This is a genomic window from Streptomyces eurythermus, assembly GCF_014649115.1.
Taxonomy (GTDB): domain Bacteria; phylum Actinomycetota; class Actinomycetes; order Streptomycetales; family Streptomycetaceae; genus Streptomyces; species Streptomyces eurythermus.
In genome coordinates, this window is the sequence record NZ_BMSK01000016.1 from 171,654 (window position 1) to 227,608 (window position 55,955).

The 55,955-nt window shown below is 73.3% G+C and carries 55 protein-coding genes (2 of these 55 cut by a window edge); 32 read left to right on the forward strand and 23 right to left on the reverse strand.

Annotation, left to right across the window (positions count from 1 at the left end):
- The 3 genes in view from IE251_RS28660 to IE251_RS28670 are tightly spaced (at most 34 nt apart) and all read right to left on the reverse strand, a layout consistent with a single transcriptional unit that may run on beyond the window.
- On the reverse strand, positions 1–42 hold the 5' portion of the coding sequence (locus IE251_RS28660) for an MFS transporter (protein WP_189755890.1). Its footprint begins 1,404 nt before the window's first position; only the first 42 of its 1,446 coding nucleotides appear in the window; its start codon is at positions 40–42; the stop codon falls past the left edge of the window.
- A gap of 34 nt (positions 43–76) precedes the next feature.
- Complete coding sequence (locus IE251_RS28665) at positions 77–754, reverse strand: HAD family hydrolase (RefSeq protein WP_189755891.1); 678 nt, start codon at positions 752–754, stop codon at positions 77–79.
- Positions 751–1,701: a pseudouridine-5'-phosphate glycosidase gene (locus IE251_RS28670; protein ID WP_229896981.1), complete on the reverse strand. Its 951-nt coding sequence runs from the start codon at positions 1,699–1,701 to the stop codon at positions 751–753. Before IE251_RS28670 ends, IE251_RS28665 begins: the two co-directional genes overlap by 4 nt.
- A gap of 326 nt (positions 1,702–2,027) precedes the next feature.
- Between IE251_RS28670 and IE251_RS28675 the strand changes: the two genes are divergently transcribed.
- Positions 2,028–2,228, forward strand: a complete 201-nt coding sequence (locus IE251_RS28675) for a hypothetical protein (RefSeq protein WP_189755892.1) — start codon at positions 2,028–2,030, stop codon at positions 2,226–2,228.
- A gap of 10 nt (positions 2,229–2,238) precedes the next feature.
- Here IE251_RS28675 and IE251_RS28680 read toward each other — a convergent pair whose 3' ends face one another.
- Positions 2,239–3,102, reverse strand: coding sequence for a LuxR C-terminal-related transcriptional regulator (locus IE251_RS28680; protein WP_189755893.1), 864 nt, complete (start codon positions 3,100–3,102; stop codon positions 2,239–2,241).
- A gap of 188 nt (positions 3,103–3,290) precedes the next feature.
- Here IE251_RS28680 and IE251_RS28685 point away from each other — a divergent pair, with 188 nt between their 5' ends.
- Positions 3,291–3,482, forward strand: coding sequence for a tautomerase family protein (locus IE251_RS28685; protein WP_030777722.1), 192 nt, complete (start codon positions 3,291–3,293; stop codon positions 3,480–3,482).
- Positions 3,483–3,522: 40 nt separating this feature from the next.
- A complete protein-coding gene (locus tag IE251_RS28690; protein WP_189755894.1) occupies positions 3,523–4,089 on the forward strand; it encodes a TetR family transcriptional regulator in 567 nt (188 codons plus the stop codon).
- An 86-nt stretch (positions 4,090–4,175) separates the two neighbouring features.
- On the opposite strand, the gene IE251_RS28695 is transcribed toward IE251_RS28690, so the two are convergent.
- On the reverse strand, positions 4,176–4,823 hold the full coding sequence (locus IE251_RS28695; RefSeq protein ID WP_189755895.1) for a ScbR family autoregulator-binding transcription factor: 648 nt from the start codon (positions 4,821–4,823) through the stop codon (positions 4,176–4,178).
- Positions 4,824–4,962: 139 nt separating this feature from the next.
- Between IE251_RS28695 and IE251_RS28700 the strand changes: the two genes are divergently transcribed.
- Together IE251_RS28700 and IE251_RS28705 are read left to right on the forward strand one after the other, a co-directional pair.
- Entirely contained in the window at positions 4,963–5,976 is a 1,014-nt protein-coding gene (locus tag IE251_RS28700) for a ScbA/BarX family gamma-butyrolactone biosynthesis protein (protein ID WP_229896982.1), read from the forward strand.
- Positions 5,973–6,932, forward strand: a complete 960-nt coding sequence (locus IE251_RS28705) for an NAD-dependent epimerase/dehydratase family protein (RefSeq protein WP_189755896.1) — start codon at positions 5,973–5,975, stop codon at positions 6,930–6,932. The genes IE251_RS28700 and IE251_RS28705 overlap by 4 nt, the downstream gene beginning before the upstream one ends.
- A 312-nt stretch (positions 6,933–7,244) precedes the next feature.
- On the opposite strand, the gene IE251_RS28710 is transcribed toward IE251_RS28705, so the two are convergent.
- On the reverse strand, positions 7,245–7,973 hold the full coding sequence (locus IE251_RS28710; protein ID WP_189755897.1) for an aminoacyl-tRNA hydrolase: 729 nt from the start codon (positions 7,971–7,973) through the stop codon (positions 7,245–7,247).
- Positions 7,974–8,091: 118 nt separating this feature from the next.
- Between IE251_RS28710 and IE251_RS28715 the strand changes: the two genes are divergently transcribed.
- Positions 8,092–8,976: an ABC transporter ATP-binding protein gene (locus IE251_RS28715; RefSeq protein WP_189755898.1), complete on the forward strand. Its 885-nt coding sequence runs from the start codon at positions 8,092–8,094 to the stop codon at positions 8,974–8,976.
- The gene (locus IE251_RS28720; RefSeq protein ID WP_189755899.1) at positions 8,973–9,644 is read left to right on the forward strand and encodes an ABC transporter; all 672 of its coding nucleotides are present in this window, start codon (positions 8,973–8,975) and stop codon (positions 9,642–9,644) included. The genes IE251_RS28715 and IE251_RS28720 overlap by 4 nt, the downstream gene beginning before the upstream one ends.
- Here the strand turns inward: IE251_RS28720 and IE251_RS28725 are convergent.
- The 8 genes from IE251_RS28725 to zapE all read right to left on the reverse strand — a co-directional run bounded on the left by IE251_RS28725 (position 9,636) and on the right by zapE (position 17,375).
- Entirely contained in the window at positions 9,636–9,818 is a 183-nt protein-coding gene (locus IE251_RS28725) for a hypothetical protein (protein WP_189755900.1), read from the reverse strand. The two genes, IE251_RS28720 and IE251_RS28725, sit on opposite strands and share 9 nt — an antisense overlap.
- A gap of 35 nt (positions 9,819–9,853) precedes the next feature.
- Positions 9,854–10,696 carry a polysaccharide deacetylase family protein gene (locus IE251_RS28730; protein WP_189755901.1) on the reverse strand — a complete coding sequence of 281 codons (843 nt, stop codon included), beginning with the start codon at positions 10,694–10,696 and terminating at the stop codon, positions 9,854–9,856.
- A 130-nt stretch (positions 10,697–10,826) separates the two neighbouring features.
- Positions 10,827–12,350: an FAD-dependent oxidoreductase gene (locus IE251_RS28735; RefSeq protein ID WP_189755902.1), complete on the reverse strand. Its 1,524-nt coding sequence runs from the start codon at positions 12,348–12,350 to the stop codon at positions 10,827–10,829.
- 78 nt (positions 12,351–12,428) lie between these two features.
- Positions 12,429–13,418, reverse strand: a complete 990-nt coding sequence (locus tag IE251_RS28740; protein WP_189755903.1) for a slipin family protein — start codon at positions 13,416–13,418, stop codon at positions 12,429–12,431.
- A gap of 105 nt (positions 13,419–13,523) precedes the next feature.
- Positions 13,524–15,002, reverse strand: coding sequence for a SulP family inorganic anion transporter (locus IE251_RS28745; RefSeq protein WP_189755904.1), 1,479 nt, complete (start codon positions 15,000–15,002; stop codon positions 13,524–13,526).
- A gap of 8 nt (positions 15,003–15,010) precedes the next feature.
- The gene (locus IE251_RS28750; protein ID WP_189755905.1) at positions 15,011–15,589 is read right to left on the reverse strand and encodes a carbonic anhydrase; all 579 of its coding nucleotides are present in this window, start codon (positions 15,587–15,589) and stop codon (positions 15,011–15,013) included.
- Between the two features lie 86 nt (positions 15,590–15,675).
- Complete coding sequence (locus IE251_RS28755) at positions 15,676–16,071, reverse strand: hypothetical protein (RefSeq protein WP_189755906.1); 396 nt, start codon at positions 16,069–16,071, stop codon at positions 15,676–15,678.
- Between the two features lie 200 nt (positions 16,072–16,271).
- Entirely contained in the window at positions 16,272–17,375 is a 1,104-nt protein-coding gene (gene zapE / locus IE251_RS28760) for a cell division protein ZapE (RefSeq protein WP_189755907.1), read from the reverse strand.
- 36 nt (positions 17,376–17,411) lie between these two features.
- Here zapE and IE251_RS28765 point away from each other — a divergent pair, with 36 nt between their 5' ends.
- The 8 genes from IE251_RS28765 (at position 17,412) to IE251_RS28800 (ending at position 24,532) form a co-directional block, all read left to right on the forward strand.
- Positions 17,412–18,230, forward strand: coding sequence for a pyrimidine reductase family protein (locus IE251_RS28765; protein WP_189755908.1), 819 nt, complete (start codon positions 17,412–17,414; stop codon positions 18,228–18,230).
- Between the two features lie 129 nt (positions 18,231–18,359).
- The gene (locus IE251_RS28770; protein WP_189755909.1) at positions 18,360–18,833 is read left to right on the forward strand and encodes an indole-3-glycerol phosphate synthase; all 474 of its coding nucleotides are present in this window, start codon (positions 18,360–18,362) and stop codon (positions 18,831–18,833) included.
- A gap of 144 nt (positions 18,834–18,977) precedes the next feature.
- Complete coding sequence (gene murC, locus IE251_RS28775; protein ID WP_189755910.1) at positions 18,978–20,369, forward strand: UDP-N-acetylmuramate--L-alanine ligase; 1,392 nt, start codon at positions 18,978–18,980, stop codon at positions 20,367–20,369.
- A 25-nt stretch (positions 20,370–20,394) separates the two neighbouring features.
- The gene (gene msrB / locus IE251_RS28780; RefSeq protein ID WP_189755911.1) at positions 20,395–20,802 is read left to right on the forward strand and encodes a peptide-methionine (R)-S-oxide reductase MsrB; all 408 of its coding nucleotides are present in this window, start codon (positions 20,395–20,397) and stop codon (positions 20,800–20,802) included.
- A 164-nt stretch (positions 20,803–20,966) separates the two neighbouring features.
- The gene (locus IE251_RS28785; protein ID WP_189755912.1) at positions 20,967–22,100 is read left to right on the forward strand and encodes an ABC transporter ATP-binding protein; all 1,134 of its coding nucleotides are present in this window, start codon (positions 20,967–20,969) and stop codon (positions 22,098–22,100) included.
- Positions 22,097–22,750, forward strand: coding sequence for an ABC transporter permease (locus IE251_RS28790; RefSeq protein ID WP_189755913.1), 654 nt, complete (start codon positions 22,097–22,099; stop codon positions 22,748–22,750). Before IE251_RS28785 ends, IE251_RS28790 begins: the two co-directional genes overlap by 4 nt.
- Positions 22,747–23,421 carry an ABC transporter permease gene (locus IE251_RS28795; protein ID WP_189755914.1) on the forward strand — a complete coding sequence of 225 codons (675 nt, stop codon included), beginning with the start codon at positions 22,747–22,749 and terminating at the stop codon, positions 23,419–23,421. Before IE251_RS28790 ends, IE251_RS28795 begins: the two co-directional genes overlap by 4 nt.
- A 157-nt stretch (positions 23,422–23,578) precedes the next feature.
- On the forward strand, positions 23,579–24,532 hold the full coding sequence (locus tag IE251_RS28800; RefSeq protein ID WP_189755915.1) for an ABC transporter substrate-binding protein: 954 nt from the start codon (positions 23,579–23,581) through the stop codon (positions 24,530–24,532).
- 104 nt (positions 24,533–24,636) lie between these two features.
- On the opposite strand, the gene IE251_RS28805 is transcribed toward IE251_RS28800, so the two are convergent.
- Positions 24,637–25,092 carry a tellurite resistance TerB family protein gene (locus tag IE251_RS28805; protein WP_030777767.1) on the reverse strand — a complete coding sequence of 152 codons (456 nt, stop codon included), beginning with the start codon at positions 25,090–25,092 and terminating at the stop codon, positions 24,637–24,639.
- A gap of 224 nt (positions 25,093–25,316) precedes the next feature.
- Between IE251_RS28805 and tatA the strand changes: the two genes are divergently transcribed.
- Entirely contained in the window at positions 25,317–25,496 is a 180-nt protein-coding gene (tatA, locus tag IE251_RS28810; protein WP_189755916.1) for a Sec-independent protein translocase subunit TatA, read from the forward strand.
- Positions 25,497–25,498: 2 nt separating this feature from the next.
- Here the strand turns inward: tatA and IE251_RS28815 are convergent, their stop codons facing one another.
- Positions 25,499–26,494: a sporulation protein gene (locus tag IE251_RS28815; protein ID WP_189755917.1), complete on the reverse strand. Its 996-nt coding sequence runs from the start codon at positions 26,492–26,494 to the stop codon at positions 25,499–25,501.
- A gap of 457 nt (positions 26,495–26,951) precedes the next feature.
- Here IE251_RS28815 and IE251_RS28820 point away from each other — a divergent pair, with 457 nt between their 5' ends.
- Positions 26,952–27,599, forward strand: a complete 648-nt coding sequence (locus tag IE251_RS28820) for a ScbR family autoregulator-binding transcription factor (RefSeq protein WP_189755918.1) — start codon at positions 26,952–26,954, stop codon at positions 27,597–27,599.
- Positions 27,600–27,654: 55 nt separating this feature from the next.
- Here IE251_RS28820 and IE251_RS28825 read toward each other — a convergent pair whose 3' ends face one another.
- Positions 27,655–28,920, reverse strand: a complete 1,266-nt coding sequence (locus tag IE251_RS28825; RefSeq protein ID WP_189755919.1) for a cytochrome P450 — start codon at positions 28,918–28,920, stop codon at positions 27,655–27,657.
- Positions 28,917–29,726, reverse strand: a complete 810-nt coding sequence (locus tag IE251_RS28830) for an alpha/beta fold hydrolase (protein WP_189755920.1) — start codon at positions 29,724–29,726, stop codon at positions 28,917–28,919. Before IE251_RS28830 ends, IE251_RS28825 begins: the two co-directional genes overlap by 4 nt.
- A 152-nt stretch (positions 29,727–29,878) precedes the next feature.
- Between IE251_RS28830 and cyc2 the strand changes: the two genes are divergently transcribed.
- From cyc2 to IE251_RS28855, 5 genes are all read left to right on the forward strand, one after another.
- The gene (gene cyc2, locus IE251_RS28835) at positions 29,879–32,041 is read left to right on the forward strand and encodes a germacradienol/geosmin synthase Cyc2 (RefSeq protein ID WP_189755921.1); all 2,163 of its coding nucleotides are present in this window, start codon (positions 29,879–29,881) and stop codon (positions 32,039–32,041) included.
- A gap of 121 nt (positions 32,042–32,162) precedes the next feature.
- Complete coding sequence (phsA, locus tag IE251_RS28840; RefSeq protein WP_189755969.1) at positions 32,163–34,019, forward strand: O-aminophenol oxidase PhsA; 1,857 nt, start codon at positions 32,163–32,165, stop codon at positions 34,017–34,019.
- A gap of 223 nt (positions 34,020–34,242) precedes the next feature.
- The gene (locus IE251_RS28845; protein ID WP_189755922.1) at positions 34,243–34,788 is read left to right on the forward strand and encodes a PDZ domain-containing protein; all 546 of its coding nucleotides are present in this window, start codon (positions 34,243–34,245) and stop codon (positions 34,786–34,788) included.
- Between the two features lie 212 nt (positions 34,789–35,000).
- Positions 35,001–36,128, forward strand: a complete 1,128-nt coding sequence (locus tag IE251_RS28850; protein ID WP_189755923.1) for an aminopeptidase P family protein — start codon at positions 35,001–35,003, stop codon at positions 36,126–36,128.
- A gap of 53 nt (positions 36,129–36,181) precedes the next feature.
- On the forward strand, positions 36,182–37,117 hold the full coding sequence (locus tag IE251_RS28855; protein WP_189755924.1) for an aminoglycoside phosphotransferase family protein: 936 nt from the start codon (positions 36,182–36,184) through the stop codon (positions 37,115–37,117).
- 22 nt (positions 37,118–37,139) lie between these two features.
- Here IE251_RS28855 and treZ read toward each other — a convergent pair whose 3' ends face one another.
- The gene (gene treZ, locus IE251_RS28860; protein ID WP_189755925.1) at positions 37,140–38,885 is read right to left on the reverse strand and encodes a malto-oligosyltrehalose trehalohydrolase; all 1,746 of its coding nucleotides are present in this window, start codon (positions 38,883–38,885) and stop codon (positions 37,140–37,142) included.
- 178 nt (positions 38,886–39,063) lie between these two features.
- Here treZ and IE251_RS28865 point away from each other — a divergent pair, with 178 nt between their 5' ends.
- Both IE251_RS28865 and IE251_RS28870 read left to right on the forward strand, forming a co-directional pair.
- Positions 39,064–39,615: an FHA domain-containing protein gene (locus tag IE251_RS28865; RefSeq protein WP_189755926.1), complete on the forward strand. Its 552-nt coding sequence runs from the start codon at positions 39,064–39,066 to the stop codon at positions 39,613–39,615.
- A gap of 106 nt (positions 39,616–39,721) precedes the next feature.
- Positions 39,722–40,135: an SSI family serine proteinase inhibitor gene (locus IE251_RS28870; RefSeq protein WP_189755927.1), complete on the forward strand. Its 414-nt coding sequence runs from the start codon at positions 39,722–39,724 to the stop codon at positions 40,133–40,135.
- 72 nt (positions 40,136–40,207) lie between these two features.
- Here the strand turns inward: IE251_RS28870 and IE251_RS28875 are convergent, their stop codons facing one another.
- Both IE251_RS28875 and treY read right to left on the reverse strand, forming a co-directional pair.
- Positions 40,208–41,458: a M14 family zinc carboxypeptidase gene (locus tag IE251_RS28875; protein ID WP_189755928.1), complete on the reverse strand. Its 1,251-nt coding sequence runs from the start codon at positions 41,456–41,458 to the stop codon at positions 40,208–40,210.
- Positions 41,459–41,659: 201 nt separating this feature from the next.
- Positions 41,660–44,029: a malto-oligosyltrehalose synthase gene (treY, locus tag IE251_RS28880; RefSeq protein WP_189755929.1), complete on the reverse strand. Its 2,370-nt coding sequence runs from the start codon at positions 44,027–44,029 to the stop codon at positions 41,660–41,662.
- A gap of 80 nt (positions 44,030–44,109) precedes the next feature.
- Between treY and IE251_RS41290 the strand changes: the two genes are divergently transcribed.
- A complete protein-coding gene (locus IE251_RS41290) occupies positions 44,110–45,810 on the forward strand; it encodes an MFS transporter (protein ID WP_229896983.1) in 1,701 nt (566 codons plus the stop codon).
- 54 nt (positions 45,811–45,864) lie between these two features.
- Here the strand turns inward: IE251_RS41290 and glgX are convergent, their stop codons facing one another.
- Positions 45,865–47,976: a glycogen debranching protein GlgX gene (gene glgX / locus IE251_RS28890; RefSeq protein WP_189755930.1), complete on the reverse strand. Its 2,112-nt coding sequence runs from the start codon at positions 47,974–47,976 to the stop codon at positions 45,865–45,867.
- A 200-nt stretch (positions 47,977–48,176) separates the two neighbouring features.
- Between glgX and IE251_RS28895 the strand changes: the two genes are divergently transcribed.
- The 4 genes from IE251_RS28895 to IE251_RS28910 all read left to right on the forward strand — a co-directional run bounded on the left by IE251_RS28895 (position 48,177) and on the right by IE251_RS28910 (position 52,553).
- Positions 48,177–48,989 (forward strand): Tat pathway signal sequence domain protein, encoded by an 813-nt coding sequence (locus IE251_RS28895; RefSeq protein ID WP_189755931.1) that lies wholly within the window; start codon positions 48,177–48,179, stop codon positions 48,987–48,989.
- 41 nt (positions 48,990–49,030) lie between these two features.
- Positions 49,031–50,377, forward strand: a complete 1,347-nt coding sequence (locus tag IE251_RS28900) for a copper amine oxidase (RefSeq protein WP_189755932.1) — start codon at positions 49,031–49,033, stop codon at positions 50,375–50,377.
- 113 nt (positions 50,378–50,490) lie between these two features.
- A complete protein-coding gene (locus IE251_RS28905; protein ID WP_030777803.1) occupies positions 50,491–51,729 on the forward strand; it encodes a DUF5919 domain-containing protein in 1,239 nt (412 codons plus the stop codon).
- Between the two features lie 101 nt (positions 51,730–51,830).
- The gene (locus tag IE251_RS28910) at positions 51,831–52,553 is read left to right on the forward strand and encodes a 3'-5' exonuclease (protein WP_189755933.1); all 723 of its coding nucleotides are present in this window, start codon (positions 51,831–51,833) and stop codon (positions 52,551–52,553) included.
- 55 nt (positions 52,554–52,608) lie between these two features.
- On the opposite strand, the gene IE251_RS28915 is transcribed toward IE251_RS28910, so the two are convergent.
- On the reverse strand, positions 52,609–53,472 hold the full coding sequence (locus tag IE251_RS28915) for a phosphotransferase enzyme family protein (protein WP_189755934.1): 864 nt from the start codon (positions 53,470–53,472) through the stop codon (positions 52,609–52,611).
- 157 nt (positions 53,473–53,629) lie between these two features.
- On the opposite strand from IE251_RS28915, the gene IE251_RS28920 reads away from it, so the two are divergent.
- The 3 genes in view from IE251_RS28920 to IE251_RS28930 are tightly spaced (each overlapping or abutting the next) and all read left to right on the forward strand, a layout consistent with a single transcriptional unit that may run on beyond the window.
- A complete protein-coding gene (locus IE251_RS28920) occupies positions 53,630–54,562 on the forward strand; it encodes a carbohydrate ABC transporter permease (protein WP_373302065.1) in 933 nt (310 codons plus the stop codon).
- Positions 54,559–55,410, forward strand: a complete 852-nt coding sequence (locus tag IE251_RS28925) for a carbohydrate ABC transporter permease (protein ID WP_189755935.1) — start codon at positions 54,559–54,561, stop codon at positions 55,408–55,410. Before IE251_RS28920 ends, IE251_RS28925 begins: the two co-directional genes overlap by 4 nt.
- Positions 55,410–55,955, forward strand: partial view of an ABC transporter substrate-binding protein gene (locus IE251_RS28930; protein WP_189755936.1) — the beginning only. The gene runs 732 nt beyond the window's last position; only the first 546 of its 1,278 coding nucleotides appear in the window; the start codon lies at positions 55,410–55,412; the stop codon falls past the right edge of the window. The genes IE251_RS28925 and IE251_RS28930 overlap by 1 nt, the downstream gene beginning before the upstream one ends.

Here is a 55,955-nt window from a genome sequence, read left to right on the forward strand (position 1 = left end):
CATCGCGCCGGTCGGGTTCCCCGACGTTGCTTCTGTGGTCATGACTGTGCTTTCTCCTGGCGTCTCGCGTCGTGCCTCAGGCACGGACCGGGTCGGCCGGGACGTGTTCCGACAGGGTTTGTACGACTTCGCCGAAGGACCGGCAGATCAGCGCGCCACCGCCGGCGAGCTCCTCCTCGGCGCCGACGCCGTAGGTGACCGCGACCGGCAGCATCCCCGCACTGACAGCCATGCGCATGTCAGTACCGGTGTCACCGATGTAGGCGCACCGCTCGACCGGCACACCCAGCTCACTCGCGGCCCGCAGCCCCATCTCGGGGTCGGGCTTGCCGCGCCGCACCATGTCGTTGCCGACGACCGGGCCGAACAGCTCACGGATCCCGGTGGCGGCAAGGAGCTTCTCGGCGCTGGCGGAGATCTTCGACGTGCCCACGGCCAGCGGCAGCCCTCGCTCCCGCAGGTCCCGCAGCCCCTCGGCGACCCCCTCGTACAACAGGGCGGGTCCCGCGCTGAGGACGTCGGCGTCGAACAGCTCCCGGTAGCGGGCCACCGCCCGCGTGGTGACCGGGTCGTCCACCGCCCGCCCCAGCAGCGCGGCGACGGAGGGCTCCAGCGGCTTGCCGATGGTCGGTGCCACCTGTGCCTCGGTGACGTCCGCTCCGTACTCCGCGCACACCCGCGTCAGCAGGCGGCCGATCGCGGCCGGGGTGTCGGCGAGGGTTCCGTCCAGGTCGAAGACGGCCGCCTGGATCACCGGTCCTCCCCTCCCTTGACGCCGGCCTGCCGCGTGTAGGCGACGGCCAGTTCGCCCGCCACGGCCGCCGTGGAGATGAGCACCGCCCGGTTGGCGGCCGCGCTGCGCCCCTCGGTGGCCCGCGAGACGGCCTTCATCAGATACGGGGTGATGGCCGGTCCCGTGACGCCTTCCGCGTCGGCGTCGGCCAGGGCCCGCTCGATGACCTCTTCCATGGCCTGCGCGTCGAGGGCGTCCGCCTCGGCGATCGGGTGGGTGACCAGGGCGCCGCCGGGCAGACCCGCGGCCCAGTGCGCGCGCAGGGCCCGCGCGATGGCGTCGAGGTCGTCGATCCGCTGCGGGTTGCGGAAGCCGGAGGAGCGGCAGTAGAAGGCGGGGAAGTCGTCACACCGGTAGCCCATGACGGGGACGCCGAGCGTCTCCAGGTACTCCAGGGTCAGCCCGAGGTCGAGGATGCTCTTGGCGCCGGCGCACACCACCGCGACCCGACTGCGGGTGAACTGCACCAGGTCGGCGGAGATGTCGAAGGTGGTCTGCGCCCCGCGGTGGACGCCGCCGATGCCGGCGGTGGAGAACACCGGGATGCCCGCCAGGTCGGCGGCGACCAGGCTGGAGGCGACGGTGGTGGCGCCGAGACCACCGCCGGCGAGCACCGGTCCGATGTCCCGGCTGCTGACCTTGGGCACACCCCGCGTGGTGGCGAACTGCTCGATCCTCTTGTCGTCCATCCCGACGACGAAGCGGCCGTCCGCGATACCGATGGTGGCGGGCACAGCGCCGGCCGAGCGAACCGCCTGCTCGATGGCCCGGGCCGTCTCCACATTGCCCGGATAGGCCATTCCGTGGGCGATGACCGTGGATTCCAGCGCGACCACCGGGCGGTGTTCGGACAGTGCCGTGGCCACTTCTTCGCCGAGTTCGATCAATTCGTTCACGGTCTCGTTCACCGGGGAAACCTCCGACTCGTCGAGTGAATTCCGATCGCGTGGTCACAATCGTGTTCGGTCGGTGTGCCGCTTGTCCACCGAACGGTGTGGCGAGGAGTCGCCTGGCGTTTCCCCGACAGGAGTCCATGCACGTCGAGCGAGGTGTCAATGGCGAATGCCCGCCTGTCCGGCACTGGCCAACAGGCATTCACGGGACCTTCCCGAGTGCTTTGATGGCACCGTGGGAAATCTTCTCGGCGACGGGGCTCCTGCTCCCGGGAGGGATCAGGAGCAAGAGAGAAAGAGACTGTACCGGAGGAACAAGGCGGGAAAGGAGAGAGAAAGGAATGGAAACGGAGCAGGAAAAGAGCGAAGGGCTGGATGTGGGCCGCGCCCTGCGGGTGCTGGAGGCGGCGGATTCGGCTTTCTCCTCCAGCCCGAGCAAGACGGAGCTGAAGAACCTCGTCTGGCATCTGCGCCAGGCTCTGCGCCAGGCCGTCGCCTCGGCCCTGGCCGGAGCCGAGGCGACACAGCCGCCCAGGCCGTGATCGGCCCGGGTCAGCTCAGCAGGCCGAGCTCCGCGGCGCGCGCCCCCGCCTCGAACCGGCTGCGGGCCTCCAGTTCCTCCATCGCGCCGGCCATCAGACGGCTCAGGGTCCGGGAGGAGACGCCCAGCAGCCGGGCGATCTTCTCGTCCTTCACACCTGAGTTCATCAGTCGCAGCATCGTCAGCTGCTCCGCCGTCAGCCGCTGCCGCGCCCGGGACCCGGGGTGCACCCGCCGGGCCGAGCGCCAGGTCTGCTCGAACGACTGCCTCAGCAGGGCGACGTCCCGGGGCGCGCGGAAGACCGTCTGGCCCTCCTCGCCCGGGCGCAGGCCCGCGGCCATGAACACGAACTCCTGGTCGACCACGGCGGTGAAGACCTGCTGGATGTCCACCACGCGGCACTCCACACCGAGTTCCGCCGTCCGTTCCAGATGCTCCGCGCCGCCGTCGACGGCGAGGACGGTGCGCGGGTACAGGGCGCGCAGTGCCACGCCCTGGGAGGTCAGATCCGCGAACTGGGCCTCGGCGTCCTTCAGGCAGGCCAGCGAGGGGGGAGGGGCCAGCGCCACCCACACCTCGCGACGAGCGCTCAGCACCAGCTCGCGTCCCGGCTCCTTCGGCACCGGTGCGAGCCGGGGCATCTCCGCGAGTTCGCGCCGCAGGCTGCGCGCGCGGGCGAGCTGTTCCTTCAGGGCCGCCTGGGCGCGAGTGAGCACCGCCTCGACGGCGTCCAGCTCACCCTCCAGGGACGACGGGCCGGCCGTCTCGACGCTGGGCGACGGCAGGGCACCTCCCACAGCGCGGAGGGCCGTGGTCTGCCGGTGGCCACTGCGTACGGCGGCGTGATCCTTACGCGCGATCCCGACTGAATGCACGAACACTCCCTCATCGACATCGAATGGGCACGCGGTCCGCCCGGGACACACCACGGGCCGGCCAGCTGTGCGGACACGGCGTGGACAGCCGTGCGGAGAGCTACGCACTCAGAGAATAACAAACAGATCGGTCTGCCTGTTATGGGCGGGCCACCTCAGTGAGCGACGAGAGACGAAAGGACCTCCCCATGCCCGTGGTGACGATCGACTGGTGGCGCGGCAGCACCGCCGACACCCGCGCGACGACCGTGAAGAGGGTCACGGAGGTGGTCGCCCAAGGGGCCGGCTGCCCGGAGGAGGCCGTCACGGTGATCATCCGGGAGACGGACCCCGCGTTCTGGGGGCGCGGCGGGGCCCTGGCGGCTCCGGGGGCGGACTGACCGCCGGCCGTCATTCCGAACCGACCGACCCGTATTCGATATGCCGACTCAGGCTCGCGGCCACCGCACCCGGAGCGCCCTGGTGCTGGCGGCCGCGTACGAAGTGGACCGAACCGGCGACGCCAGCATGAGCGGGGTCTGCCGCAGGGCGGGCGTCAGCCGGGGCGCCCTCAGCCATCACTTCTCCGGCAAGCAGGACCTGCTGCGGGCCCTGCGCGACGAGGCGCGGGGGACGCTGCGCCTGCTGCTGCGGCACTTCGTGGCCGACCGGCGGCCGGTCGCGGAGGCCCTGTGCCGCCTCGCGGAGGAGTTGTTCCGGCGGCTGCGCCAGGACGTCGTGCTCCGATCCGGCCTGGCGCTCCTCGATCCCCGGGAAGTCGCCGCCCTGCAGAGCCAGTTCACCTGCCTGGTGCGCCGGCGCATCGCGCGTGAGCAGCGCACGGCCGCCTCCGCGCCGGGCCCGGCGCTGGCGGCCACGTTGGTCGTCAGCGTGTTCGGCGGACTGGAGGCGCTGGGCCGGCGGGACCCGCGGTGGTGGTGCCTCGCGGAATCCGTCGGCCTGTGGCGACAGCTCGGCCGCGCGCTGGCGGAGCCGGAGGCCGCCTGATCCCCGGGCGGCCGACCGGTATCGCCCGATGCCGCCGCGGCTCCGAGCCGGTGGGCGCCGGGGGGGGGAGTCCCCCCCGGCGCGCGTCACACATCGTCCGCGTCGCCCTGTGTCCCGCCCAGAAGGTGACCGCGTTCCTCGTGCGTGTCGAGCCGCCGCAGGACACCCGGCACGGCGATGCCCGGCAACAGCACGTTCCACATCACCGACACCCGGTGCAGCAGGTCGTCACGGCCGCTGACCAGGTTCGACAGCAGCTGGATGCCGGTGAACGACCCCACGACGAGCTGGGCGAGATCCGGGATCGGCGCGCCCGGCAGCAGCTCACCGCTCGCATCGGCCTCGCGCAGGACGTTCTCGATGACGTCCAGGGCCCACTGATAGGGCGCCGTCCTGCTCTGCGAGAAGGAGGTTTCCTCGACCGTGAGACGGACCGCCGCCCTCAGCACGTCGCTGGTCTGCAGCAGCCGTGCGTAGGTGAGCGTGATGTCGATCGCGGCCTGCAGCCGGATGCTGGTCCTCGGCGGACGCAGAGCCTCGATCTGGGCCGCCACCACCTCCTGGGCGATGGCCTCCTTGGACGCGAAATGGTGGTACATCGCCCCGCGCGTGAATCCCGCCCGGGTCAGGATCTCCCCGGTGCTGGCCCCGTCGTAGCCCCGTTCGGCGAACACGGAGGCCGCCGCCTCCACCAACTGCCGCCGGGTCTGAAGCGCTCGTTCCTGCTGCGCCACTGTGCACTCCCAAGATGCCTGTTGAAGTACAGACAGATCGGTCTGTATTTTACCGGCGGCAGGTCCGGTCCTGCTGCGGCCCGGACCCCTCGCGTTGTCAGGACACAGTTGTCAGGACAAAGGTCAAGAGGAGATCAAGGTGACGCTCCACCCTGTTCCGACCCTCGCCCGCGCAACCCTCGTAGCCGACCGCAACACCCTTGCCGAGCGGACGTGGACGCCGCTGAGCGACGACGATCTGCTGGCTCTGACCGCCACCGTGCCCCGCCAGTACGTCCACCGGGCAGCGGTCGCCGAGGTCTTTCTCACCGGCTGGCGGGCGGACGGCCCCGACTCGTTCACCGTCGCCGCGCAGTGGCCCCGCGCCCACGCCTTCTTCACACCCGTGGCAGGGCGCCTCGACCCGCTGCTGCTGGCCGAGACGGTCCGCCAGACCGGCGCCCTCCTCGCCCATGCCGAGTACCAGGTCCCGTTCGGTCACCAGTTCCTGTTGCGGAGCCTGTCGTACTCCGTCACCGAAGAGGGCCTGCGCGTCGGCGCCGTCCCCGCCGACGTCGAACTCAAGATCACCTGCAGTGACATCGCCTACCGCTCCGGCCACCTGTCCCGCATGCGGTACCACGTGGTCCTCCTGCGCGAGGGCCACCCCGTCGCCGAGGCCGAGGCCGCCTTCGGCTGCGCCTCCCCGGCCGTCTACCGGCGTCTGCGTGCCGGGGCACCGAGCAAGGCCCTGCCGCTGCCGCCGGCACTGCCCGCGCGGGCCGTCGGCCGCGAACACCCGCAAGACGTCGTCCTCGCCGCGGCCGGCCGCCCGGGCCGCTGGCGACTACGCGCGGACACCACCCACCCCATCCTCTTCGACCACCCGGTCGACCACGTCCCCGGGATGGTCCTCCTGGAGGCCGCACGGCAGGCCGCCCACGTCCTGCGCGGAGCTTCCCGCGGGCAGGTCCCGATCACGATGGACAGCGTCTTCACCCGATACGTCGAATTCGGCTCGCCCTGCTACATCGAGGCGGAGGACATCCCCTCGGCCGGGCCCGGTCCGCGCGTCCGCGTGCGTGGTGTCCAGGACGGTGCCGAGACCTTCTCCGCGACGCTCACCCTCTGGTCACCCGACGGCGCCCGGGACCGCCGGGAGGGCCTCTTATGACCACCATCCTGATCACCGGGGCAAGCGGCTTCATCGGCAGCCGCGTGACCCACTGGGCCGCACGCGCCCACCCCGACGCGCGACTGCGCCTGCTGCGCCACCACCGCGCTCCGGCGGCCGCCCCGGCGCATGCCACTGTCGTCACGGGCGATGTGACCGATCCGGCCACCCTCAGCCGTGTCTGCGCCGACGTGGACGTCCTCGTGCACTGCTCCTCCTGTGTCGCGGGCCCGCCCGACGCGTGTGCGGCCGTCAACGCCGCCGGGACCAGAGCCCTGGTCGGGGAAGCCGCCCGCGCGGGCGTGCGCCGCATCGTCTACGTCAGCACCGCCGCCGTCTACGGTCGCGGTCCGTTCCGCGACGCGACCGTGGAGGAACTGCTCCGAGCCCCCGTCTCCGACGCCTCCCGCAGCCGAGCCGAGGCAGAGGACGCCGTACTCGCCGCCGACGGCACCGTGCTGCGCCCGCACCTGGTGCACGGGGCGGGCGACCGATGGGTCGGCCCGGGCATCACCCGGCTGGCCCGCGCGCTGCCGTTCACCGTCGACGGCTGGCGCAGCCTGCACTCCGTCATCACCGTCGACGACCTCGCACGCCTGGCCGTGGCCGCGGCCACGGCTCCGTCACGGACCCTGCGTGGCCGCGCCTACCACGCCAACCACCCGTCCCCCGTCTCCGCCCGCACCCTCCTGCGGCACTTTGCCCGGCGGGCCGGGCTGTCCCTGCCGCACCGGAACGTCAGCCTGGAGCAGGCCCGGACCCACCTGCGCGCACACGGGCGCGGCACCCACGACCTCGACCTCCTCGCGACCGACCACTGGTTCCACAGCACCGGCATCTGGCGGGACACCGGCTGCGTTCCCCACCCCGACCCGGCTCTGTCCCCCGACAGCCCCGGCCGAGACGTCCGTGACCGGTGCCGGCAAGAACGGCAACCGGACCGGCAGGGGACCTGAACACCACGCCCGGACACACCCGGAACCCCGACGCGACGGGCTGCCCGAGCCCTGGTCCCGGGCCCTGATCGCGGCCGTGCCAGAGCCCCGGAGCCCTGTCCGCCGCCCCTCTCCCGGTTCCTGCGGTGGCGGGTTCCCCGAGCTGCGCGCGCCGGTCCGAAGCCCGTTGCCGGCCGGCCGTCGGCCGCTCCCCGGCCGAGGCGACGGCCCGCCGGCGGGCGCGCGTCCACGGCGGTCCGGCCGCACCGTGGCCGCTCGGACGCCGGCGTGGCGCGGCGTCGACGTCCGGGCGGGGGAGCGGGTGACGCTCACCTACGAAGACGGCCGTCGCAGCGCCGGGTGGTCCGCCACCACCGTGCAGGAGCCCGGTGCGATCTCCGTGTAGCCGGCGTCGCGGACCAGGGGGAGGCCGGCGGTGGTCAGCCCGGGCCAGTCGCCGGGGGCGGCGGTGCGGACGGCGAGCGGGAAGCCCGCTTCCCGCCACGCGGTGCGCTCCGCCTCGGACAGCGCCCACCAGGCCAGCTGGGCGCCGTGCCCGGCCTGGGCCATCGCCTTGCCCGCCGACATCTCCAGGTCCGGGTTCAGCCACAGCACCGGCTGCGCCGGACCGGCGGCGACGGGCGGCTCCGGGTCGTCCAGCTCGGTGCCCGACACCTGGAGCTTCGCCAGGTCCTTGGGCCAGCCGTCCAGCGGGACCGGCGGGAAGACCCGGACCTCGGCCGACTTGCCGGTCAGCGTGATCCCGGGCAGTGCCTCGGCACGCCGCCACTCGGCGCCCCGGGCCCGCCGGACCACCTTGCGGATCCGCGCGTCCTCCCAGTTCCGCACCGCCTCGGCCCACTCGCCGTCGCCGTGCGCCCGCTCCTCGGAGAGCAGGACGAGCACGGCCCGGGCCGCCGTCTCGAGCGCGTCGGTCCGGGCGGGCGGGGCACCGCGCTCGATGCGTACGACGAGCGGCAGCACGTACTGCGGTGCCTCGTCACGGGGATCGGTCCCGGCGCGGAACGGGCGGGCACTGGAGGGGGCGGGATCGTGGCTCACGAGAGCCCAGCCTACGAACCCGCCGACGCGCCGATCAACGCGCGGTCCTGTCAAGGCGGCGGGACCCGGCCGAAGAAGCCGCGACCGGAGCCGGGCTCGCCGGGCCAGAATGACCTCCATGCATCAAGGCCGTGAGCTGTGCCTGACCGCCGTGGGCCGTCGCTACGGCGTGCGCGGGCCCTGGGTGCTGCGCGGGGTGGACCTCGTCGTCGCGCCCGGCACCCTCGTCCGGATCGAGGGGGCGAACGGCAGCGGGAAGTCCACGCTGCTGCGGCTGCTCGCCCGGCTCGACGCGCCCTCCGAGGGCCGCGTCACCGGCCGGCCGCGCACGGCGTACGTACCCGAGCGGTTCCCCTCCGCCCTGCCCTTCACGGCCGTCGGCTATCTGACCCACCTCGGCACCCTCCACGGCCTCGGCCGCAAGGCCGCCGCCCGCGCCGCGCACACCTGGCTGGAGCGGTTCGGCGCGGGACCGTACGCCGGTACCCCGATGGCGCGGCTGTCCAAGGGCGGCAGCCAGAAGGTCGCCGTCGCCCAGGCCCTGCTCGGCGCCCCGGAGCTGCTGGTGCTGGACGAGGCGTGGACCGGGCTGGACGGGCCGGCGCGGGCCGAGCTGGACCGGGCGGTGGCCGAGCGCACGGCCGCCGGGGGCGCGGTGGTGTTCGTGGACCACGACCCGCGCCGGCTCGCCGGGGCGGCGGACGCCACGTACACCGTGACCGACGGCGGTCTGCGGAGCCGTACCGCAAGCGCCGGACCGGCGGTGGACGGGCCGGCCACCGTCGTCGTCGTGCAGGGCCCGCCGGACGGGCGGCTGCCCCCGGAGGCGGTACGGGCCGCCGTCGCCGTGGCGCGGACGGCTCCCGGCGGTCACCGCCTCACCGTCCCGGCCTCCCACTCCGACGTCGTACTGCGCGCCCTGCTCACGGCCCGCCCGCCCTGGCACGTGGTGCGCGTCGAACCCGCCGGCGCCCCGGCCCCCGACCCCGGAAGCCGCCCATGACCGCCCTGTTGCGCTACCAGGCCGACCTGCTGCTGCGCTCCCAGCGCTGGCTGCCCCCGGTGATCCTCTACGCCGTCTTCCTGGCCGTCGGCGTGCGGGGCGGACAGCCGGTGCTGGACTCGCTCGGCTACACTGCCGCCGCCCTGCTGCCGGTGGCCGCCTGGCTGGTACGGATCTGTGTCACCGGCGAGCCGCCCGCCGCCCGGGCCTGTGTCGCCGCCGCGCGCGGCCCCGCCCGCGCGCACCTCGCCTGCCTGCTGACCGCGCTGCTCGCGGCCGTGCTGCTGGGCGTGGCCGCCGACGTGGTGGTGACGCTGATCAGCGATCCCGCGAGCACCGGCCACCGGGTGCGCGTCCCGCCGGCGCGGGCGCTGGCCGCAGGGCTGCCGACCGCGCTCGTCTGCGCCCTGCTCGGCACGGCCGTCGGCGCGCTCACCGGCCCGCCGGTGCTGCGCTCCACCGGGCGCGCGGTGCCCGCGATGCTGCTCGGCGCGCTGCTCGCGGCGGTCGCGTCCGGCTCCCCGGCGCGGGCCGCCGTCAGCGGTCTGGTCACCGGCTCGCACAGCGGGCGGGCGCCGGTGCCGCTGCTGCCGCTGGCGGGCGCGGCCCTGCTCGCGGCCGCCGCGTGCGCCGCCGCGGCCTGGCTCACCGCCCGCCGGTCACCCTGAGCAGGCGGTGCGCTGGGCCTCCTGCCACTCGCACACCGGGCACAGCGTGATGCCCTTGTACGACTCCGGGTACTCGGTCGGCTCCCGGCACAGCACACAGTCCGCGTACGGCGGCCCGTCGGCCTTGGGCGGCCGGGCCGCCTCGGCGATGGTGCAGTAGTCCTCGTCGTTCATGCCCTCAGCGTAGGACGGCGGCCCTCGATCGTGGGTCAACGGCCGGTGCCGGTCCCGCCGATCAGCTCGGAGACCTTCACGAACCGGTAGCCGCGCCCGCGCAGCTCCGGTACGACCGTACGCACCACCTGCTCGGTGGTCGGGGCGGCGCTGCGGGTGCAGTGCAGGACCACCACCGAGCCCGGCCGCACCCCGTCGAGCACCTGCCGGGCCACCGCGTCGGCGTCCGTGGCGAACGCGTCACCGCTGACCACGTCCCACTGCACGGCGGTCACCCCGAGCCCGCTGAGCGCGCGCAGCGCCCGCTGGTCGTAACAGCCGCCGGGGAAGCGGAAGTACGGCATCGGGTGCGGCACGCCGGCCGCGCGCAGGGAGGCGTACGCCCGCTCCACGTCCGCCCGCATCCGGCCGGCGTCCACGGTCGGCAGGCCGTAGCAGTCGGCGGTGAAGGCGTAGTGGCTCCAGGAGTGGTTGGCCACCTCGAAGCGCGGGTCGCGGCCCAGGTCGCGGGCCTCGGCCGGGTACTGCTCGGCCCAGCTGCCGGTCATGAAGACCGTCGCCGGCACCTTCAGTTCGCGCAGTGCCCGGATCAGTCCCGGGTTGTCGAAGCGCTCGCCGGCGGCCGCGCGGGGTCCCTGGTCGGCGGTCATGTCGGCGTCGAAGGTGAGCGCGACCGTCTTGCCCCGGGTGCGCGGGCCGTGCTCGAAGACCGGGGTCAGCCCGCCGGGGCCCGGCGCGAGCACCGGTGCGCGGGAGGGTGAGGACGAGGGGGAACCGGAGGCGGGGGAGGCGGGGTGCTCCTGTCTCGCGGTGCCGCAGGCGGTGAGCGCCGCGCCGAGGAGGCAGAGGGCGATGAGACGACGTGCTGGTGGGATCACCCTACGAAGATAAGTCTTAATGTCAGTTTATATGCCTATATGTGTCCGGCGTTGCGGTGCCCTCACCCGCCCGGCGGGCCCGCACCGCGCCTGCGCGCCCGCTCCCGTCGGCCGGGCCGGCTCGGGCCGCTCAGTCCAGCTCGCGCCGCTCCAGCGGCTTCACCGCCGGACCCTGGAGCACCGAGCCGTCCACCGCGAACCGCGAACCGTGGCAGGGGCACTCCCAGGCACGCTCGGCGCGGTTGAAGGAGACCAGACAGCCGAGGTGGGTGCAGCGGGCGGACACCGCGTGCAGCGCGCCCTCCTCGTCGCGGTGCACGGCAAGCCGCTCGCCGCCGGAGCGGACCAGCGCGCCGTCGCCGGGTGCCAGGTCCGCCACCGAGCCCGGCGGCCTCAGCCGGTCGCCGACGAAGTGCCGGGCCACCTCCGCCTGCGTCTTCAGCAGCGACGGCGCCTCGCGGACCACCGACTTCAGCCGGCGCGGGTCGTACAGCTCCCGCCACAGACAGTCCCGGCCGGTGATCAGCGCGGTGAGCAGCAGCCCCGCCATGATCCCGTTGCTCAGGCCCCAGCCGCCGAAACCGGTGGCCACGTAGGTGTGCCGGGCGGCCGGGTGGAACGGGCCGACCAGCGGGACGGTGTCGGTGGACTCGTTGTCCTGGGTGGCCCAGGCGTGGTCCAGGGTCACCCCGGGGAAGTGCGTCTCCGCCCACGCGGCGAGCCGGTCGAACCCGGCCCCAGGATCGCCGGTGCCGGGCGTGAAGTGCTCCCCGGTGACCACGAGCAGCCGTCGCCCGTCCGGGCCGTAGGGGGCGGTGCGCACCGAGCGGGTGTTCTCGTCCGGGGTGATGTACATGCCGTCCGGATCCGGGCCGTCGCCGAGCGGCCCGGCCACGACCAGTTCCCGGCGCGGGGAGAGACGGGCGAACAGCAGCGCCCGGTCGAACACCGGGTAGTGGGTGGCGATCACCACGTGCCGGGCGGTCACCACGGGGCCCGCCTCGGTCGTCAGCCGGCACGGCTCGCCCTCCGTCAGCCCGGTCACCCGCGTGTGCTCGTACACCCGGCCGCCGAGCCGCAGCAGGTCGGCGGTGAGCGCCCGCAGGTACTTGACCGGGTGGAACTGCGCCTGCCCGGTCACCCGGACCGCGCCCGCCACCGGGAACGGCAGTCCGGTCTCCGTGGTGAACGACGCCGGCAGCCCCGCCTGCCGGGCGGCGTCCGCCTCCGCGCGCACCTCGGCCACCCGGGAGGGGTCCCGGACATAGGTGTAGGCGTCCCGGGTCTCCCACTCGCAGTCGATGTCCAGTTCCGCCACCAGCTCCGCCGCGTGCTCGATCGCCTCCGACTGCGAGCGGGCGTACAGCCGGGCGCCGTCCGGGCCCCGGGTGCGCCGCAGCCGGTCGTAGACCAGCGTGTGCTGGGCGGTCAGCTTGGCCGTGGTGTAGCCGGTGACCCCGGCCGCCGCCCGCCCGGCCTCCAGCACCGCCACCCGGCGCCCGGCCCGGGCCAGCGCGTGGGCGGTGCTCAGCCCGGCGATGCCCGCGCCGACGACGGCCACGTCCACGTCGAGATCCGCGTCCAGGGCGGGGTGATCGGGCCCGGGAGCGGTGTGCAACCAGTACGAATCGGTGACCTTCCGCTGCTCACGCATGCCCGCCGGGTACCCAGGCCGCTCGGCCTCACATCCGTGGCGGCGGCCGGCCGCGCAGAAGGCGAGGGCCGGTGCCGGTCAAGGGGCCTGCGGCGTGCTGTCGGTGCTGGTCAGGGGGGCCTGTGGCGGGCCGTCGGGGTCGATCACAGGGGCCTGTGGTGGGCCGTCGGGATCGATCACAGGGACCTGTGGCGGGCCGCCGGTGCCGGGCACCGGGAGCGGTGGCGTGCCGTCGGCGTACCGCTCCCGTCCGCCGTCGGTGTGCCCCGGCGCCGGGGCCCGGTCCTGGTCCTGGTCCGGCGGGGACGGCCGGCCGCCGCGCTCCAGGAAGTGCAGCAGTTCCACCGGGATCGGCAGCACCAGCGTGGAGTTCTTCTCGGCCGCCACCGCCATCACCGTCTGCAGCAGCCGCAGCTGGAGCGCGGTCGGCGTCTCCGCCATCTGCTGGGCGGCCTCGGCGAGCTTCTTCGACGCCTGCAGCTCGGCGTCGGCGTTGATGATCCGGGCCCGGCGCTCCCGGTCCGCCTCGGCCTGGCGGGCCATCGACCGCTTCATCGTGTCCGGCAGGGACACGTCCTTGATCTCCACCCGGTCGACCTGGATGCCCCAGCCCACCGCCGGGCTGTCGATCATCAGCTCCAGGCCCTGGTTGAGCTTCTCGCGGTCGGAGAGCAGGTCGTCCAGGTCGCTCTTGCCGATGATCGACCGCAGGGACGTCTGCGCCATCTGCGAGACCGCGAACTTGTAGTCCTCGACCTTCACCAGGGCGCTCGCCGCGTCGACCACCCGGAAGTAGACCACCGCGTCCACCCGGACCGTGACGTTGTCCCGGGTGATGCCCTCCTGCGCCGGGACGGGCATCGTCACGATCTGCATGTTGACCTTCTGCAGCCGGTCCACGAAGGGAATGATCAGGTTCAGGCCCGGCGACCGCACGTCCCCCCTGACCCGGCCGAGCCGGAACAGCACCCCGCGTTCGTACTGCTTGATCACCCGGACCGCCGACGCCAGATACACGACACCGGCGGAGCCCGCCGCCGCAACGGCCACCAGAAGGTCTGCGACCATGGTGACCTCCTCGCCCAGAGGTCGGTTTTGTCTGTTGTTGCCACGATAGGCCCGTGAGGCCGGGATGCCGAGAGGTCCCGGCGTCCCGGCCCCACGGGAGGGCTCTCAGGCGGCTGTGACCAGCTTCACCGGGTCGGTCCCGGCCGTGCTGTGCCGTGCCGCCCAGCTGTCCAGCGCCATCCGGCAGGCGTGGTCCAGATGGTGCAGCCCGGACAGGTCGAGCCGGACCGGACGGTCCTGCGGCAGCGACTCCAGGCTGTCCAGGATCTTCGGCAGCCGCAGGAAGGTGGCGTTGCCCGTCAGGCGCGCCTCTATCGGGCCCGCGCCCTCGTCCACGACGTCCAGCCTGACGTGCGAGGCCTCCCAGGCGGTCTTCACCACCGCCAGGGCCAGACCGATGAGCACGCCCTCGAACATGCTGACCGCGACGATGGAGACGGCGGTGACGGCGAGGACCACCGCCTCCCCCCGGTGCTCGCGCCACAGCGTGCCCAGCGACCGGACGGGTATCAGCTTGGCGCCCGCGTGGATCAGGATGCCCGCGAGGGCCGGGATCGGGATGTAGGCGAGCACGTCGGGCAGCAGCGCCGCGAACAGCAGCAGCCACACGCCGTGCAGGACCCGGGAGGCCTTCGTACGGGCGCCCGCCTGGACGTTGGCCGCGCTGCGCACGATCACCGCGGTCATCGGCAGCGCGCCGAGCGCCCCGCACACCATGTTGCCGGTGCCCTGGGCGATGAGCTCCTTGTTGTACTCGGTGCGCGGCCCGGAGTGCAGCCGGTCCACGGCCGCCGCGCTGAACAGGGACTCGGCGGACGCGATCAGGGTGAACGCGACGACCGTGCCGAGCAGTCCGATGCCGGCCAGTTCCCCGAAGGCGCTCAGCGGCGGCGGCTGGACGGCGCCGAGCAGGCCCTTCACCTCGACCGTGGCCACGGGCATGTCCAGCGCGAACACGGCCAGCGTGGCGAGCCCCACCGCGGCGAGCGGGCCGGGCACCGTGCGGACCTTCTCCGGGGCGTGCTTCCACAGCAGCAGCACCGCGATGGTGCCCGCGGCCACCGCCAGGGAGGACAGCGCGCCGGTGTCGCCGAAGGAGTCCACGAGCGTGCCGGGCAGTTCGGCGATCTTGCCCAGGCCGGAGTCGGGGGCCTTGGCGGCCATCGCCGGGTAGAGCTGCCCGGCGATGATCACCAGGCCGATGCCGGCCAGCATCCCCTCCACGACGGAGACGGAGATGGCACGGAAGTAACGGCCCAGCCGCAGCAGGCCCATGGCCATCTGGATGGCGCCGGAGGCGAGCACGATCACGCCGAGCACCGGCAGGCCGAACTCCTGCACCGCCTCGTAGACGAGCACGGTCATGCCGGCGGCCGGTCCCGACACCTGGAGGCTGCTGCCGCGCATCAGTCCGGTGACGAGGCCGCCCACGATGCCGGTCACCAGGCCCAGTTCGGCCGGTGCCCCGGAGGCGACGGACACGCCCACGCACAGCGGGACGGCGACCAGGAAGACGACGAGCGAGGCGGCGAAGTCCTGCTTCAGGTGCGGGAATCGGGATATGAGGGTGCGGTTGTCGGTCATCGGCGGACTCACAGGGCCTCGAAACTGTCGGTCTGCTGGCGGTGCGTCCGTACCGTGCCGGTGTGCACCTCGTAGTACCAGGCGTGCAGGTTCAGTTCACCCTCGGCCAGCTTCCGCTCGACGCAGGGGTACGAACGGAGCCGCAGCAGCTGGGTGAGGACATGGCTCTGCACGCCCTCGGAGACCTCAGGGTCCTCGGCCTTGCCGGACGGGCGCGGGGTGGCCGAGACCAGCCAGTCGCGCACGGCCGGTACGGCGGTGAGGTCGTCGCCGCGCACCAGCGCGCCGACGGCGCCGCAGTGCGAGTGGCCGCAGACCACGATGTCGCGGACGCCCAGCACCTCCACGGCGTACTCGATGGTGGCCGCCTCGCTGGTGGGGTGCTCGGAGGCGTAGGGCGGGACGATGTTGCCCGCGGTGCGCAGCTCGAACAGCTCGCCGGGGCGGGCGCCCGTGATCAGGGCCGGGACGACCCGGGAATCGGAGCAGGTGATGAACAGGACCTGCGGGGACTGGCCTTCGGCGAGCTTGGCGAACTCCTCAGGGCGTTGTCCGAAGGTACGGGCGTTGTCGATGAGGGGCTGCATGTGTGTGGGTTCCTCCTGGCGCGCCTTCCCGGCGCGTCGGACTCGAACGATGGTCGTGGGGGGAGAGAGCGCGAGGCGCCCGGATCTCAGCAGCGGAAGACCTGAAGCGCTGCCGGGGTATGGGCTCTGGTGGCTCTCGGGGAAGAGTGGCGCGTTGCCTCGGGCGGTACCGACGGGGCCTCCGAGGCCCCCCGGCCGGAGTCGAGGGTGCTCTCCTCGGGCCATCCGGCCGCCGGGCCGCGATGCCGGTCGCGAAGGTGCGGGGTGCCCACGGGAGCGTCCGGGCTGCCGGGGGCGCGGACCGTGTCCGCTCCGGCGCGCGCCGAGAGCGCGGAGGGAGCAATTCCGGTCTCCGCCTTGAGCAGGGTCTGGCCGAACGTGTGCGCGGATGCGAAGTTTTCGCCGCCCGCGCGCAGCTGGAGCGCGAGCAGGACCGCGGCGAGGGCGGCGAGCAGGCCGCGTACGGCTGTACTGCGGAACATGAGCCCCCCTCCGCCCTGTTCATGTTTCTAGTACAGACCAAGTCTTGGTCAATGAATGGTCAAGAAACACCTTAGCCGCGCAAAGACCTTTGCTGGGTTAACTGGAGGTTAACGGGCTGAGAGAGCGTAAAAAACGCGGGTCAAGTGGCTTGAAGCAGCCCTTGACCCGCGGTAGTTGATTCGTTATCAGATGGCGCCGGTCAGGCGCCGACCAGTCCCTTCGCGTCCCGGGCCAGCGCGGTGAGCCGGGATATCGCGCGGAAGTACTTCTTGCGGTAGCCGCCGTTCAGCATCTCCTCGCTGAACAGCCGGTCGAACGGCAGCCCCGAGGCCAGCACCGGCACCTCGCGGTCGTAGAGCCGGTCGGCGAGGACCACCAGCCGCAGCGCCGTCGACTGGTCCGGCACCGGCCGCACGCCGGTCAGGCACACCGCCCGCACCCCGTCGGTCAGCGCGCCGTACCGGCTCGGGTGCACCTTGGCCAGATGCTCCAGCAGGCTCGGGAAGTCGTCCAGCGAGGCGCCCTCGGTGGCGAACGCCGTCTTCATGACCTCCTCGTCGGAGAAGGGCGCCGGTGCCTCGGGCAGGCCGCGGTGGCGGTAGTCCTCGCCGTCGATGCGCAGGGTGCGGAAGTGGGCCGACAGACCCTGGATCTCGCGCAGGAAGTCGGCGGCGGCGAAGCGTCCCTCGCCCAGTTTGCCGGGCAGCGTGTTGGAGGTGGCGGCGAGCGCCACGCCCGCCTCGACCAGCTTGCCGAGCAGCGTCGACACCAGGACCGTGTCGCCGGGGTCGTCCAGCTCGAACTCGTCGATGCACAGCAGGCTGTGCCCGGACAGCGTGCGCACCGTCTGCTGGAAACCGAGCGCGCCGACCAGGTTGGTCAGCTCCACGAAGGTGCCGAACGCCTTGCGGGACGGCTCCGCCGGGGCGGCGTGCCACAGGGAGGCCAGCAGATGGGTCTTGCCGACGCCGTAGCCGCCGTCCAGGTACACCCCGCGCGGGCCGGCCGGGGCCTTGGGCGCCTTCGCCCGGCCGAATCCGAAAAGGCCGCGCCGGCCGGTGCCGGACGCCCGCGGCGCGCCCAGACCGGCGGCGAAGCCCTCCAGGACCCGGACGGCCTCCGTCTGGCTGGGCTGGTTCGGGTCCGGGATGTACGTGGCGAAGCGGACCGAGTCGAAGCGCGGCGGCGGCACCATCTCGGCGACCAGCCGGTCCGCGGGCACGTGCGGCTCGCGGGCGCACAGGGAGAGGGGGCCCGCGTCGGTCACGGGGCCGGAACCGGGGGCGGTGCTGGAGGAGGACACGGTTATCCATGCTAAGCGCCGTGTCACACTGCACGAATGCGACGCCTCTTCCCTGTGACCGAAGAAACAGCAGCCCAGGCCCGCGCCGACGGGGGAGCACCGGCCGCCTCGGGGGCGGCCGTGGACCGGGAGTGGGACCTCGCCGAGCTGGCCGCCGCCTACGCCTACCCCGACCCCGCGCCGGGCGCCCCGCGGCCCTGGCTGCGGGCCAACATGGTCTCCTCCCTCGACGGCGCCGCCCAGCACGAGGGCCACTCCAAGCCCATCTCCAGCGCCGCCGACATGCGGATCTTCGGCACCCTGCGGGCGCTCGCGGACGTCGTGCTCGTCGGTGCGGAAACGGTACGGCAGGAGGGGTACCGCCCCGCCCGGGTGCGTGCCGAGTTCGCCGGGGCGCGCGCGGCCGCCGGACAGGCCCCGGTCCCGGCGATCGCGATCGTCAGCGCGAGCCTGGACCTGGACTTCACGCTGCCGCTGTTCACCTCGCCCCTGGTCCCGACGCTGATCCTCACCGGGGCCGCCGCCGCGCCCGACCGGGTCGCCGCCGCCGAGAAGGCCGGCGCCCGGGTGCTGGTCGCCGGGGAGGGCATGGGTGTGGAGCCCGCCCGCGCGGTCGAGGCCCTCGCCGGCCTCGGACACACCCGGCTGCTCACCGAGGGCGGCCCCCGGCTGCTCGGCCAGCTGATCGCCGCGGAGGTGCTGGACGAACTGTGCCTGACCGTCTCGCCGACGCTGACGGCGGGCGGCGCGCAGCGCATCTCCGGGGGGCCGTCGGTCGCCGTTCCGCACCGGTTCGAACTCGTGTCCCTGCTGGAGGAGGACGGATTCCTCTTCGGGCGCTACCGTCGGCCTTGAAATCAACGGAATCATCCGTTCCGGTTGGCTTCCGCCGGGCAGACTTAAGGCGGCAGTACCCGTGCGATCACGGGGAAGGATGGTTTCCGCAGGGGCCCTGCCGGGCCCTCTAAGGAGAAGAGGCGCCTGGTGTTCACAAGCGTTCTGATGATCGAGAAGGCCCTGACGTCCGCCGACGTGGAGTTCGTCACCACCTTGCACGGGGACGAGCCCGTCTCCTTCCACGTGCTGCTCCAGCCGCGCGGCGAGCAGGCGGACCGGCTGCTGCGGGCCATCGACGACATCGCGCTCGGCGAACTCGACGAGGCGGTGCGGGAGGGTGAGACCCCGGAGGGCCGCGAGGCGCGGAGCGTGGGGCGCCAAGCCCTCGACGTGTCGCTCCAGGCGCTGCGCTCCGCGGGGAGCGAGGCGGCGGGGCGGCTGGTCGAGGACCACCCGCTGGACGCGCTGAAGGCGCTGGTCGCCGAGGTGGACGCGGACGAGGTGATCGTCCTGACCGATCCGCACTACGTGGAGGAGTTCTTCCACCGGGACTGGGCCTCGCGGGCACGGCACAGGGTGGGGGTGCCGGTGCTGAAGCTGTTCTCCCACAGCAAGGCGTAGGCGTGGGGGCCCTCGCGCGCGGGCCGCGGGTCCCTCGTGGCCGAGCCCGCCGTCCAGCGCCCCCCGCGCCCCTTGCGGGGTGACCGGTGCTCCAGCGCATAGGCTAGGCATGTTCCGGCACGTACCGTCTCTGGGGAGAAACGCATGGCACCCGGCCTTCCTACCGCCATGGACCGACCGCACTTCATCGGCATCGGCGGCGCCGGGATGTCCGGAATCGCGAAGATCCTGGCCCAGCGCGGGGCCCGGGTGGCCGGCAGCGACGCCAAGGAGTCGGCGACCGCCGAGGCGCTCCGGGCGCTGGGCGCCACCGTGCACATCGGACACGCCGCCGGGCACCTCGCCGACGACGCGAGCTGTGTCGTGGTGTCGTCGGCGATCCGCGAGGACAACCCGGAACTGGTCCGCGCCGCCGAGCTGGGCATCCCGGTGGTGCACCGCTCCGACGCGCTGGCCGCGCTGATGACCGGGCTGCGGCCGATCGCCGTGGCCGGCACCCACGGCAAGACCACCACCACCTCGATGCTGGCGGTCTCCCTGACCGAGCTGGGCCTGAAGCCGTCGTACGCCATCGGCGGCGACCTGGACGCGCCCGGCTCCAACGCGCTGCACGGCGAGGGCGAGATCTTCGTCGCCGAGGCGGACGAATCGGACCGCAGCTTCCACAAGTACGCGCCCGAGGTCGCCATCGTCCTCAACGTCGAGCTGGACCACCACGCCAACTACGCCTCCATCGACGAGATCCACGAGTCCTTCGAGACCTTCGTGGGCCGGATCACCGAGGGCGGCACCCTGGTCGTCTCCGCCGACCACGAGGGCGCCCGGGAGCTGACCCGGCGGGTGCGCGACCGCGCGGTGCGGGTGGTGACCTACGGCGAGGCCGAGGACGCCGACGTGCGCGTGCTGTCGATCGTCCCGCAGGGCCTGAGGAGCCGGGTCACGGTGGTGCTGGACGGGCAGGAGCTGACCTTCGCCGTCTCCGTGCCGGGCCGTCACTACGCGCTCAACGCGGTCGCCGCGCTCACCGCCGGCGCCGCCCTCGGCATCCCGGCCCCCGAGCTGGCGCCCGCGCTCGCCGCCTACACCGGCGTCAAGCGCCGCCTCCAGCTCAAGGGCGAGGCGGCCGGCGTCCAGGTGATCGACTCCTACGCCCATCACCCGACCGAGATGACGGCCGACCTGGAGGCCATGCGCGGCGCCGCCGGTGACGCCCGGATCCTCGTCGTCTTCCAGCCGCACCTGTTCTCCCGCACCCAGGAGCTGGGCAAGGAGATGGGGCAGGCGCTGGCCCTCGCCGACGCCTCGGTGGTGCTGGACATCTACCCGGCCCGCGAGGACCCGATCCCGGGCGTGACCAGCGAGCTGATCATCGAGTCCGCGCGCGCCGCCGGCGCCGACGTGACCGCCGTCCACGACAAGGCGGACATCCCGGCGGTGATCGCGGGAATGGCGAAGCCCGGTGATCTCGTTCTCACCATGGGCGCGGGCGATGTGACCGACCTGGGCCCGCTGATCCTGGACCGACTCGCGCAGTAAGAGCAGTAAGAGGGGCTGAGAGCTGATGGCGTACGACGTCGAGAAGCCGGACGAGCAGTGGCGCGCGGAGCTGACCCCGGCCGAGTACGCGGTGCTGCGCCAGTCCGCCACCGAACCGGCCTTCACCGGTGAGTACACGGACACCAAGACCAAGGGCGTGTACTCCTGCCGGGCGTGCGGGGCGGATCTGTTCGAGTCCGACACCAAGTTCGAGTCGCACTGCGGCTGGCCGTCCTTCTACGACCCGAAGGACTCCGACGCCGTGGAACTGGTCGAGGACCGCTCCCACGGCATGGTCCGCACCGAGGTCCGGTGTGCCCGCTGCGGCTCCCACCTGGGGCACGTCTTCGCGGGCGAGGGCTACCCGACCCCCACCGACCAGCGGTACTGCATCAACTCCGTCTCGCTGCGACTGACGCCCGCGGAGGGCTGAGGGCGGCGCGGCGGCCCCGGTCCCGCCGGCCGGGGCCGGGCGGAGCCCGCCGCCGCCCGCCCGGGCCGCGACCCGCCGTCTTCCCGCCAAGATGTCGCAACACTGGCGGTCTAGACTCTCCCCGCATCAGCCCAGAGCGGTCGGACCGAAGGGTACGCGGCGTTTTGATACGGATAGATGCAGTCACCAAGCGGTACCCGGACGGCACGGTCGCAGTCGACCGGCTGTCGCTGGAGATACCGGACCGCGCGATCACCGTCCTCGTCGGGCCGTCCGGCTGCGGCAAGACGACGACCCTGCGGATGATCAACCGGATGGTGGAGCCCACCGAGGGCAGCATCCTCCTCGACGGGCAGGACATCCGGCAGCAGCCGGTCAACACCCTGCGCCGTTCGATGGGCTACGTCATCCAGAACGCGGGTCTCTTCCCGCACCGCACCATCCTCGACAACATCGCCACCGTGCCCCGGCTGCTCGGCCGGAGCAGGCGGCAGGCCCGGGACCGTGCCGCCGAGCTGATGGAGCGGGTCGGGCTCGACACGGCACTTGCCAAGCGGTACCCGTACCAGCTCTCCGGCGGCCAGCAGCAGCGCGTCGGCGTGGCCCGCGCGCTCGCCGCCGACCCGCCGGTCCTGCTGATGGACGAGCCGTTCTCCGCCGTCGACCCGGTCGTCCGCAAGCAGCTCCAGGACGAACTCCTGCGCATCCAGGAGGAACTGGGCAAGACCATCGTCTTCGTCACGCACGACATCGACGAGGCGATCAAGCTCGGCACCCGGGTCGCCGTACTGCGCACCGGCGGCCGGCTCGCCCAGTACGCCCCGCCCGCCGAACTGCTCAGCGCGCCCGCCGACGCCTTCGTGGAGGACTTCCTCGGCGCCGACCGCGGCATCCGCCGGCTCTCCTTCTTCCCGTCCGCCGATCTGGAGTTGCAGACCGCGCCGCTGGTGCGGGCCGACGCCGACGCCGGCACGCTCGCCGCCCGGGCCACCGCGGTCCCGTACCTCCTCGTCACCGATCCCGACGGCAGGCCGCTCGGCTGGAGCGAGCCCGGCCGGCTCACCGCCGGTGCCGTCGACCGGGAGCAACTCCTCGATTACGGGCGGCCGTTCGTGCCCGGCACCGACTCGCTGCGGGCCGCGCTGGACGGGGCCGTGCTCTCGCCGACCGGATGGGCGGTCGCGGTGGACGGCGAGGGGCGCGCCGTCGGTGTCGTGTCCCAGCAGGTCATCGGCGAGGCGATCCGGGCCGCCCACGGCCGGGTGGCCGAGCGGGCCGGGGAGGCGGCCGGACGATGAACGGGTTCTTCGACCTCCCGAGCGACCTCGGGCAGAGCTGGCTCGGTCTCGTCGGACTGCACCTGCGCGAGGCCCTGCTGCCGGTGCTGGCCGGGCTGCTCGTCTCGCTGCCCGTGGCGCAGCTGTGCGTGCGCTTCCGCTGGATCTACCCGCCCGTCCTCGGCATCGCCACGGTCCTCTACGCGATTCCCTCGCTCGCCTTCTTCGTCGTGCTCATCGACTACTTCGGCCAGAGCGAGACCACGGTGATGATCCCGCTCGCGCTCTACAGCCTGGTGGTGCTGGTGCCGGCGATCGTGGACGGCGTCCGCTCGGTGCCGCCGGAGACCCTGGCCGCCGCCCAGGCCATGGGATTCGGCGCCGTACGCCGGTACTTCCAGGTCCAGTTGCCCCTCGCGGTGCCCGCCATCATCGCCGGCCTGCGGGTGGCGACCGTGTCCAGCATCTCCCTGGTCAGCGTCGGCATGCTCATCGGCAACCAGGGCGCCCTCGGCAACATGCTCTACGCCGCCCAGACCTACGGCCGCCCCGCCCTGGCCGTGAACGCGGTGCTGACCATCGGGGTGCTGGGCATGCTCGCCGACGCCGCGCTGGTCCTCCTCCGCTTCCTGCTCACCCCCTGGATGCCGCGGAAGGGGGCCGGCCGGTGAACGTCCTCGACTTCGCGCGCGCCTTCTTCGGCGACGGCGCCCACTGGCACGGCTACGACGGCATCCCCACCCGGTTCGCCGAGCACATCGGGTACTGCCTGGAAGCCCTGGCGATCGCCGCCGCGATCGGTCTGCCCGTCGGCCTGCTCACCGGTCACACCGGCCGGGGCGGCAACGCCCTGGCGTTCCTTGCCACCGCCGGGCGGGCCCTGCCCAGCTTCGGCCTGCTGGTGCTGATGTTCATCTGGATCGGCCTGGGACTGCTGCCGGTGATGATCCCGCTGGTCGTGCTCGCCGTCCCGCCGATCCTGGTCACCACCTACGAGGCGGTCCGCTCCGTCGACCCCTCCCCGGTGGACGCCGCCCGGGGCATGGGGATGCCCGAGACGCGGGTGCTGTTCCAGGTGGAGGTGCCGGTCGCGCTCCCGCTGATCCTGAGCGGGCTGCGCACGGCGGCCGTCCAGATCGTCTCCACCGCCACCATCGCCGCCTACGTCAGCCTGGGCGGCCTCGGCCGGTACATCATCGACGGCCTCTACCAGAAGGACTACGAGAAGGTCGTCGGCGGCGCCACCCTGGTCGCCGGGCTCGCCCTGGTGACCCTGGCCGTGTTCTGGGCGGTGTCGCGGCTCGCGGTGTCACCGGGCGTACGCCGGGGCGGCCGGGGCTGACGGCCGTCGCCGCGACGACGGGCACGGGCAGCGGCGCCCCTCGCCGGGAAACCGCCGTCAGGAGGGCGCCCGGTGGGCACCACCGAACACGGACCGGCGGGCGATTTCCGGCCGATGGCACTTGACTGACCGAGAAGCGGCTGGATTGGATCAACAGGTGACTTCAACAACCCATGACAGCAGGTCCATCCGGGGGAGCAGAGGCGCGGCGGTGGTCGCCCTGGCGGCGACGGCTCTGCTGGCGGGCTGTTCCTCCAGCGACAAGGCCGACAACCCCCTCACCGGCGGCAAGGCGGACGGCGACAGCGTGGTCGTCGGTTCCAACAACTTTCCCGAGAGCACCCTGCTCGCCGACATCTACGGCGAGGCCCTCAAGGCCAAGGGCATCAAGGTCACCTACAAGCCGAACATCGGCAGCCGCGAGACCACTTACGGGCTGATCAAGAACGGCTCCCTCACGGTGATGCCCGAGTTCAACGGCGCCCTGCTGGCCCACCTCGACAAGAAGGCCACCCCGAAGACCCTCGAGGAGACCCAGGACGCCATCAACGCCAAGCTGGACTCCCAGCTGACCCTGCTCGACCCGGCGCCGGCGCAGTCCAAGGACTCCGTCACGGTGAACGCGGCCACCGCCGGGAAGTACCACCTCACGGACAAGTCCTCCATCGCCGACCTGAAGGACATCGCGGGGGACCTGGTCATCGGCGGCTCGCCGGAGTTCCAGGCCCGGCAGCAGGGGCTGGAGGGCCTGAAGTCCGTCTACGGCCTCGAGTTCAAGTCCTTCAAGGCGCTGGACACCGGAGGCCCGCTGACGCTGGCGGCGCTGAAGAAGAACGCCGTCCAGGTCGCGGACGTCTTCACCACGGACCCGAACATCACCAAGGAGAAGTTCGTCGTCCTGCGGGACCCGAAGAACCTCTTCGGCTTCCAGAACGTCCAGCCGCTCGTCCGCAAGGGCGCGCTGCCCCAGAAGGGCGTCGACGCGCTCAACGCGGTCTCCGCGAAGCTGGACACCAAGACCCTGCTGGAGCTGGACACCCAGGTGCAGGCGGAGAAGAAGGACCCGCTGGACGTCGCCCGGGCCTGGCTGAAGTCCGCCGGGCTCGGCTGACCCACCGGCAGCCGGCAGCCCATGGGCGCCCGTCGGCGGGTGTCCCCGTGCCCGGGGACACCCGCCGACGGGTTTCCGGTCTTCGCTCAGAGGTCTCAGAGGTCTCAGAGGTCGAACTCGTGCGGCGGCAGGTCCAGCGCGTAGCACGCCTCGCGCACCACGGCCTGTTCGGTCTTGTCGAAGTCGCCGTCCGCGCCGCCGATGACGATGCCGATCTGGATGACGGCCCGCGCCTCCGCGGGCTTCTTCTTCGCCTTGGCGATCTCCTGGAGCACGCTGACCTTGCCGAAGGCGAAGTCGGCCGTCAGCTTGTTCAGGTTGTCCTCGAAACGGCGCCGCAGGTCGTCCGCCGGGAAGTTCTGCAACACCTCGTTCGTGGCGATGAGCTGGGCCACCCGCTGCCGCTCGGAGGGATCCACCGTCCCGTCGGCGGCGGCCACCAGCGCGCACATCGCCATGCTCGCATCGCGGAACGCGCCGCTCTTCAGGTCGTTCTTCTTCGCCACCAACTGGGTCTGCATCTGCGACGCCGACTCCTTGATGCGGTCCCACAGGGCCATGTCCACTCCTCGCAACAGCCGTCGGATGCCCTCGCGGCACCCCACGGAATTTCTACAGCACTGTAGAAACTAACCGATCGGCCGGGAAGTTCCGCGGACCCGCACCGGGCGGCCGGTGCGCCGCCCACCGCCGACCGGCATCCGGCCGGGCTCCACCCGGGTTGTACAGTTGCGCAATGCGGCAACTGTCCGTTGCCGCAGGCCGAGACGGAGAAGGGGCCGTCATGTTCCGCAACGCCATCGAGCCCTGGCACCTGCTGGTCGTCGCGATCGTGTTCATCGTGCTGTTCGGTTACCGGAAGCTGCCCGACACCGCCCGCGCGCTCGGGAAGTCCGTGCGGATCCTCAAGAGCGAGGCGCGGGCGATGAAGGACGGGGGTGGTACGGGCGGCTCCGCCGGCTGAGGTCAGCCCTCGTCCGCGTCGTCCTCCTCGCCCTCGAAGAAGTCCCCGATCTCGTCCACGACCTCCGCGGCCACCATGCCCCCGACCACGCCCACGGCGAGGCCCGCCGCGCCCGCCGCCACGGCCGTGCCCAGGCCCGGGCCGGAGTGGTGGCCGGCCCCGGACGTGCCGGCGTGGCCGTAGCCGTGGCTGTCGTGGCCGTACGCCGCGTGGCTGCCGTAGGCGTCGTGGTGCTCGGTCATCCGGCGGATCCAGCCGTCCACCTCGGCCTGCCAGTCCAGGGCCGACGCGTCCTCGTGGCGCACCGTGAACCGGGTCAGGGCGTCGTGCCCCGCGGAGAACAGCCCGCCGCGCTTGTCCGCCTCCAGCACGATCTCCACGCCGGAGGGGGAGGCGAGGAAGGTCAGCTCCAGCTCGTTCATCGCGTGCGCGTACTGCGGGGCCGGCGTCAGCTCGATCTCCTGGTAGAACGGCAGCCGCTGGCCCGTACCGCCGATGTGGCCGTACTCCAGGTCGGCCGAGCGGAAGCCGAAGCCCAGGCCGCCGAAGGCCTCCAGCACCGCCTCCTGCACGGGCAGCGGACGGACGGCCAGCGGGTCCAGGTCGCCCTTGTCCCGGGCGCCCGCCACCGCGACCTCCGTGCGCACGCCCAGCACGACGCCGAGCGGCTGCCCGTGCAGCTCGGTCACCGGGGTCTCCCAGGGCAGCGGCACGCTGAACGGCAGCTCGCGCTCCTCCTCCTCGCCGAGCCGGAAGCCGCCGCCCACGGTGAACCGCTCGAAGACGACCGAGCCCTCGCTCTCGCCCTCCGCGTGCTCCGCCTCCACACGGGCGATCAGCTCCAGCCCGATGTGCTCGATGTCCACGGCCGACCCGCCGCCCCGCAGCAGCACCCGGCCCGTCAGGGCGCCGCCCGGCAGCGCCGCGCCCCCGTCCAGCACCGTGTCCACGGAGGGGCCGCCGACCCCGATCGCACCCAGCAGCCTCTTGAACACCATGCCGTAGCTCCCTTGCGCCTCGTCCTGTCCGGACGGCACTCCTTGTCCGCCCGGCTGCCCGGTGAACTCCCGGCGGGGACAGAGAAGTTCCCAGGTCACCCGTTCGAAGGACCCATGGCGTGACGGGGTGACGTCGTGACGGGGCGGCGAGGCGCGGCAACCGCCGTGTGCGGGGCGGCTGTTCGCTTCCAGGTACGGGAAAGCACCGACCGGTCCTGCTGTTTTGCGGCTGCCCCGGCCCCCCGTTGAAGACCGGGCGTCCGCCTCGTATCGTGACGGATCAAGGGTGCGGCTTCCGTCGCCCGGAGCCCGCCGAGCGCTGTAGTACGGCTGACAGGTGTCGTATCGCGTGCGTGGACCTCTGGACTCCCATTCCCCTGCGGTGAGTTATCGTATGCGGGGGGTTGAAAACAAACCGCATGTCCTGTTCTTTTGAGGTGCGAGGAGGGGTCCGGGGATGGCGAGGCAGTTACGCGCTGAACAGACCCGCGCAACCATCATCACGGCCGCCGCCGACCTGTTCGACCGGCACGGCTACGAATCCACCAGCTTGAGCGATATCGTCGCACATGCGAAGGTCACCAAGGGCGCCCTGTACTTCCACTTCGCGGCCAAGGAGGACCTCGCCCAGGCGATCCTGGAGCTCCAGGCCAAGGCGGCCCGGCAGCTCGTGGCCGACGTCGAGAGCCGCGGCTGCTCGTCGTTGGAGGCGCTGATGCGCACCACGTTCGGGATCGCCCGGCTCGCCGTGGAGGACCCCGTGCCGCGCGCCGGGCTCCGCCTCGCCACCGCCGACATCGCCGTACGGCCGCCGCTGCGGCACCCGTTCACCGAGTGGCTGGAGTTCGCCACCCGCAAATTCAACGGGGCCGTCAGGGAGGCCGATCTGCACGGGGATCTCGACGTCGGGGTGGTCGCCCACTCCCTCGTCTGCTTCTTCGTCGGCACCCGGGTCGCGGGCCGTTCGCTGGAGCCGGTCGGGCGGCTGCCGCGCAGGGTCGCCGAGATGTGGCACCTGGTGATCCGCGGCCTGGTCCCGGTGCACCGGCGCCCCCGCTACGTCACCCTCGCCACCCATCTGGAACGGGAGGTCCGTGCCGCCTGACACCCACGACACGGTGACGGACATGTCCCTCGGCCCCGTTCGCGCCCATGGTCCGTCACAGAAGCCGCAGCGGCAGTGACTTGACGCCGTTGATGAAGTTCGACACCAGCCGTCCGGCCGGTCCCGCGAGCACCGGCGGGCCCGGCAGGACGCGCGGCAGCTCCTCGTGCAGCAGCCGCAGTTGCAGCCGGGCGAAGTGGGCGCCCAGACAGACATGGGGGCCGTCCCCGAACGACACATGCGGATTGGGGGAGCGCGTCGGGTCGAGCCGGTCCGGGTCGGCGAACACGCGCTCGTCCCGGTTGGCCGAGGCGTGGAACACCACGACCTTGTCGCCCGCCCGGATCCGGCGGCCCGCCAGCTCGGTGTCCCGCACGGCCGTCCGGCGGAAGGTCAGCACCGGCGGATGCCAGCGCAGCAACTCGTCGACGGCCGACGGCAGGCCGCCCGGTTCGGCGCGCAGCCTCTCGTACACCCCGGGATGCTCCGCCAGTGCCAGCAGCCCGCCCGGGGCCGCGGCGCGCACCGTGTCGTTGCCCGCCACGGTGAGCAGGAAGAAGAACATCTCCAGTTCCGCGTCCGCGAGTCCGGCGTCGTGGGCGAGCGTCGTCATGATGTCGTCGGCGGGGTGCCGGCGCTTGTGCGCCGCGAGCCGCCCGGCGTAGTCGAACATGTCCCGCAGCATCGCGGGCGACCGGGGATCGACCGGCCTGCCCGCCTGGTCCAGCACCGGCGGTGCCGCCTCGTCCGGGTCCTGGTAGCCGATGACCCGCCGGGTCCAGTCCAGCAGCAGCCCCCGGTCGCTCTCCGGGACGCCCAGCAGGTCCGTCAGGTTCAGCAGGGCGTACTCGTCGGTGACGGCGGCCACCAGATCGACCGTGCCGTCCCCCTCCCGCGCCCGCGCGAGGGCACCCGTGAGCAGCGCCCGCGCCCGCTCACGGGCGACGGCCGCGAACCGTTCCACGCGACCCGGCGTGAAGGCGCGGCTCACCAGCCTGCGCAGCCGCCCGTGCGCCGGCGGATCCTGGTTGAGCATCATCCGCCGGATGAACGGCAGATCCTCCGGATCGGGGTCGCGGATCTGGGTGGCGCCTGCGAACGAGGAGTACGTCCCCGCGTCCTTCAGTACGCGCACGACGTCCGCGTGCCTCGTCACCGCCCAGAAGCCGGGCCCGGCCGGCCAGCCCAGCACCTCCGGCTCCTCCTGCCAGGCCACCGGATGATGGTCGCGCAGCACGCGGTAGTCGTCGTAGGGCACCCCGGCGGCGTACCGGCGCGGATCGAAGACGTCCGGGACCGGCGGGGCCGCGCGACCGCTCACGTCCGACCGACCCGGTCCGCGCCGGCCGTCTCCCCGGCCTCGTCCGCCCGCAGGAAGTCCTCGGCCACGCGCACCAGTTCCAGCGGGGTCTCGTCCATGGCGCAGTGGCCGGCGCGGGCGAGCACCGCCAGCCGTGCTCGCGGGTACCAGGACAGCCAGGTCCGCCGCATGACCTCCGGTGACAACGCCGGATCGAGCGCACCGGCCACGGCCAGCGCCGGCACCTCGCTGCCGGCGACCTCGGCGCTGAAGTCGTCGCCCGACCACGAGTCCAGCCAGGCCCGGAACGCCTTGGCGTCGCTGCGCTCCAGCGAGCGGGCGACCATCCGGTCCAGCCAGGCGGCGGGCCGGTCGCCCCCGGTGGTGAAGTCGATGATCGCGCGCCGGTTCTCCGCGCGGTGCGCCGCCCCGGTGAACAGCGCCGCCTGTTCTCCGGCCAGCGGCAGGCCCGAGGCGGGCACGGGCGAGACGCCCACGATCCGGCGCAGCCTGTCCGGGGCCACCGCGAGCAGCCGCTGGGCCACCGCGCCGCCCATCGAGTGCCCGATCACCGAGAACCGCCGCCAGCCGAGCCGGTCCGCCAGCTCCACCAGGTCCCCGGCGGCCTCGGCGGTGGTGTACGCGCCCGTGACGTCCCGGGCCTCGCCGTAGCCGCGCAGGTCGACCAGCGCGTAGGAGAAGGACGTGCGGTCGAGGTCCGGCAGCACGGGGGTGTAAGCGGACCGGTCGGCGAACCAGCCGTGCACGGCGAACACCTTGTGGGCGCCGTCGCCGTGCACCTCATGGGGCAGCACGAAGGAGGTCATGCGCCTACCGTGGCCCCCGCGCGCGGGCACGGCAAGGCGGCCAACGCCACAATCCCCGCAGGAGTTCCCGGTTTCGCCCATGGTTCACGCGATGGTGTGATCATGTGCCTTGGTGCGGATGGGGTTTCGGGGACACGGGTAGGGCCCCGGCCATGACGCAGCCGTTCGAACTCCCGCACTTCTACATGCCGTACCCCGCGCGGCTCAACCCGCACCTGGACGAGGCCCGCGCCCACTCGACCCGGTGGGCGCGCGAGATGGGCATGCTGGAGGGCTCCGGGATCTGGGACCAGGCCGACCTGGAGGCGCACGACTACGGACTCCTGTGCGCCTACACCCACCCCGACTGCGACGGACCCGCCCTCTCGCTGATCACCGACTGGTACGTGTGGGTGTTCTTCTTCGACGACCACTTCCTCGACATGTTCAAGCGCACCCAGGACCGCGCCGCCGGCAAGGCCCACCTGGACCGTCTGCCGCTGTTCATGCCGCTCGACCCCGGCACACCCGTGCCCGAGCCGGAGAACCCGGTGGAGGCGGGCCTGAAGGACCTGTGGGCGCGCACGGTGCCGGCGATGTCCGTGGACTGGCGGCGCCGCTTCTCCGTCGCCACCGAACACCTGCTCAACGAGTCCATGTGGGAGCTGTCCAACATCAACGAGGGGCGGATCGCCAACCCCGTCGAGTACATCGAGATGCGCCGGAAGGTGGGCGGCGCCCCCTGGTCGGCCGGGCTCGTGGAGTACGCGACCGCCGAGGTGCCCGCCGCCGTCGCCGGCACCCGGCCGCTGCGCGTCCTCATGGAGACGTTCTCCGACGCCGTCCACCTGCGCAACGACCTGTTCTCCTACCAGCGCGAGGTCGAGGAAGAGGGCGAGAACAGCAACGGCGTGCTGGTCCTGGAGACGTTCTTCAAGTGCACCACCCAGAAGGCCGCCGACATCGTCAACGACGTCCTCACCTCCCGGCTGCACCAGTTCGAGCACACCGCGCTCACCGAAGTGCCCGCCGTCGCCCTGGAGAAGGGCCTGAGCCCCGCCGAGGTGGCCGCCGTCGCCGCCTACACCAAGGGGCTCCAGGACTGGCAGTCCGGCGGCCACGAATGGCACCTGCGCTCCAGCCGCTACATGAACAAGGGCGCGCGCACCGGCTCACCGTGGCAGGTGCCGAGCGGCCTCGGCACCTCGGCCGCCGACATCGGCGCACTCCTCGCCTCGGCCGCGCAGGACCGGCTGCGCTCCTACTCCCACGTGCCGTACCAGAAGGTCGGCCCGTCCCGCATCCCCGACCTGCACATGCCCTTCGAACTCCAGCTCAGCCCCCACCTGGACCAGGCCCGCGGCCACCTCGTCGACTGGTGCCACCGCATGGGCATCCTCCAGGAGGGCGTCTGGGACGAGGACAAACTGGCCGCCTACGACCTCGCGCTGTGCTCCGCCGGCCTGGACCCCGACGCCACCCCCGAGGCCCTGGACCTGAGCGCGCACTGGCTCGCCTGGGGAACCTACGGCGACGACTACTACCCGCTGGTGTACGGCCACCGCAGGGACCTGGCCGCCGCCCGCCTCACCACGGCCCGGCTCTCGCAGTGCATGCCGGTCGAGGGCGAGGCGGCCGTCGTCCCCGGCAACGCCATGGAACGCGCGCTGATCGACCTGTGGGCGCGCACCACGGCCACCATGACCACCGACCAGCGGCGCACCCTGAAGTCGGCCGTCGACGCGATGACCGAGAGCTGGGTCTGGGAACTGTCCAACCAGCTCCAGAACCGCATCCCGGACCCGGTCGACTACCTGGAGATGCGGCGCGCCACCTTCGGCTCGGACCTCACCCTGAGCCTGTGCCGGATGGGGCAGGGCCCCGCCGTCCCGGCCGAGGTGTACGCCAGCGGCCCGGTGCGCTCCCTGGAGAACGCCGCCATCGACTACGCCTGCCTCCTCAACGACGTCTTCTCCTACCAGAAGGAGATCGAGTACGAGGGCGAGATCCACAACGCCATCCTCGTGGTCCAGAACTTCTTCGGCGTGGACTATCCGTCCGCGCTGACCGTCGTGCAGGACCTGATCAACCAGCGCATGCGGCAGTTCGAGCACGTCGTCGCGCACGAACTACCCGTCCTGTACGACGACTTCGCGCTGTCCGAGGAGTCCCGGGCCGCCATGGGCGCCTATGTGCTGGACCTGCGGAACTGGCTGGCGGGCATCCTGAACTGGCACCGGTCCGTCGACCGGTACAAGGCCGAGTGGCTGGGCCGCCGCGCCCACGGCTTCCTGCCCGACCGGCCGCCCGCCGTGCCCGCCCTGTCGCTCGGCTGACGGTCGCCGGATCTCCTCGTACGGAACCGGGCATTCAGGGAACTTCGCTGACCTCTCGGGAGTCTTCAGGAGCAAGGGGAACAACAAACGCCAACACGGGGGGTGTTCGGCCTTGACCGAGATGATCGAGAGGCTCGCCGCTGACACCGGGCGCGTGCCCGCACCGACCACGAGGGAACTGACGCCGTACCTGGCGCCGTTGACCGTACCGCCGGTCCTGCGGCCCGCCACGGACGACGTCCTGCGCGAAACCGAGATCACGGCGCGCCCGGCCTGGGTGCGGCTCCACCCGCAGCTGCCGCCGACCCTGATGTGGGGCTACGACGGACAGGTACCGGGTCCGACCATCGAGGTGCGGCGCGGCCGGCGCGTCCGCATCGCCTGGACCAACCGCATCCCCAAGGAGAGCGAGTACCCGGTCACGGCGGTGGAGGTGAGGCGGCGCGCGGAAGGGGCGCAGCCCACCACGGAGCCCGGCCGCGGCGGCGCCGAGCCGAACAAGGACGTCGCCGCCCTGCCCGCCTGGCTGGTGACCCATGTGCACGGCGCGCAGACCGGCGGCGGCAACGACGGCTGGACGGACAACGCCGTGGGCCCCGGCGACGCCCAGCTGTCGGAGTACCCGAACGACCACCAGGCGGTCCAGTGGTGGTACCACGACCATGCCATGAACATCACCCGCTGGAACGTGATGGCGGGCCTGTACGGCACCTACCTGGTCCGGGACGACGAGGAGGACGCCCTCCGTCTGCCGTCCGGGGAGCGGGAGGTACCGCTGCTCATCGCCGACCGCAACATCGACACCGACGAGGACGGCCGGCTCAACGGCCGGCTGCTGCACAAGACGCTGATCGTCCAGGACCGCAACCCGGAGACGGGAAAGCCGGTCTCCATCCCGTTCACCGGCCCGTACACCACGGTCAACGGACGGATCTGGCCGTACGCCGAGGTGGACCCGGCCTGGTACCGCTTCCGGCTGGTCAACGCCTCCAACGCGCGCATCTTCCACCTGGTCCTGATCGACGAGGACGGCGAGCCGGTGCCCGGCATCGTGCACCAGATCGGCAGCGACGGCGGCCTGCTGCCGCGCCCGGTGCCGGTCGACTTCGACGCGGAGCTGCCCGACCTGACCGCCGCGCCGGCCGAGCGGTTCGACCTGCTGATCGACTTCCGCGCCCTGGCCGGCCGGACCCTGCGCCTGGTGAACAAGGGCCCCGACCAGCCCGCCGGAGTGGCCGACGCGGCCGGGGACGTGGCGTATCCGGACGTGCTCCAGTTCCGGGTCCGGGACGACTGCGAGGAGGACACCTTCGAACTGCCCGAGGTGCTCTCCGGCTCCTTCCGCCGCCTCACCCACGACATACCGCACGGCCACCGCCTGATCCTGCTCACCCCGCCCGCCACCAAGGGCGGTGGCGGGCACCCGGAGATCTGGGAGATGACCGAGATCGAGCGTCCGGCGGGCCTCAGGCTCCCGGCCGACGGCATCGTGCAGGTCACCGGGCCCGACGGCACCACGAAGACGTACCGGCGCACCGCGCGTACGTTCAACGACGCCCTCGGGTTCACCATCGGCGAGGGCAGCCACGAGCAGTGGAGCTTCCTCAACCTCGCCCCCATCGAGCACCCGATGCACATCCACCTGGCCGACTTCCAGCTGCTGGGCCGGGACTCCTACGACGTCTCCGGCTTCGACCCGGCGGCCGGCGGCACCCGCACCCCGATCCGGTACGACGCGGGCACGGCGGTACCGCTCGCGCCCAACGAGCGCGGCCACAAGGACGTCTTCCGGGTGCCGGGCAACCAGATGCTGCGGATCATGGGCCGTTTCGACGGCGCGTACGGCCGGTTCATGTACCACTGCCATCTGCTGGAGCACGAGGACATGGGCATGATGCGGCCCTTCGTCGTCATGCCCCCCGAGGCCCTGAGGTTCTCCCACGACGGGGCACACGACGGCCACGGGCACACGGGCTGAGCGACGCGGCCCCAGCGGTCGGCTGCGCGGCGCCGGCCTCGCCCGGTCGGGTGACGGTCAGGGTCAGGAACGCCACCTCGCCGGCTGTGGTCGACCATGGTCGACCACAGCCGGCCACGGTCGGCCATGACTACCCTCCGCCACCCTCCGGCCAGTCTCACCCTTTCGTGTCTCGTCACGGCCCGCCGTCCCGGGTAGAGCACCAGCCGGAGGCGAGCGAACCATGGAACAGACTGTGTTGCGTCCCAAGCCGATGCCCGGACAGAACCGGCGCGAGGAAGAAGGCGGCCGGGGCCCCGTCCGCCGCCCGCATGCCGCGCCCCGGCGCGGACGGCGGCCGCGGACCCTGCCGCTCGGCCTGGGCGCCGCCACGGCACTGCTGCTCTGCGGCATGGCCCTCGGCATCGCCGCCGCCGCGCTGACCGGCATCGGCGGGCCGTCCCGCCAGGCCCCGCCGCCCGCCCCCGCGGCCCACGCCACCCCCACGGCCGCCCCCGCCCCGCCCGGCGCGACCCTCGGCGTGGAGGTGGCCGACGGCGAGAAGGCGGGCGCGCTGGTGGTGGCCGTCCATGTGCCCGGCCCCGGCTACACGGCCGGCCTGGTCCGCGGCGACCTCGTGCTCCAGCTCGGCGCGGCCCGCGTCGACACCGCCGCCGGCCTCGCCCGCGCCGTCAGCCGGTCCCGCCCCGGCAGGGCGGTGCTCCTCACCGTGCGGCACGCCAGCGGGGCGTACCAGCAGTTGACGGTGACCCCCGGACTGGTCACCTGACGTCTGCGCGACCGCCGCGGTGCCCCACCGCGCCTCGTGAAGCCCCTGGTCACCAACCGTCCCGCGCGTCATCATGGGCCCATGCCGAGCCGTTTCGCCGCGTATCGCGGGACGCCCGTTCCGGGGATCCGGTCGCGGGGGCCCGGCCGGGCGGGCAGGATGCTGCCCGAGACGTCAGCGCCCCCTTCCCCGAGCAGTGCCCGGAGGCCCGGATGACCGGTACCACGCCCGCGCCCTTCACCGCCGCCGACTACCGGGCCCGCATGGACCGCGCCGTGCGCTCCGCGGCCGACGCCGGCCTCGCCGGACTGCTCGTGGCCCCGGGCCCGGACCTGGTGTGGCTCACCGGCTACACCCCCACCGCGATCACCGAACGGCTGACCGTGCTCGTCCTCGCCCCCGGGCGTGACCCCGTCCTCGTCGTGCCCACCCTGGAGGCCCCGGACGCCGAGCAGGCACCCGGCGCCCCCGCGCTGACCCTGCGCGACTGGACCGACGGCACGGACCCCTACGCCGTCACCGCCGGCCTCCTCGACGACCGCGGCCGGTTCGGCATCAGCGACAACACCTGGGCGATGCACCTGCTGGGCCTCCAGCGGACCCTGCCCGGCACCTCCTACGCCGCCCTCACCGACGCCCTGCCCATGCTGCGCGCGGTGAAGGACAAGGCCGAGCTGGACCTCCTGGCCGCCGCGGGAGCCGCCGCCGACCAGGCGTTCGAGGAGATCCGCAAGCTTCCCTTCGCCGGCCGCCGCGAGTCCGACGTCGGCCGGGACCTCGCCGCCCTGCTGCGCCGCTTCGGGCACGAACAGGTCGACTTCACCATCGTCGGCTCCGGCCCCAACGGCGCCAACCCGCACCACGAGGTCGGCGACCGGGAGATCCTGCCCGGCGACATGGTCGTCCTCGACTTCGGCGGCCTGAAGGACGGCTACGGCTCCGACACCACCCGCACGGTCCACGTCGGCGAACCCACCGAGGAGGAGCGCCGGGTGCACGACGTCGTACGCGCCGCCCAGGAGGCCGGCTACCAGGCCGTACGCCCCGGCGCGGCCTGCCAGGACGTCGATCGTGCCGCCCGCGCGGTGATCGCCGACGCCGGGTACGGCGCGTACTTCATCCACCGCACCGGGCACGGCATCGGCGTCACCACGCACGAGCCGCCGTACATGATCGAGGGCGAGGAACAGCCGCTCGTGCCCGGCATGTGCTTCTCCGTGGAGCCCGGTATCTATCTGCCCGGCCGCTTCGGGGTGCGCATCGAGGACATCGTCACGGTCACCGAGGACGGCGGCCGGCGCCTGAACAACACCACCCGTGAGATGGTCACGGTGGACTGAGGCATCCCGCGAGACCCCACCCCGACGACACCGGAACGGCGACGCGCGCACCCATGACCCAGGCACCGACACCCACCGCGGACACCGTCCGCAGACTGGTCCGTTCGCTGCTCAAGGAGGGCCGTGACGGCACCGGGGGACCCGAGGTGCGGCCCGTGACGCAGCGGCGGGAGTACACCTGGTGGATCGGCGACCGCCATGTGCTGCGCCTCGCACCCGACCGGGAGGCGTCCACGCGCCGCCGCCGGGAACTGCGGCTGCGCGACCTGGTCCGCCCGCAGCTGCCGGTCGCCGTCCCGGTCAGCGTCGCGCACGGCGACTGGGCACCCGGGCTCGCCTACACCCTCGACACCCGGGTGCCCGGCGGCACGGCCGACGAGCACGACGTCTCCGCCGTCGGTGAGGCCGATCTGGCCGGGCTGCTCGGCGGGCTGCGCGCGGTGCCCGTACGCCAGGCCGAGGCGCTCGGCGTGCCCCGCACAGCGCCGCGCTCGCTGGAGGCGCTGCGCCGGATGGCCGTGCACGCGGCCGAGCAGCTCGCCGCGGCCGACGAGTTCGACGCCGCCCGGCTGCACCAGCTCTCCCCGGCGAACGCGGCCCAGCTCGCCGCGCAGCCCGGTGCCGCCGTCCTCACCCACCACGGGCTGACCGGCGCGCACGTGGTGGTCAGCGCCGACGGCCGGGTGCGGGGCGTCCTGGACTGGACGCGGGCGACCCTCGGCGACCCCGCCGAGGACATCGCCGGGCTGGCCGCCGCCGTCGGCTCCCCGGCGGCCGTCCGCGCCGCCACGCTCGCCGGCTACGGCGCCCGCCCCTGCCTGCGCGGCCTGTGGCTGGCCCGCTGCGACACCGTCATCCGGTTCGCCGACCACCTTCAGGGCCGCGCGGCCGGCTCCCCGCCCCTGCTGCGCGGCCGGCTGCGGCGCGCCTGGGAGCCGATCCTGCTGGAGCGGGTCACCGACTTCCCGGAGAACGAGCCGGAACCCTGACGGCGGGCGGGGCCCACGCCCCTCAGGGCTGGGTCAGGACCACGCAGGACTCGCCGGGGACGTGCAGCAGGCCGTCCGGGCCCGGCTCCGGAACCGGCTCCCAGGCCGCCAGCACCTCCACCCGGCCGGTGCCCAGCGGGATCGCCGCGGTCTGCTTGCCGAGGTTCACCGCCACCCGTACGTCCCCGCGCCGGAGGGCCAGCCAGCGGGCCTCGGCGTCGTAGGCCACCCGCGTCGCGGCGAGGTCGGGGCCGGTGAGGTCGGGCTGGGCGTGGCGCAGCGCGATCAGCCGCCGGTACCAGGCCAGCACGCGCGCGTGCGGCTCGCGTTCCGGCTCCGACCAGTCGAGGCAGGACCGCTCCCGGGTCGCCGGGTCCTGCGGGTCCGGTACGTCCTCCTCGGCCCAGCCGTGCGCCGCGAACTCCCGCCGCCTGCCCCGCCGTACCGCCTCGGCCAGCTCCGGATCGGTGTGGTCGGTGAAGAACTGCCAGGGCGTGCCCGCCGCCCACTCCTCGCCCATGAACAGCATCGGCGTGAACGGCGCGGTCAGGGTCAGCGCGGCCGCGCAGGCCAGCAGGCCGGGGGAGAGCAGCGCGGCGAGCCGGTCGCCCTGGGCGCGGTTGCCGACCTGGTCGTGGGTCTGGCTGTAGCCGACCAGCCGGTGCCCGGCCACCCGCGTGCGGTCCAGCGGGCGCCCGTGGTGCCGGCCCCGGAACGACGAGTACGTGCCGTCGTGGAAGTAGCCGCCGGTGAGCGTCTTGGCGAGCGCGGCGAACGGCTCCCGCGCGAAGTCGGCGTAGTAGCCCTGGGCCTCGCCGGTCAGCGCGGTGTGCAGGGCGTGATGGAAGTCGTCGTTCCACTGGGCGTGCAGCCCGAGCCCCTGCTCCGCGCGCCGGGTGATGAACCGCGGGTTGTTCAGGTCCGACTCGGCGATCAGGAACAGCGGCCTGCCCACCTCTCCGGCCAGGGCGTCCACGGCCGCCGACAGCTCCTCCAGGAAGTGGCACGCGCGCGTGTCGTACAGCTCGTGCACCGCGTCCAGCCTCAGCCCGTCGATCCGGTAGTCCCGCAGCCACGCCAGCGCGCTGCCGATGAGGAACGCCCGCACCTCGTCCGAGCCGGGCGCGTCCAGGTTCACCGCCGATCCCCAGGGAGTGGTGTGCGTGTCCGTGAAGTACGGCCCGAACCGCGGCAGATAGTTGCCCGACGGGCCCAAGTGGTTGTGGACGACGTCCAGGACGACGCCCAGCCCGAGTTCATGCGCCCGGTCCACGAACCGCTTCAGCGCCTCCGGCCCGCCGTACGGCTCGTGCACCGCCCACAGCGACACCCCCTCGTAGCCCCAGCCGTGTTGCCCCGGGTAGGGGCAGAGCGGCATCAACTCCACATGCGTGACACCCAGTTCCACCAGGTGCTCCAGCCGGCCCGCGGCGGCGTCCAGGGTGCCCTCGCGGGTGTACGTGCCCACGTGCAGCTCGTACAGCACCGCGCCCGGCAGCCCGCGCCCCGCCCACCGCGCGCGCCACTCGTGGCGCCCGTGGTCCACGACCGCGCTCAGCCCGTCCGGGCCGTCCGGCTGGCGGCGCGAACGCGGGTCGGGCAGCACCGGCCCGTCGTCCAGCGCGAACCCGTACCGCGCGCCGTCCGCCGCCTCCGCCTCACCCGTCCACCACCCCTCGCGCGCGGGATCGCGCGCCAACGCGCGCGTGGTGCCCTCGCAATGGAGCGTCACTCGGTCTGCCTGCGGTGCCCACACCTCGAACTGCACGGACGGTTCCCCTTCGTCTGCTCACCGTGATGTTCAGCGGCCCCCATCGTGCCGCCTGGAACGATCAATCGGCTCATCAATTCGCCCCCGGCGGGCTGGTGTCGCGGAAGTACCCGCACACCGGCACCCGTTCCGCGTTTTCTGGACACCCGGAGTTCACTGCCCGACAATCACCAGCGTGACGTCGTCCTTCGAGTTCTCCACCTACCCCGCGCGCCTGTCCGACGCGGAGCGGGACAAGGCGCTGCGGGTGCTGCGCGACGGCGTCGCCCTGGGCCGGCTCTCGCACGACACGTTCGTCCGCCGCATGGAACTGGCGCTCGCCGCGCGCCGCTCCGACGAACTCGCCGTCCTCGTCGCCGACCTGCCCCAGGAGAACCGCTTCTCCCGCGCGGTCCTCGGTACCGTGGAGGCCGTGTCCGGGTTCACCGTACGGCTGCGCCGCGCCTGGCAGGCCGAGCGGCTGCCGAAGCTGCTGCTGCCGCACCCGGACCACGCCCACCCGCTGCGCATCGGCCGCGATCCCGCGAGCGGGCTGCGCCTGAACCACGAGACGGTCTCCCGCGTGCACGCCGAACTGCGCCGCCAGGGCGGTCTGTGGGTGCTCAGGGACCTGGGCTCCACCAACGGCACCACCGTCAACGGCCGCCGGGTGACCGGCGCGGTCGTGGTCCGCGAGGGCGACCAGGTCGCCTTCGGCCGGATGGCGTTCCGGCTCGCGGTGGGCTAGGACGCCGGCCGGTCCTTTTCGAACGGGCGAACGGGCACGCGCGCGTGCCGTCACGATCGGGTGAGACGCCCTCGGGAGGACGGGCCACCGTGCCGATGCAACCGGCATGACTCACCTCACCAGAGCGAAGGCGGCGGCCGCGGCCCTGCTGGCCGTCGCGGCACTCCTCACCGCGGGCCCCGCCCGGGCGGCCACCCGGGAAGCCCGCGCGGACACCTGGCTCTACCTGACGGTCACCAAGGGCAACGCCCGCGCCGGCATCCCCCGCGGCACGCTGCTGCGCTGCGACCCGCCCGGCCCGCACGCGCGCGCGGCCGAGGCATGTGCCGAACTCGCCGCCGCCGGCGGTGACATCGGGCGCATCCCGGCCGAGAACGTCTTCTGCCCGATGATCTACGCCCCGGTGACCGCCCGGGCGCTCGGCCGGTGGAACGGCCGGACGGTCGGCTTCCGGGAGACGTACACCAGCGCGTGCGTCATGAGGGCGCGCACCCGGCACGTCTTCGCCTTCGACGACTGAAAGCGGAGGGCCCGGGGCCGGGAGTCCGGCGCCGACGGCCGACGGCGTCTCCCGGCCGGACGGCGCGCCGGCTCACGCCACCCGCTCCCGGGCCTGCCGCGCCGCCACCAGCACCGTGCGCGACTGGTGCTCCACCTGGTGCTCCAGCGGCACCCAGCGGGCCCGGAACCGCTGCGCGAAGGCGTCGCACCAGGCGGCCACCAGCCGCTCCAGGCGCGGCGCCGCCCGGTCGTCCGCCTCCCGCAGCACCCGCAGCAGCATCGCCGCGGCCCGCAGCGGCAGCCGCCGCCCGAAGGCGTCCACACTCCCGACGTACGCCATCGTGGTGCCCGCCGGAGAGGTGTGCGCCCAGTCCTCCGCCAGGCCCGGGATCAGCTCCAGCGCCCACCGCGCGGCCCGCAGCAGCGGTCCGTCCACGCCCTCCAGCCGGGGCAGCGCCTCGGCGAGGACCCGCTCCACCTGCCGCGCGTCCCGCAGCAGCCGGGCGGCCAGACCACGCAGGGCCGCCTCGGGCTCCGGGTGCGGGGCCGGGTCGTCCACCAGGTCGCTGGCCCACATCGGCACCTCCACCACGGCCGTCAGACCGCCGTACCGGTGCGCGTGGTACCAGGTGCTGTGCCGGGCGTCGTCCGGCATGCTCGGATAGGGCACACCGCTGTCCGGGCCGGGCATCACATGCACCCCGGGACCGGAGGCCGGCCAGCCCGCCGCGTCCGAGGCCCCCGTCTCCACCGGGATGTGCAGCTCCGCCGCGGACTTGGCGAACGGCTCGGCGAGACCCGGCACGTCCTTGGTCAGCTGCACCCAGCTGCCGCCCAAGTCGGTTCCGTGCAGGGTCACTTGCAGGTACGGCCGCAACTCGTCTATCACCCCGGTCAGCGTCCGCGTCTCGGGCGGCAGCCGGTCCGGCGGCAGCACCGACGGCGACCACTCCGGCTGCTCGGCGCCCGTCGGCCGGTAGAAACCGAGGTGGTAGTCGAGCAGGCTGCGCGGCGCCGGGGTCACGTGCAGGCTCGCGCCGTCCGGGTCCGCGCACAGCAGGAAGTGCCAGGAGGTGCCGGCCCGCAACTCACGGTGGGCGAGCACGCGTTCGGCGAGCACCAGCAGCGTGGAACCGCCCGTCGGCTCGTTGGCGTGGGCTCCGGCGACGACCAGCACCGCACGGTCGGCGTGTCCCACCGACAGCAGGTGCAGGGGTCTTCCCGCGCGCGATACACCCACCTGGCGCAGTGCGCACAGCCCGGGTTCCCGGGCCGCCAACGCCTGGGCGCGGGCGATCAGTTCGGGAACGCTGGGATAGCGCAGCTCCGGCAGAGGACTCACCCCCGACTTGTCCGCCCGGCTTCGCCCTCCCAGTCCCGCACGCGACGGGGGAACTGTCAAGCAGTCGGCGGGGCAGGCGCCCGGGGCGCGCGGGGGCGCGAAGCCGACGGGAACCGGCCCACTGCGTGCCACGAGCGCACTACCGGTACGACGGATGTCCTGAGCCGGCGTTCCGTGAGCGCACCACTGGCGCGGGGAGCCTCAGTCCTGCGCGACACGCTCCAGCAGGGCCACCGGGAACCGGTCCAGCAGGTCGGCCACGCGCGCGTGGCCGGTGAATTCCCGGCCCGGGGCGAGCACGTCGGCCCAGCGGCCGGGCGGCAGCGGCAGCAGCGTCTCGCGCCAGCCGCCCGCCTCCGCGAGCCGCAGCGACAGCCGGGTCACCGCCGTGACCACCTCACCGGAGCGCGCGAACGCCAGACAGTGGCCGGCCGCCGGACCCTCGGCGTCCAGCGGCTCGTACGACGCGTCCGCGCCGAACGCGTCCGGGCGGCGGGCGCGCAGCCGCAGCGCCGCCGCCGTCAGCGCGTCCTTCTCGCCGGGCGCCTCGGGCGGGAACGCCACCGGCCGCCGGTTGTCCGGGTCGACCAGCGCCCGGTACTCGCCCTCCGTGCCCTGGTACACGTCCGGCACCCCCGGCATCGTCAGGTGCACCAGCGCGGTGCCCAGGACATTGGCCCGCACATGCGGCTCCAGCGCCTTGCGCAACGCGGCCACCCGTTCGCCGGGCGGACCGCACGGCCCGGCGGAGACGAAGGCGGCCACCGCGTCCTCGTAGGGCGGCTCCCGCTCCGTCCAGCTGGTGTACATGCCCGCCTCGCGCGCGTGCTTCAGCAGCGCCTGCTGGATCCGCTCCTCCTCGGCCGGGCCCAGCCCGAACACCGTCTGCCAGGCCGCCCAGGCCAGCTGTCCGTCCGGCGCGCCCTCCTCGGCCAGGCTCACCTCGGCGAGCAGCTCCGCCCAGCGGTCCGGGCACTCGGTGAGCACGGCCAGCGCGGCGCGCACGTCCGCGCTGCGCTTGGTGTCGTGCGTGGAGACGACCGTGCCGGTGAGCGGCCGGTCGCGCTGCACGCGCGCGCAGTACGCGTGGAACTCCTCCGGGGACACGCCCGGGCTGCCGGGGTCGCCGCCCACCTCGGTCGCCGACAGCAGCGGCACATAGCGGTAGAAGGCGGTGTCCTCCACCGACTTGGCGCGCAGCGCCGACGCGGTCTGCGCGAACCGGGTACGGAACTCCACCCGGTCGGCGTGGTCCGGCGCCGACGGGTCGCCGGGCGGCTCGACCAGCAGCCGGCGCACCACGGAGACGGCCTCGGCCTCCTCCGGCACCACGAACGCCAGCCGGGCCTCCTCGGCGGCCTCCTCGGTGATCACGGCGGAGGCGTCACCGGAGGCGTACGGCCGGTAGACCCGCAACCGCACCAGCAGTTCCTCCACGGCCGTGCGCAGCGCCCAGGGGGCGCGGTCGCGCAGCGAGAGGTCGGGCGAGGCGGCGCACAGCCGGGCGGCCACCCGGGTGAGCCGGTCCGTCTCCGTGGCCAGTTCGTGGGTGAGCACCTTGTACGCGGCCCGGCGGACCGTGGCCTCCCAGTTGCCGCCCCGGTCCGTCTGCGGGGCCGCGAACGCCCGGTAGCGGCCGAGCAGTTCGTACGCCCCGGTGCGGTCCGTGAACAGGCCGTCGACGTGCCGCAGGGCGTCGTAGCCCGTGGTGCCCGCGACGGGCCAGGAGGCCGGCAGGTGCTCGCCGTCGGCGAGGATCTTCTCCACGACCGTCCAGCGCCCGCCGGTCGCCTCGTGCAGCCGCGCGACATACCCGTCGGGGTCGGCGAGGCCGTCGGGGTGGTCGACCCGCAGCCCGTCGAGCACACCCTCGTGCAGCAGCCGCAGGATCGTGGCGTGGGTGGCGTCGAACACCTCGGGGTCCTCCACCCGCAGCCCGATCAGCTCCGAGATGCTGAAGAACCGCCGGTAGTTCAGCTCGGTACGGGCCAGCCGCCACCACACGGGGCGGTACCACTGCGCGTCCAGCAGCTCGGGCAGCGGCAGTCCCTCGGTGCCCGGACGCAGCGGGAAGGCGTGGTCGTGGTAGCGCAGCACGTCGCCGTCCACCCGCAGCCGTTCCAGCTCCGCGCCGACCGGGCCGCCGAGCACCGGCAGCAGCACCCGGCCGCCGTGCGCCGCCCAGTCGATGTCGAACCAGCGCGCGTACGGCGACTCGGGCCCGTCCCGCAGCACCTCCCACAGGGCGCGGTTGTACCGGGGGACCATCGCCATGTGGTTGGGCACGATGTCCGCCACCAGGCCGAGACCGTGCTCCCGCGCGGTGCGGGCCAGCGCGCGCAGGCCCTCCTCGCCGCCCAGTTCCTCGCGCACGCGCCCGTGGTCCACCACGTCGTAGCCGTGGGCGGAGCCCGGCACGGCCTCCAGGACCGGGGACAGGTGCAGATGCGAGACGCCGAGCGACGCCAGGTACGGTACGGCCGCTTGGGCGGCGGCGAACGGGAACGCGGGCTGAAGCTGTAGCCGGTAGGTGGCCGTGGGCACCCCCGGACCGGGACGCGCAGGAGTCATGGGAACCTACGTACCCCGCCCGCCGTCTTTCGTGTCATCGGCCGGTGCCCGGATCACGCCCGCGTGTCCAGGTTCGAGCGATGGGGACGACGGGAAAGCCGGGGCGGGGCCGCGCGGGGGACGCCTACCGGCGGGTGATCGGGCTGACGGGACCGCTGCTGCCGTGCGTGTCGTTCCTGGGGCGGCTGCCGACGGCGACCATCCAGTTCGGCAGCGTGCTGCTGGTCGCCCGTACGCACGGTTCGCTCACCACGGCCGGTCTGACCGGGGGCGCGCTCGCGCTCGGCGAGGTGGTGTGCGGGCCGCTGGTGGGGCGGCTCGCGGACCGGCACGGCCAGCGGACGGTGGTGCTCGCGTTCTCGCTCGTCAACGCCGTCGCCGTGACCGTGCTGGTCGCCGGTGCGCTGGCCGGGCTGCCGGGGCCCGCGCTGGTGCTCCTGGGGGCCGTGGCGGGCGCCACCGTGCCGCTCGTGGGCCCGTTGGCCCGGGCCCGCCTGGTCGCGCTCGCCCGCCGTTCGGGTGCCTCCGAGGCGACGGTCGGTGCCGCGCTGTCCTTCGAGAGCACCCTCGACGAACTGTCGTTCGTCCTCGGCCCGGCGCTCGTCGGCCTGGCCGCGGTACTCGCCCATCCGGCGTACGCGATGGCCGCCGCGGCGGCCCTGGTGGCCACCTGCGGCACCGCCTTCGCCCTCCACCCGACGTCCCACGCGACGACCCCCATCGGGGAAGACCCCGCCCGTCCCGCCACCCTGGCCCCCGGCCCTTCGCGCTCCGCCCCGCCCGAACCACCCGCTCACGCGCGCGTGCGGCCCGCTGTGCCGTCCGACGCGCCCGCGGGTGCGCGCGGGGAGGCCGTTTCGGCGGACACGCCTTCATCCGTCCCCGCGGAGGCCGTCCCGGCGGACGGTGCCGCGCGTGCGGACGTGGAGCCGTGCCCGGCCGAAGGGCCCAGCCCCGCGCGCACGGAACGCGGCGCGACCGACGCGCTCACACGCGCGCGCGGGGAGTCCGGTGCGGCTGATCCGTCGGTGCGTGGGCGTGTGGAGTCCGGCCCGGCCGAGCCGCCGGTGCCCGCGCGCGTGGAGGCCATCCCGCCCGACGCGCCTCCACTCGCCCCCGCCACCCCCGGCCCACCCCGGAAGCGCCCTCCCCGTTCCCCGATGCCTTCCGGCGTGCCCGGCCTGTTCGCCGCGCTGGCGCTTCAGGGTGCCGTGTTCGGGGCCTGCCAGGCGGGGACCACGGCGCTCACCGGGCGGCTCGGTCAGGCGGGCCAGGCGGGGCTGGTGTACGCGGCCATGGGGGTGATGAGCGCGGTGGCGGGGCTCGCGATGGCCGCCGTACCGGAGCGCGTCGGCGCCCGGACGCGCCGGCGGCTCGCGACCGGTGCCGCGCTCGCGCTGTCCCTGCCACTGCTCGGCACGCGCGGCCTGCCCGGCCTGTACGCCGTCGTCACCGTGCTGGGCGTCGCCTACGCCCCGCACCTGATCACCGTCTTCGGCCTCCTGGAACGCGCGGTCGCGCCGTACCGGCTGGCCGAGACGATGGGCGTGGCCACCAGCGCCCTCGTCGGCGGCCAGGCCCTGGCGGTCGCCGTCACGGGACGCCTCGCGGAGACCCACGGCCCCACGGCGGCCTTCGCGGTGGCGAGCGCGGCGGCCGGGCTCACCTTCGTCCTCGCCCTGACGGTGCGTCCGGCCGCGTACGCGGGCGCGCCCGGGAACGCGCTCCACGCGCGCGTGCCGGACACCCCACCGGCCGCGCGGGACCGGCGCGGCGGTTGACGTGCTCCACGCGCGCGTGGCCGACGCGCGGCCCCCCCCGGGTGAGGCCGCGCCCTACTCCGCGGGCCGTTGCAGCACCGTCAGGCTGCGGTCCGGCAGGGTGAGGCGGTCGCCGGCCGCGACCTTGTCGCCCGTCCCCGGCTCCACCCCGTCCGGGCGGGCCGTGTCCACCACCACCTGCCACTGCCGGCCGTGGTCGACCGGCACCACGAAGTCCAGCGGCTCGGGGGAGGCGTTGAACATCAGCAGGAAGGAGTCGTCGGTGACGCGTTCCCCGCGCGGGCCGGGCTCGGAGATGGCGTTGCCGTTGAGGAACACCGTCAGCGCGGAGGCCCGCGCCGAGTTCCAGTCCCGCTGGGTCATCTCGGCGCCCTCGGGAGTGAACCAGGCGATGTCGGACAGCTCGTCGTGGGTGCCCTCCACCGTACGGCCGTGGAAGAAGCGGCGTCGCCGCAGGACGGGGTGGTCCCGGCGCAGCCACACCATCGCGCGCGTGAACTCCAGCAGCTCGCCGTCGTCCGCCGGCCAGTCGATCCACGACAGCTCGTTGTCCTGGCAGTAGGCGTTGTTGTTGCCGCGCTGGGTGCGCGCGAACTCGTCGCCGTGACTGATCATCGGCACGCCCTGGGACAGCATCAGCGTGGCGATGAAGTTCCGCATCTGCCGGGCGCGCAGCCGCAGCACCCCGGGATCGTCGGTGTCGCCCTCCACCCCGCAGTTCCACGACCGGTTGTGGCTCTCGCCGTCCCGGTTGTCCTCGCCGTTGGCCTCGTTGTGCTTGTCGTTGTACGCGACCAGGTCGTGCAGGGTGAAACCGTCGTGGCAGGTGACGAAGTTGATGGAGGCCAGCGGGCGGCGGCCGTCGTCCTGGTAGAGGTCGGAGGAGCCGGTCAGCCGGGAGGCGAACTCGGCCAGCGCGCGCGGCTCGCCCCGCCACAGATCGCGGACGGTGTCCCGGTACTTGCCGTTCCACTCGGTCCACAGCGGCGGGAAGTTGCCCACCTGGTAGCCGCCCTCGCCCACGTCCCACGGCTCGGCGATCAGCTTCACCTGGGAGACCACCGGGTCCTGCTGCACCAGGTCGAAGAACGACGACAGCCGGTCCACCTCGTGGAACTGCCGGGCGAGGGTGGCCGCGAGGTCGAAGCGGAAGCCGTCGACGTGCATCTCGGTGACCCAGTACCGCAGCGAGTCCATGATCAGCTGGAGCACGTGCGGGGACCGCATCAGCAGCGAGTTCCCGGTGCCCGTGGTGTCCATGTAGTAGCGCGGATCGTCGGCGAGCCGGTAGTACGAGGGGTTGTCGATGCCCTTGAAGGACAGCGTGGGGCCCAGGTGGTTGCCCTCGGCGGTGTGGTTGTAGACCACGTCCAGGATGACCTCGATCCCGGCCTCGTGCAGCGCCCGGACCGCCGACTTGAACTCCAGCACCTGCTGGCCGCGGTCGCCCCAGGAGGCGTACGCGTTGTGCGGGGCGAAGAAGCCGATGGTGTTGTAGCCCCAGTAGTTGCTCAGCCCCATGTCGGCCAGCCGGTGGTCGTTCACGAACTGGTGGACGGGCATCAGTTCGAGCGCCGTCACCCCGAGCTTGGTCAGGTGCTCGATGACCGCCGGGTGGGCGAGGCCCGCGTAGGTGCCGCGCAGTTCCTCGGGCAGCTCCGGGTGACGCATGGTCAGGCCCTTGACGTGGGCCTCGTAGATCACCGTGTGGTGGTACTCGGTGCGCGGCGGGCGGTCGTCGCCCCAGTCGAAGTACGGGTTGATCACCACCGACGTCATGGTGTGCGGCGCCGAGTCCAGGTCGTTGCGCCGCTCCGGCGCGCCGAAGTGGTAGCCGTACACCTCCTCGCCCCACCGGACCGACCCGCTGACCGCCTTCGCGTACGGGTCGAGCAGCAGCTTCGCCGAGTTGCAGCGCAGCCCGCGCCCGGGGTCGTACGGGCCGTGCACCCGGAACCCGTACCGCTGTCCCGGCATCACCCCGGGCAGGTACGCGTGCCGCACGAACGCGTCGCTCTCGCGCAGTTCCACCGCCGTCTCCGAGCCGTCGTCGTGCAGCAGACACAGCTCTACTCGGTCCGCGGCCTCCGTGAAGACCGCGAAGTTGGTTCCGGCGCCGTCATAGGTGGCGCCGAGCGGATACGCCTCTCCAGGCCAGACCTGCATGGATACGACTCTCCCAGGTGTGCAGTCCGCCAGGGCCGGGTCGGCCCCGAGTGTTGTCCGAAAGTGAGGCAACCTCCCGTGGCCCACCCGGCCTCTTGTGAGGTGACCAGTGCGTGTGGCGGTTCTGGTACCCGCCATGCGCCGAACCAGCGGGGCAGAAAACGTACTCCCGGGTGACCAAGGGGGGAGTAGGGGGAAATGTGCGCGAGAAAGTGCGCCGCCATCTGGGCAAAGTACTGACCGGCGCGGCCCTCGCGGCCGCGGGGACCGCCGCCATGGTCGCGGTGACTCTGCCGGGCACGGCGGGCGCCGGCGAGTCCGGAGGGGCCGGCGGCGGCACACGGGCCGCGGGGCAGGCCGGGCCGGGCCCGGACGCCGCGCCGCCCGGCGTCGTGGAGCGGGCGCCCGCCGAGGCGGAGCGGGGCACGGGCCGCGATCCGCTCACCGAAGACGAGCTCGGCCGGGTGGAGAAGGCCGCGCTGGCCGGGCGGCTGTCCGCCCTGGGCGAGAACGTCACCGGGGCGCGCGGACCGCAGCGGCTGAGCATCGACCTCGCCGAGCCCGAGGCCGGCGAGACGGACGACCCGGACGCGCCGCGCCGGGCCGACGTGGCCTTCTACGACTACAGGAACGACACGCTCGTCACCAAGACCGTCAACCTGAGCACCGGGAAGGTCGAGCGGACGGACACCCAGCGCGGCGCGCAGCCGCCGCCGAGCCGCGCCGAGAACGCGGAGGCGGCCCGCCTCCTGATCGCGAGCCCGCTCGGCGCGGGCCTCAAGGCGGACTACAAGGACGCCACCGGCAAGGACCTCACCTCCCCGGACCAGCTGGAACTGAGCGGCGGCATCTACCGGGCCGCGCCCGGCGCCCAGCCCGCCGTCCTCGACGCCTGCGGGACACACCGGTGCGTACGGCTGTTCTCCAAGGTCAGGAACGGGCCGTGGATCGACACCAGGGACCTGGTGATCGACCTGAGCGCCCGCAAGACCGCCGCCCTCGACCGCGGCTGACCGCCCGCACACCCGTGACCCCGGCAAGGAGTCGACCCGTCATGCCCGAACAGCACCAGCCCGGCGGCGCCCGGCCGCGCGCCCTCGGCCGCGCCGCCCGCAAGACCGCGGCCGTCGGAGTGTCCCTGGCCGCGCTGGCCGCCGCCGCGACGGCCGGCGCCGGTCCCGCCGCGGCCCGGCCGCGCACCGCCCCCGCCGCGGCCCCCGGCTGCAGCGCCGCCTACACGATCGAACAGAAGCTCACCACCGGCACCACCTGGCGGATGTGCTGGCGCTACGACAGCAAGGCCGGCCTCGTCCTGGAGAACGTCTCCTACCAGCCCAAGGGCGAGACCAAGCCGATCAAGGTCCTCAACAGCGCCAGACTCGCCCAGGTCCACGTCCCCTACGACGACGGAAAGCACGAGTACTACGACCTGACGGGCCAGGGCTTCGCCCAGGAGCTGATGACACTGTCGCCCGGCGAGTGTCCCGGCGGGACCATCAAGTCCGTCAAGGTCCCGGACGGCGACCCGAGGAACCCGAACGTCAAGGGGCTGTGCACGACCACCCGTTCGCGTGGTCACGCCTACCGGATGCACGACATCGTCCAGTCGGACAAGACCTACCAGCAGCAGGGCAAGGACCTGCTGGTGTACACGGTCAACCAGGTCGGCTGGTACGAGTACATCACCGAGTGGCGCTTCCAGGACGACGGCACCGTCAACATGAACGTCGGCGCCACCGGCAGCCTCTCCTGGGAGGACTACAACGCCCAGGACGGGCGCGGCTGGCCCATCGGCAAGGACGCCAAGGACTACGCGACCAGCCACAGCCACAACGTCTTCTGGCGGCTCGACTTCGGCCTCGACGGCTCCTCCGGGACGAAGGTCGAGCAGTACGACTCCACCGTCAGCGCACCCTCCGGACGGCAGGAGGGCCCGACCGCCAGGACCACCCGCACCCGGCCGGGCAAGGAGTTCGCGGGCGACTACAAGACCTACCGCTGGTGGCGGATGGTCAGCGCGACCGGCAAGAACAAGGACGGGCACGCCCGTTCGTACGAACTCGTCCCCGGACCCACCACGAAGTACCCGGGCCGCCCCTTCACCCGGCACGACCTGTACGTCACCCAGTACGACAAGTGCGAGCTGTTCGCCAGCGACAACCCCAGGTGCGCGACGGGCCACCCGAAGTCCGTCGACAAGTGGGTGAACGGCCAGACCCTCACCCACCCCGTGGTCTGGGTGAACGTCGGCTTCCACCACATAGCGCGGGACGAGGACCAGCAGCCCATGCCGGTGCACTGGCAGGGCCTCTCCATCGCCCCACGGGACGTCACTGCTATGAATCCGCTCACTCCCAAGAAGCTGGCATGGCAGAACGGGCACTGGGAATGGCGTAGTTGAGCCGGTCGGCCGGGAAACCGACCTGTCCATCCGGCTGCACCGCCGACCGCTCCCGGAGTAGGCTTCCTTGATCGTTGAGATGGGAAGCCCCGGGAGCGGAAGGCGGTGCACGGGTGGGCTCGGGAGGGCTGGAGCTGCCTCCTGGTGACGAGGGTCACGAGGGGAACTCCGCAGACGTCCCGCCCGGCGCGGTGTCCCTGGCCCGGCCGATGGACGCGGGGTCCATCGGCCCGGAGCTGGACTGGGACGCCGACGCCTGGCGCGAGGTGCGCACCCGCGCCCAGCGGGCCGGCCGGGCCTACATCTGGCTGAACCTCGTCGAACAGCGGCTGCGCGCGGTCGTGGCCGCCGTGCTGCGGCCGGTCTACGAACCCGTCCACGGCGACGAGTGGGTGGTGGCCGCGGCCGGTCCGGCCGGCCAGGAGTGGGTGCAGCGGGCGGTCGCCGTCCGCGAGGTCAGCCGCCGCAAGGGCTATCTGCTCGACCCGGCCGACGACAACGTCCTCAGCTTCCTCACCCTGCCGCAGCTGCGCGAGCTGGTGGTGCAGCACTGGCCGTGCTTCGAGCCGTACTTCGACGAGCGCCGGGACCTCGAACTCGCCCTGGACGAGCTGGAGGTGACCCGCAACGTCGTCTCCCGCAACCGGGCCCTGTCGGAGGCGGTGCTCGGCCAGGCCGAGCGGGCCTCGGCCCGGCTGCTGGAGATGCTCGGCGCGGGCGGGGACGTGCCCTCGGCGCGCCGGCTGCCCGTGGACGCGGTCGAGGACCTGGTCGGCGACCGGTACGCGGACGTCGTCGCGGTCCACTCCGACCGGGTGCGGCTGCTGCGCCAGTTCCCGGCCGAGGACATCTTCGGCGGCGCCCGCCGGCTCGACGCCATCGGCATCGGCCTCAACCTGCTGGTGCAGAACTTCTCCGGGCGCCGCCTGGTCCGGCTCGCCGAGTCCGGCTGCCGGGTGCGGCTGCTCTTCCTCAACCCGGCCTCCAGCTCGGTCAAGCGCCGCGAGCGCGAACTGGGGATGAAACGGGGCGAACTGAGCCGCTCGGTGGAGATGAACATCCTGCACATGCGCCGGGTGCGGTCCCGGCTGCGCGACCCGGGCGCGTTCGAGATCCAGGTGTACGACGAGACGCCCCGCTTCACCGCCTACCTGGTGGACGGCGACGGCGCGGACGGCGTCGCGGTGGTGCAGTCCTATCTGCGCGGGGCGCGCGGGATGGAGTCGCCGGTCCTGGTGCTGCGCAACGGCAGCCGGCTGGTCACGTCCGACGATGTCGGAGAATCCGGTCTTTTCCCGACATACCGCGAGGAATTCGAGCTGGCTTGGGCGGATTCGCGCCCGGTGTCCTGACCCACCGGCGCCGGGCGGCGCAAGGCCGTCGGTGGATTGTCAGTGCCGCGTGCGATGGTGGAGGCACTGGGGGAAAGCACCACCGAGAAGGGGGGCCGCCCATGGGCTGGCACCAGGAGCTGCTGATCGGCTTCGACCTGGAGACGACCGGGACCGATCCGCGTCGGGCGCGCATCGTCACCGGTGCCGTGATCGAGGTCAGGGCCGGTGAGCCCGTGGGCCGCCGGGAGTGGCTGGCCGATCCGGGCGTGGAGATCCCGGCCGACGCGGTCGCGGTCCACGGCATCAGCACCGCACGCGCGGCGGCCGAGGGCCGCCCGGCCGACCAGGTGGCCGACGCCATCGCGGACGTCCTGGTGGGGTACTGGAAGGCGGGTGTCCCGGTCGTCGCCTACAACGCGGCCTTCGACCTCACCCTGCTCTCCGCCGAACTGCGCCGGTACGGCCTGCCGTCCCTGACCGACCGGCTCGGCACCGCCCCCGCCCCGGTCGTCGACCCGTACACCATCGACCGCTGGGCCGACCGCTACCGCCGCGGCAAACGGAACCTGGAGGCGGTCTGCGCCGAGTACGGCATAGTCCTGGGCGCGGCCCACGACGCCACCGCCGACGCCCTCGCCGCCGCGCGGCTCGCCTCCGCGATAGCCGACCGCCACCCGAAGATCGCCGCCCTCGGCCCCGCCGAACTGCACCGGCGTCAGATCCGGTGGTACGCCGAATGGGCGGCGGACTTCCAGGCGTTCCTGCGGCGCAAGGGCGAGAAGGACGCGGTGGTCGACGGCGCGTGGCCGCTCCGCGAGCTGACCGAGGACCAGCCCGCGTAGCGATGCCGTCCGCGGGAGTGTCGCGGCGCCCGCGCCCCTTCCGGGCGAGGCACCGTCAGAACGGATACCACCGCACCGTCTCGTCCCCGTCCCGCAGGGACGCCACCCGCCGCCGGAACTCGGCCAGCGCCTTCGGGTTGGACGGGGCGTGCTGGGCCACCCACGCGCAGCTGGCCGTCTCCCGGGCACCGCGCAGCACCCCGCAGCCGTCCCACTCGCGCACGTCCCAGCCGTAGGTCCCGGTGAAGGAGTCGTACGCCTCGGCGGGCAGCCCGTAGCGGTCGCGGGAGAGGGCCATGACCACCAGGTCGTGCTCGCGCAGGTCGGCGGAGAAGGTCTCCAGGTCGACCAGGACCGGCCCGTCCGGCCCGACGTGCACATTGCGGGGCAGCGCGTCACCGTGGATCGGCCCCGGCGGCAGCTGGGGCGTCAGCGCCGCCGCCCGCGCGGCGAAGCCGTCGCGGCGCGCACGGAGATAGGCCGCGTCCTCCGGGTCGATCGCGTCACCCGCGAGCCGCAGCCAGCGCTCCACACCGCCCAGCAGATCGCGGGGCGGCAAGGCGAACGAGGGAGCGGGGAGGGCGTGCACGATGCGCAGCAGCGCGGCCAGGTCCCGTGGCTCGGCGGGCCGTACGGCATCCGGCAGCCGGTGCCACACGGTCACCGGGTGGCCGTCCACCAGCAGCGGCTTCGGCTCGGCCGCCCGCACCGCCGGCACGCCCGCTTCGGCCAGCCAGGCGGCGACGGCCAGTTCGCGCTCGGCGCGCGGCAGCAGCTCGGCGTCCCGGCCGACCTTCACCACCAGGTCGCCGGCGGCGAACACCGCGTTCTCGCCGAGGGCCACCAGCCGGGCGTCCCGGGCCGCTCCCGGGAGCACCCCCGCCGCGGCCAGTACGTCCCGCGCGCGTGCCTCGTCCATCGTCCCGCCTCCGTGCCGTCTTCCCGTGCCGTGTCCGTCCGTCGTCCGGCCAGTCTCGCATCCGTACAGGTCGGCGGCGGTGCGCGGGCCCTTGACGGGGTACCGGGCCTTCACGACCATGAACACGCCAACCGGAGCAGGCAAAGGGGCTGATTCCGTGACAGAGGTGGCCGAAGCGCGGACGCCGGTGGCGGGGGCACACCCCCGCGCCGGACTCCGGACCTCCGACCGCGGCGCCTGGTTCCTGGTCCTGCCCGCCCTCATCCCGATCCTGCTGCTCAGCGTCGGCCCGCTGCTCTACGGCGTCCTGCTGGCCTTCACCGACGCCCAGTCCGGCCGGACCGCCGCCACCCGCTGGATCGGCGCCCTCAACTTCCGGGACCTGCTGCACGACACCCTGTTCTGGGAGTCGTTCCGTATCGGCCTGGTCTGGGCGGCGGGCGTGACCGTGCCCCAGTTCCTGCTGGCGCTCGGCCTGGCCCTGCTGCTGAACCAGGACTTACGGCTGCGCGGCCTGGCCCGCGCCCTCGCGATCGTGCCCTGGGCGATGCCCGAGGTCGTCGTCGGCATCATGTGGCGGCTCGTCTACAACCCGGACGCGGGCGTCCTCAACGAGACCCTGCGCGACCTCGGCCTCGGGGACGGCCGGGACTGGCTGAGCGGCCTGGCCACCGCGCTGCCCGCGGTGATCGTCGTCGGCGTCTGGGCGGGCCTGCCGCAGACCACGGTCGCCCTGCTCGCCGGACTGCAGAACGTCCCCCGCGAACTCCACGAGGCGGCCGCGGTCGACGGCGCGGGCGCCTGGCGCCGCTTCCGCACGGTCACCTGGCCCGCGCTCGGACCGGTGGCCCTCGCCATCACCGCGCTGAACCTGATCTGGAACCTCAACTCCTTCGCCCTGGTCTACGTCCTCACCGCCGGCGGACCCGGCGGCCAGACCCGGCTGCCCATGCTCTTCGCCTACGAAGAAGCCTTCCGCTACGGCCAGTTCGGCTACGCGGCGGCCATGGGCTGTGTGCTCGTCGCCGTGGTCTCCGTCCTGCTCGCGGTGTTCCTGGCCGGCCGGCTGCGCGGCGGTGAGGACGCATGAGCACCGCGCGCGCCCCGAGGACCCGCCGCGTCGCCCGCGCCGGGCAGTACACCGCCCTGCTCGGCTATCTGCTGTTCCTCGCCTTCCCGCTGCTGTGGCTGCTGTCCACCGCGCTGAAGTCCCCGCGCGAGCTGGGCAGCCCGCACCCCGCCTGGATCCCGCGCCACCCCACCCTGGCCAACGTCCGGCAGGCCTTCACCGAGCAGCCGCTGGCGCACGCCGCCCTCAACTCCCTGTCGGTGGCGCTCGCCACCGCCGCCGTCACGGTACTGATCGCCACCCCGATGGCCTACGTCATGGCCCGGCACCGCACCCGGGCGGCCCGGGCGGCCACGGGCTGGGTGGTGGTCAGCCAGGCGTTCCCCTTCGTCCTGCTGATCATCCCGCTGTTCCTGGTGCTGAAGCGGCTGCGGCTGATCGACTCCCTGACCGGACTGGTGCTGGTGTACGTGGTGTGGTCGCTGCCGTTCGCGCTGTGGATGCTCGCCGGCCACGCCCGCGCGGTCCCCGCCGAGCTGGAGGAGGCGGCGGCCGTCGACGGCGCCGGACGGCTGAGAACGCTGACGTCGGTGACGGTGCCGCTGCTCGCGCCGGGCATCGCGGCGACGGCCCTGTTCGCGTTCGTCACCGCGTGGAACGAGTTCTTCTTCGCGCTGGTGCTGCTCAAGAGCCCGCACCGGCAGACGCTCCCGGTCGTCCTCACCCACTTCATCGGCGCGGAGGGCGTGGCCGACCTCGGCCCGCTGGCCGCCGCCGCGTTCCTGGCCACCCTGCCCTCCCTGGCCTTCTTCGCACTGGTCCAGCGGCGGATCACCAGCGGCCTGCTCACCGGGGCGGTGAAGAACTGATGCGGACCCGGATCACCCTGGCACTCGCCGTGCTCCTGCTCCTCCTCGCGGGCTGCTCCCCGGGCGGCTCCGCGGACGGCCCGGTCACCCTGCGCTTCCAGTCCCTGGCCTGGCAGCCGGACTCCGTCGCCGCCACCAAGGAGCTGGTCCGGGAGTGGAACGCCACCCACCCGGACGTCAAGGTCGAGTACGTCCAGGGCAGTTGGGACAGCGTGCACGACCAGCTGCTCACCTCCTTCGAGGGCGGCGAGGCACCGGACGTCATCCACGACGCCTCCGACGACCTCGCCGACTTCGCCTACGGCGGCTACCTCGCCGACCTGTCCGGCCTGCTGCCCGCCCGGCTCGCCTCCGACATCCCGCGCGGCAGCTGGGAGACGGCCACCTTCGGCCGCGGTGTCTACGGCGTGCCGTTCCTCCAGGAGCCCCGGGTGCTGATCGCCGACGCCGACCGGCTGCGCGCGGCCAAGGTGCGCATACCGACCCCCGGACACCCCTGGAGCTGGGCGGAGTTCCGGCAGGTCGCCAAGAAGCTCACCGGGCCC

Excerpts from the sequence above, each read along its gene's own strand:
- IE251_RS28750 (WP_189755905.1), bottom strand. The coding sequence starts at position 15,589 with ATGCAGCCCCTCATCGACAACGCCCGTACCTTCGGACAACGCCCTGAG.
- IE251_RS28820 (WP_189755918.1), top strand. The coding sequence starts at position 26,952 with ATGGCGAGGCAGTTACGCGCTGAACAGACCCGCGCAACCATCATCACG.
- phsA (WP_189755969.1), top strand. The coding sequence starts at position 32,163 with ATGATCGAGAGGCTCGCCGCTGACACCGGGCGCGTGCCCGCACCGACC.
- IE251_RS28725 (WP_189755900.1), bottom strand. The coding sequence starts at position 9,818 with ATGAACGACGAGGACTACTGCACCATCGCCGAGGCGGCCCGGCCGCCC.
- IE251_RS28690 (WP_189755894.1), top strand. The coding sequence starts at position 3,523 with ATGCCGACTCAGGCTCGCGGCCACCGCACCCGGAGCGCCCTGGTGCTG.
- IE251_RS28915 (WP_189755934.1), bottom strand. The coding sequence starts at position 53,472 with ATGGACGAGGCACGCGCGCGGGACGTACTGGCCGCGGCGGGGGTGCTC.
- IE251_RS28765 (WP_189755908.1), top strand. The coding sequence starts at position 17,412 with ATGCGACGCCTCTTCCCTGTGACCGAAGAAACAGCAGCCCAGGCCCGC.
- IE251_RS28720 (WP_189755899.1), top strand. The coding sequence starts at position 8,973 with ATGACCGCCCTGTTGCGCTACCAGGCCGACCTGCTGCTGCGCTCCCAG.
- IE251_RS28830 (WP_189755920.1), bottom strand. The coding sequence starts at position 29,726 with ATGACCTCCTTCGTGCTGCCCCATGAGGTGCACGGCGACGGCGCCCAC.
- IE251_RS28910 (WP_189755933.1), top strand. The coding sequence starts at position 51,831 with ATGGGCTGGCACCAGGAGCTGCTGATCGGCTTCGACCTGGAGACGACC.
- IE251_RS41290 (WP_229896983.1), top strand. The coding sequence starts at position 44,110 with ATGGGGACGACGGGAAAGCCGGGGCGGGGCCGCGCGGGGGACGCCTAC.
- IE251_RS28685 (WP_030777722.1), top strand. The coding sequence starts at position 3,291 with ATGCCCGTGGTGACGATCGACTGGTGGCGCGGCAGCACCGCCGACACC.
- tatA (WP_189755916.1), top strand. The coding sequence starts at position 25,317 with ATGTTCCGCAACGCCATCGAGCCCTGGCACCTGCTGGTCGTCGCGATC.
- IE251_RS28870 (WP_189755927.1), top strand. The coding sequence starts at position 39,722 with ATGACTCACCTCACCAGAGCGAAGGCGGCGGCCGCGGCCCTGCTGGCC.
- IE251_RS28675 (WP_189755892.1), top strand. The coding sequence starts at position 2,028 with ATGGAAACGGAGCAGGAAAAGAGCGAAGGGCTGGATGTGGGCCGCGCC.
- treY (WP_189755929.1), bottom strand. The coding sequence starts at position 44,029 with ATGACTCCTGCGCGTCCCGGTCCGGGGGTGCCCACGGCCACCTACCGG.
- glgX (WP_189755930.1), bottom strand. The coding sequence starts at position 47,976 with ATGCAGGTCTGGCCTGGAGAGGCGTATCCGCTCGGCGCCACCTATGAC.
- IE251_RS28805 (WP_030777767.1), bottom strand. The coding sequence starts at position 25,092 with ATGGCCCTGTGGGACCGCATCAAGGAGTCGGCGTCGCAGATGCAGACC.
- IE251_RS28745 (WP_189755904.1), bottom strand. The coding sequence starts at position 15,002 with ATGACCGACAACCGCACCCTCATATCCCGATTCCCGCACCTGAAGCAG.
- IE251_RS28705 (WP_189755896.1), top strand. The coding sequence starts at position 5,973 with ATGACCACCATCCTGATCACCGGGGCAAGCGGCTTCATCGGCAGCCGC.
- msrB (WP_189755911.1), top strand. The coding sequence starts at position 20,395 with ATGGCGTACGACGTCGAGAAGCCGGACGAGCAGTGGCGCGCGGAGCTG.
- murC (WP_189755910.1), top strand. The coding sequence starts at position 18,978 with ATGGCACCCGGCCTTCCTACCGCCATGGACCGACCGCACTTCATCGGC.
- IE251_RS28845 (WP_189755922.1), top strand. The coding sequence starts at position 34,243 with ATGGAACAGACTGTGTTGCGTCCCAAGCCGATGCCCGGACAGAACCGG.
- IE251_RS28815 (WP_189755917.1), bottom strand. The coding sequence starts at position 26,494 with ATGGTGTTCAAGAGGCTGCTGGGTGCGATCGGGGTCGGCGGCCCCTCC.
- IE251_RS28715 (WP_189755898.1), top strand. The coding sequence starts at position 8,092 with ATGCATCAAGGCCGTGAGCTGTGCCTGACCGCCGTGGGCCGTCGCTAC.
- IE251_RS28735 (WP_189755902.1), bottom strand. The coding sequence starts at position 12,350 with ATGCGTGAGCAGCGGAAGGTCACCGATTCGTACTGGTTGCACACCGCT.
- IE251_RS28855 (WP_189755924.1), top strand. The coding sequence starts at position 36,182 with ATGACCCAGGCACCGACACCCACCGCGGACACCGTCCGCAGACTGGTC.
- IE251_RS28755 (WP_189755906.1), bottom strand. The coding sequence starts at position 16,071 with ATGTTCCGCAGTACAGCCGTACGCGGCCTGCTCGCCGCCCTCGCCGCG.
- IE251_RS28850 (WP_189755923.1), top strand. The coding sequence starts at position 35,001 with ATGACCGGTACCACGCCCGCGCCCTTCACCGCCGCCGACTACCGGGCC.
- IE251_RS28740 (WP_189755903.1), bottom strand. The coding sequence starts at position 13,418 with ATGGTCGCAGACCTTCTGGTGGCCGTTGCGGCGGCGGGCTCCGCCGGT.
- IE251_RS28900 (WP_189755932.1), top strand. The coding sequence starts at position 49,031 with ATGCCCGAACAGCACCAGCCCGGCGGCGCCCGGCCGCGCGCCCTCGGC.
- IE251_RS28925 (WP_189755935.1), top strand. The coding sequence starts at position 54,559 with ATGAGCACCGCGCGCGCCCCGAGGACCCGCCGCGTCGCCCGCGCCGGG.
- cyc2 (WP_189755921.1), top strand. The coding sequence starts at position 29,879 with ATGACGCAGCCGTTCGAACTCCCGCACTTCTACATGCCGTACCCCGCG.
- IE251_RS28790 (WP_189755913.1), top strand. The coding sequence starts at position 22,097 with ATGAACGGGTTCTTCGACCTCCCGAGCGACCTCGGGCAGAGCTGGCTC.